The 40,409-nt window shown below is 75.4% G+C and carries 37 protein-coding genes; 17 read left to right on the top strand and 20 right to left on the bottom strand.

Annotated elements, in window-relative coordinates; genetic code table 11:
• Window positions 1-1,470: HAMP domain-containing sensor histidine kinase (locus VFG42_RS01505; RefSeq protein WP_324904499.1), on the top strand; the 1,470-nt coding region annotated here is incomplete at its 5' end.
• On the opposite strand, the gene VFG42_RS01500 is transcribed toward VFG42_RS01505, so the two are convergent.
• Window positions 1,383-2,351 carry a ferritin-like domain-containing protein gene (locus VFG42_RS01500; protein ID WP_324904497.1) on the bottom strand — a complete coding sequence of 323 codons (969 nt, stop codon included), beginning with the start codon at window positions 2,349-2,351 and terminating at the stop codon, window positions 1,383-1,385. The genes VFG42_RS01505 and VFG42_RS01500 overlap by 88 nt on opposite strands.
• A gap of 410 nt (window positions 2,352-2,761) precedes the next feature.
• Between VFG42_RS01500 and VFG42_RS01495 the strand changes: the two genes are divergently transcribed.
• From VFG42_RS01495 to VFG42_RS01465, 7 genes are read left to right on the top strand one after another with little or no spacing between them, the layout of a single operon-like run.
• Window positions 2,762-4,552 carry a thiamine pyrophosphate-requiring protein gene (locus tag VFG42_RS01495; RefSeq protein WP_324904495.1) on the top strand — a complete coding sequence of 597 codons (1,791 nt, stop codon included), beginning with the start codon at window positions 2,762-2,764 and terminating at the stop codon, window positions 4,550-4,552.
• Entirely contained in the window at window positions 4,549-4,980 is a 432-nt protein-coding gene (locus VFG42_RS01490) for a hypothetical protein (RefSeq protein ID WP_324904493.1), read from the top strand. The genes VFG42_RS01495 and VFG42_RS01490 overlap by 4 nt, the downstream gene beginning before the upstream one ends.
• Window positions 4,980-5,702 carry a gluconate 2-dehydrogenase subunit 3 family protein gene (locus VFG42_RS01485; protein WP_324904491.1) on the top strand — a complete coding sequence of 241 codons (723 nt, stop codon included), beginning with the start codon at window positions 4,980-4,982 and terminating at the stop codon, window positions 5,700-5,702. The genes VFG42_RS01490 and VFG42_RS01485 overlap by 1 nt, the downstream gene beginning before the upstream one ends.
• Window positions 5,699-7,318, top strand: coding sequence for a GMC family oxidoreductase (locus VFG42_RS01480; protein WP_324904489.1), 1,620 nt, complete (start codon window positions 5,699-5,701; stop codon window positions 7,316-7,318). Before VFG42_RS01485 ends, VFG42_RS01480 begins: the two co-directional genes overlap by 4 nt.
• Entirely contained in the window at window positions 7,315-9,129 is a 1,815-nt protein-coding gene (locus VFG42_RS01475; protein ID WP_324904486.1) for a glycoside hydrolase family 15 protein, read from the top strand. The genes VFG42_RS01480 and VFG42_RS01475 overlap by 4 nt, the downstream gene beginning before the upstream one ends.
• A gap of 2 nt (window positions 9,130-9,131) precedes the next feature.
• Window positions 9,132-10,139, top strand: a complete 1,008-nt coding sequence (locus VFG42_RS01470; protein ID WP_324904484.1) for an SDR family oxidoreductase — start codon at window positions 9,132-9,134, stop codon at window positions 10,137-10,139.
• Window positions 10,140-10,172: 33 nt separating this feature from the next.
• Entirely contained in the window at window positions 10,173-10,709 is a 537-nt protein-coding gene (locus VFG42_RS01465) for a hypothetical protein (RefSeq protein WP_324904482.1), read from the top strand.
• Window positions 10,710-10,898: 189 nt separating this feature from the next.
• Here the strand turns inward: VFG42_RS01465 and VFG42_RS01460 are convergent, their stop codons facing one another.
• Entirely contained in the window at window positions 10,899-11,345 is a 447-nt protein-coding gene (locus VFG42_RS01460) for a MarR family winged helix-turn-helix transcriptional regulator (RefSeq protein ID WP_324904480.1), read from the bottom strand.
• A 177-nt stretch (window positions 11,346-11,522) separates the two neighbouring features.
• On the opposite strand from VFG42_RS01460, the gene VFG42_RS01455 reads away from it, so the two are divergent.
• Together VFG42_RS01455 and VFG42_RS01450 are read left to right on the top strand one after the other, a co-directional pair.
• A complete protein-coding gene (locus tag VFG42_RS01455; RefSeq protein WP_324904503.1) occupies window positions 11,523-12,275 on the top strand; it encodes a chemotaxis protein CheB in 753 nt (250 codons plus the stop codon).
• Window positions 12,272-14,098, top strand: coding sequence for a CheR family methyltransferase (locus tag VFG42_RS01450; protein ID WP_324904478.1), 1,827 nt, complete (start codon window positions 12,272-12,274; stop codon window positions 14,096-14,098). The genes VFG42_RS01455 and VFG42_RS01450 overlap by 4 nt, the downstream gene beginning before the upstream one ends.
• Here VFG42_RS01450 and VFG42_RS01445 read toward each other — a convergent pair.
• Window positions 14,058-15,071: a Crp/Fnr family transcriptional regulator gene (locus VFG42_RS01445; RefSeq protein ID WP_324904476.1), complete on the bottom strand. Its 1,014-nt coding sequence runs from the start codon at window positions 15,069-15,071 to the stop codon at window positions 14,058-14,060. The two genes, VFG42_RS01450 and VFG42_RS01445, sit on opposite strands and share 41 nt — an antisense overlap.
• A 61-nt stretch (window positions 15,072-15,132) precedes the next feature.
• Between VFG42_RS01445 and VFG42_RS01440 the strand changes: the two genes are divergently transcribed.
• The gene (locus VFG42_RS01440) at window positions 15,133-15,375 is read left to right on the top strand and encodes a hypothetical protein (RefSeq protein ID WP_324904473.1); all 243 of its coding nucleotides are present in this window, start codon (window positions 15,133-15,135) and stop codon (window positions 15,373-15,375) included.
• Between the two features lie 28 nt (window positions 15,376-15,403).
• On the opposite strand, the gene VFG42_RS01435 is transcribed toward VFG42_RS01440, so the two are convergent.
• A complete protein-coding gene (locus VFG42_RS01435; protein ID WP_324904471.1) occupies window positions 15,404-16,426 on the bottom strand; it encodes an arginine deiminase family protein in 1,023 nt (340 codons plus the stop codon).
• 146 nt (window positions 16,427-16,572) lie between these two features.
• Between VFG42_RS01435 and VFG42_RS01430 the strand changes: the two genes are divergently transcribed.
• Together VFG42_RS01430 and VFG42_RS01425 are read left to right on the top strand one after the other, a co-directional pair.
• Window positions 16,573-17,316, top strand: coding sequence for a hypothetical protein (locus VFG42_RS01430; protein WP_324904469.1), 744 nt, complete (start codon window positions 16,573-16,575; stop codon window positions 17,314-17,316).
• Between the two features lie 76 nt (window positions 17,317-17,392).
• Window positions 17,393-20,224, top strand: a complete 2,832-nt coding sequence (locus VFG42_RS01425; RefSeq protein ID WP_324904467.1) for a helix-turn-helix transcriptional regulator — start codon at window positions 17,393-17,395, stop codon at window positions 20,222-20,224.
• 79 nt (window positions 20,225-20,303) lie between these two features.
• Here the strand turns inward: VFG42_RS01425 and VFG42_RS01420 are convergent, their stop codons facing one another.
• From VFG42_RS01420 to VFG42_RS01345, 16 genes are read right to left on the bottom strand one after another with little or no spacing between them, the layout of a single operon-like run.
• Window positions 20,304-21,335, bottom strand: coding sequence for a HoxN/HupN/NixA family nickel/cobalt transporter (locus tag VFG42_RS01420; RefSeq protein ID WP_324904464.1), 1,032 nt, complete (start codon window positions 21,333-21,335; stop codon window positions 20,304-20,306).
• On the bottom strand, window positions 21,335-23,686 hold the full coding sequence (gene hypF, locus VFG42_RS01415; protein WP_324904462.1) for a carbamoyltransferase HypF: 2,352 nt from the start codon (window positions 23,684-23,686) through the stop codon (window positions 21,335-21,337). The genes VFG42_RS01420 and hypF overlap by 1 nt, the downstream gene beginning before the upstream one ends.
• A complete protein-coding gene (locus tag VFG42_RS01410) occupies window positions 23,683-24,807 on the bottom strand; it encodes an SIS domain-containing protein (protein ID WP_324904460.1) in 1,125 nt (374 codons plus the stop codon). The genes hypF and VFG42_RS01410 overlap by 4 nt, the downstream gene beginning before the upstream one ends.
• Complete coding sequence (gene hypB / locus VFG42_RS01405; RefSeq protein ID WP_324904458.1) at window positions 24,804-25,502, bottom strand: hydrogenase nickel incorporation protein HypB; 699 nt, start codon at window positions 25,500-25,502, stop codon at window positions 24,804-24,806. Before hypB ends, VFG42_RS01410 begins: the two co-directional genes overlap by 4 nt.
• Window positions 25,490-25,843 (bottom strand): hydrogenase maturation nickel metallochaperone HypA, encoded by a 354-nt coding sequence (gene hypA, locus VFG42_RS01400; RefSeq protein WP_324904456.1) that lies wholly within the window; start codon window positions 25,841-25,843, stop codon window positions 25,490-25,492. Before hypA ends, hypB begins: the two co-directional genes overlap by 13 nt.
• A 4-nt stretch (window positions 25,844-25,847) precedes the next feature.
• Window positions 25,848-26,366: a hydrogenase maturation protease gene (locus VFG42_RS01395; RefSeq protein ID WP_324904454.1), complete on the bottom strand. Its 519-nt coding sequence runs from the start codon at window positions 26,364-26,366 to the stop codon at window positions 25,848-25,850.
• The gene (locus VFG42_RS01390; protein ID WP_324904452.1) at window positions 26,363-27,460 is read right to left on the bottom strand and encodes a hypothetical protein; all 1,098 of its coding nucleotides are present in this window, start codon (window positions 27,458-27,460) and stop codon (window positions 26,363-26,365) included. The genes VFG42_RS01395 and VFG42_RS01390 overlap by 4 nt, the downstream gene beginning before the upstream one ends.
• A complete protein-coding gene (locus VFG42_RS01385) occupies window positions 27,457-28,125 on the bottom strand; it encodes a DUF6084 family protein (RefSeq protein WP_324904450.1) in 669 nt (222 codons plus the stop codon). Before VFG42_RS01385 ends, VFG42_RS01390 begins: the two co-directional genes overlap by 4 nt.
• A complete protein-coding gene (locus tag VFG42_RS01380; RefSeq protein WP_324904448.1) occupies window positions 28,122-28,769 on the bottom strand; it encodes a DUF5947 family protein in 648 nt (215 codons plus the stop codon). The genes VFG42_RS01385 and VFG42_RS01380 overlap by 4 nt, the downstream gene beginning before the upstream one ends.
• Window positions 28,766-29,593: a NifU family protein gene (locus tag VFG42_RS01375; RefSeq protein WP_324904446.1), complete on the bottom strand. Its 828-nt coding sequence runs from the start codon at window positions 29,591-29,593 to the stop codon at window positions 28,766-28,768. The genes VFG42_RS01380 and VFG42_RS01375 overlap by 4 nt, the downstream gene beginning before the upstream one ends.
• 1 nt (window position 29,594) lies before the next feature.
• On the bottom strand, window positions 29,595-31,376 hold the full coding sequence (locus tag VFG42_RS01370; protein WP_324904444.1) for a nickel-dependent hydrogenase large subunit: 1,782 nt from the start codon (window positions 31,374-31,376) through the stop codon (window positions 29,595-29,597).
• A gap of 10 nt (window positions 31,377-31,386) precedes the next feature.
• The gene (locus VFG42_RS01365; protein WP_324904442.1) at window positions 31,387-32,448 is read right to left on the bottom strand and encodes a hydrogenase expression protein HypE; all 1,062 of its coding nucleotides are present in this window, start codon (window positions 32,446-32,448) and stop codon (window positions 31,387-31,389) included.
• Window positions 32,449-32,469: 21 nt separating this feature from the next.
• Entirely contained in the window at window positions 32,470-33,576 is a 1,107-nt protein-coding gene (gene hypE / locus VFG42_RS01360; protein WP_324904440.1) for a hydrogenase expression/formation protein HypE, read from the bottom strand.
• Window positions 33,573-34,688, bottom strand: a complete 1,116-nt coding sequence (gene hypD, locus VFG42_RS01355) for a hydrogenase formation protein HypD (protein ID WP_324904438.1) — start codon at window positions 34,686-34,688, stop codon at window positions 33,573-33,575. The genes hypE and hypD overlap by 4 nt, the downstream gene beginning before the upstream one ends.
• Complete coding sequence (locus tag VFG42_RS01350; protein ID WP_324904436.1) at window positions 34,685-34,909, bottom strand: HypC/HybG/HupF family hydrogenase formation chaperone; 225 nt, start codon at window positions 34,907-34,909, stop codon at window positions 34,685-34,687. The genes hypD and VFG42_RS01350 overlap by 4 nt, the downstream gene beginning before the upstream one ends.
• Window positions 34,906-35,187, bottom strand: a complete 282-nt coding sequence (locus tag VFG42_RS01345; protein ID WP_324904433.1) for a HypC/HybG/HupF family hydrogenase formation chaperone — start codon at window positions 35,185-35,187, stop codon at window positions 34,906-34,908. Before VFG42_RS01345 ends, VFG42_RS01350 begins: the two co-directional genes overlap by 4 nt.
• A 119-nt stretch (window positions 35,188-35,306) precedes the next feature.
• On the opposite strand from VFG42_RS01345, the gene VFG42_RS01340 reads away from it, so the two are divergent.
• The 4 genes from VFG42_RS01340 (at window position 35,307) to VFG42_RS01325 (ending at window position 40,289) form a co-directional block, all read left to right on the top strand.
• Entirely contained in the window at window positions 35,307-35,969 is a 663-nt protein-coding gene (locus VFG42_RS01340) for a GntR family transcriptional regulator (RefSeq protein WP_324904431.1), read from the top strand.
• A 21-nt stretch (window positions 35,970-35,990) separates the two neighbouring features.
• A complete protein-coding gene (locus VFG42_RS01335) occupies window positions 35,991-37,211 on the top strand; it encodes a hypothetical protein (protein ID WP_324904429.1) in 1,221 nt (406 codons plus the stop codon).
• A 225-nt stretch (window positions 37,212-37,436) separates the two neighbouring features.
• Window positions 37,437-38,201, top strand: coding sequence for a hypothetical protein (locus VFG42_RS01330; protein WP_324904427.1), 765 nt, complete (start codon window positions 37,437-37,439; stop codon window positions 38,199-38,201).
• 45 nt (window positions 38,202-38,246) lie between these two features.
• Window positions 38,247-40,289, top strand: coding sequence for an MGDG synthase family glycosyltransferase (locus tag VFG42_RS01325; protein ID WP_324904425.1), 2,043 nt, complete (start codon window positions 38,247-38,249; stop codon window positions 40,287-40,289).
• Window positions 40,290-40,409: the final 120 nt, after the last annotated feature.

Genomic DNA, 40,409 nt, shown 5'->3' with positions numbered 1-40,409 from the left:
TCGTTCCTGGAGTCGCGCGCCGACCAGCAGGCCAGGGCGGCGGTCACCGCGCTCTCGCAGCTGCTCGACGCGGCCGGCTTCCGGCCCGCGGGGCCGCCGCCCGCGGGCGCCGGGCAGGACCGCGACGACTTCGGCGGCCCCGGCGGCGGCCCCGGCGCGCACAACCCACAGGTCAACCTGCCACCAGGCACCTACGGCCAGCGTCGCGAAGGCGACGGTCGCGTGCTCGGCCAGCGGCGCGTCCGCTACAGCTCGAGTGAACCGGTCCTGGCCTCGCCGAAGCTTCCGTCGAGCGTTCCTCTGAACACGCTGCTGACGGTCGGCTCGAAGGGCTCGAGCGGCCTGCAGTACCGCGTCTACGCACACCAGGATCCCGAGGACAGCGGCATCACCGTCGCGGCCGTCCCCCTGATCGAAGTCAACTCGACGCTGCACCGCCTGCTGCTCGTCGAGGCGCTCGTGATCGCGGGGGTGCTGCTGGCCCTCGGCGTCTCGGCGTGGTTCGTCGTGCGCCTCGGCCTGCGCCCGCTCAGCCGCATCGAGGTGACGGCCGGCCAGATCGCCGCCGGCGACCTCTCGCGGCGGGTCAGCCCAGCGACTCCGAAGACCGAGGTCGGCCGCCTCGGCATCGCGCTGAACGCGATGCTGGACCGCCTCGAGCAGGCCTTCGCGGCCCGCACCGCCAGCGAAGAGCGGCTGCGGCAGTTCCTCGCAGACGCCTCACACGAGCTGCGCACGCCGCTGGCCTCGATCCGCGGCTACGCCGAGCTGTTCCGCATGGGCGCGACGAGCGACCCGGAGGACATGGAGCGGTCGATGCGCCGCATCGAGGCCGAGGCGACGCGGATGGGCGTGCTCGTCGAGGACCTGCTGACGCTCGCGCGGCTGGACGAGATCCCGGAGGTCGAGAAGGCCGCGGTCGACCTCGGGCGCCTGGTCGCCGACGCCGCCGACGACGCGCGGGCGGTCGCGCCGGATCGCGCGGTGCGCGTGGAGGTCCGCGAGCCCGCGATCGTCCTCGGCGACGCCAACGGCCTGCGGCAGGTCGTGCTGAACCTCGTGCGCAACGCGCTCGTCCACACGCCGCCGGGCACGCCGCTGGAGCTGAGCGCGGGCGCGGCGGCGCCGGGCACCGTCGAGGTCGTCGTCCGCGACCACGGCCCCGGCCTGCCGACCGACGACCCCGACGCGCTCTTCCAGCGCTTCTGGCGCGCCGAGCACGACCGCGGCCGCGAGCGCGGCAAGGCCGGCGCGGGCCTCGGCCTGGCGATCGTCGCGGCGCTCGCCGCCGCCCACGGCGGCCGCGTCACCGCGGAGAACGCGCCGGGCGGGGGCGCGCGCTTCACGGTGACGCTGCCGGGCGCGGGCGACGGCGCGGGCGGTCAGGCCCGCGCGGCCTGCTCGGCCAGCGCGGCGTCGACCGCCGCGTCCCAGGTGCCGGCGACCTGCTCGGCGGCCGCCTCCTCCTGAGCGAGGATCGACATCGCCAGCAGCGCGGTCTCGCCGTCCCCGGCCCGGGCCGCGACGCGGCGCAGCAGCTCGTAGGCGCCGCACTCCAGCGCCTCGAAGGCGTAGGCGAACCCGGCGAGCTTGGCGGGCGTGTCGGGCTGGACCTTGAAGAAGCCGCCGAGGTTCAGCGCCCCGAGCCGCAGCGCGCCGGCCTGGAAGCGCGCGGGCTTGGCGTCGAGCGCGTCGAGGCGCTCGTCGATCCGGCGCTGCTGGTCCTTGGTCTCCTCGAGGTGCGCGGCGAAGACCCGCTTGAGCGCGTCGTCCCGCGCGATCCTCGGCCCGGTCTCGAGCATCTGCGTCGCCTGGGCCTCCAGCGCGTGGGCGTCGCGCAGGTACTTGACGACCTCGCCGCCGAGGTCCTCGGCGCCCTTCGCCGACAGCGACGCCTCCACCGCCTCGTCCCAGCGCTCGCCGATGCGCTCGGCCATCGCGCGCTCCTGGGCGCCGATCCGGCCGGCCAGCCGCACCACGTCCTCGTCGCCCAGGCGCCGGGCGATCCGCGACAGCAGCTCATAGGCCGCCAGCTCCATGTGCTCGTAGGAGTAGGCGTGCATCGCGAGCTTGCCGGGCGTGTCGGGGTTGAGCCTGGCGAACAGGAGCATCCCCCAGCCGCCGGCGCGGCCCGCCGCGTCCTTGACCGTCGACGGCTCGGCGCCGCGCGCCGCCAGCGCCTGGCGCACCAGCCGCTCGTGCTCGACGGTCTCGTCGCGATGCCGTCGGAAGATCGCGGCCAGGTCCGGGCCGCCGGCGATGCCCGGCGCCCGCTTCATCTGCTCCAGCGCCTGGACCTCTATGGCGTGGATGTCGGTGAGGTAGCTGACGAGCTGCTGGTGGTCGTCCATGCGCCAGGGCTCCCCGAATCGGCGGAGCGATACGCCGCCGGCGCCGGCGTCCGCGCGTGCGCCGGCTTGGTCGACCCGCTCAGGCCGATCGTCGACACCAGCGTGGCGACGACGAACGCGCCGATCGTCACGCGGCGCAGGCGCTCCGGGGTCATGAACGACCAGCCCCGCGTCTGGAGCCAGGCCCGCAGCCCGCCGGCCCCGGCCATCGCCGACATCGCACATCCCGCGCACATGCGCGAGACCTTATCTGAGATCGAGTCTCAAAGCGATCGCTCGGCCTTGGCGCGAGCAGCGCGTACCCGCCCAGCGGGCGCTCCTGGTCAGGCGAGTGACCGGCGCAGGGCCCGACGTCCTTCAAGGCCGTGCCCATGCACGCCGCGCCATCCCGAGCGGGTACGGCCTCCACCATGGCTTCGCAGACGACCGGGCAGTTCATCCTCGAGCACCTCGCCGACGAGTGGGGCGTCAAGCGCCTCTACGGCTATCCCGGCGACGGCATCAACGGGATCCTCGGCGGCTTCCACCAGGTGCAGGACCGGCTCGCCTTCACGCAGGTCCGCCACGAGGAGATCGCGGCCTTCGCCGCCACCGCGCACGCGAAGTTCACCGGCGAGGTCGGCGTCTGCCTGGCGACGTCGGGCCCCGGCGCGATCCACCTCCTCAACGGCCTCTACGACGCCAAGCTCGACCACCAGCCGGTGCTGGCGATCGTCGGCCAGCAGGCGCGGATGTCGTTGGGCTCCAACTACCAGCAGGAGGTCGACCTGACCACGCTCTTCAAGGACGTGGCCTCGGAGTTCGTCCAGACCTGCATGGTCCCCGAGCAGGCCGCGCTGCTGATCGACCGCGCGATGCGCATCGCCAAGGCGACCCGCTCCCCCACCTGCGTCATCGTCCCCAACGACGTCCAGGAGCTGCCCTACTCGGCGCCGCCGCGCGCGCACGGCGGGGTTCCCTCGTCGGCGGCCGCGATCCGCAAGCCGCGCGTGGTCCCCGACGACGTCGCCCTGCGCGAGGCGGCCGACGTCCTCAACGCCGGCGAGAAGGTCGCGATCCTCGTCGGCCAGGGCGCCAAGGGCGCGCTGGCCGAGATCACCCAGGTCGCCGACCTGCTCGGCGCCGGCGCCGCCCGCGCGCTCAACGGCCGCGCGGTCCTGCCCGACGACCGGCCGTGGGTCACCGGCTCGATCGGCCTGCTGGGCACCAAGCCCAGCTACGACCTCATGAACGGGTGCGACACCTTGTTGATGGTCGGCTCCTCGTTCCCCTACAGCGAGTGGCTGCCCGAGCCCGGCCAGGCGCGCGGCGTGCAGATCGACCTCGACGCCCGGCTGGTCGGCCTGCGCTACCCGATGGAGGTCAACCTCGTCGGCGACGCCGCCGACACGCTGCGCGCGCTGATCCCGCTGCTGGAGCGCAAGGCCGACCGCGCCTGGCGCGAGGAGGTCGAGGCCAACGTCGACCGCTGGTGGCGGGTCCTGGCCGAGCAGGCCCACCAGCCCGCCGACCCGATCAACCCGCAGCTGGTCTTCCACGAGCTGTCGGACCGCCTGCCCGACGGCGCGATCCTGACCGCCGACTCGGGCTCGGCCACCGACTGGTGGGCCCGCCACATCCGGGTCCGCGAGGGCATGCAGGCCGCGCTCTCCGGGACGTTGGCGACGATGTGCCCGGCCGTCCCCTATGCCTTGGCCGCGAAGTTCGCGCACCCCGACAAGCCGGTGATCGCCTCGATCGGCGACGGCGCGATGCAGATGCTCGGGATCAACGCGCTGATCGACGTCGCGCACTACGCCGAGCAGTGGTCCGACCAGCGCCTGGTCATCGCGGTCCTCAACAACCACGACCTCAACCAGGTCACCTGGGAGCAGCGGGTGATGAACGGCGACCCCAAGCTGAACGTCTCCCAGCAGCTGCCGGACTTCGACTACACCGGCTACGCGCAGCTGCTCGGCCTGCACGGCGAGCGCGTCGAGGACCCCGGCCTGATCGGCGACGCGTGGGACCGCGCGCTGGCCGCCGGCCGGCCCGCGCTGATCGAGTTCGTCACCGACCCCGAGGTCCCGCCGCTGCCGCCGCACATCCGCTTCGAGCAGGTCAAGGAGATCACGAGCGCGATCCGCGAGGGCGACGCCGCCGCGCCGCGGTTCATGAAGCAGTCGCTGCGGGGCAAGCTGTCGGAGGTCCTGACGCGATGACCGGGCCGCGCCGCGCGCTGCGCAACCTCCGGCGCGGCCGCGCGCAGCAGATGCTGGCGGCGGCGACCGCGGCCTCGGCGCTGCCGCTCGGCGTCGAGGTGTACGTCAACCACTTCGGCGGGTCGTTCGCCAACCGCTGGATGTGGTCGCCGGTCGCGCTGCTGCCCGCGCTGAGCGTCTCGGCCGCCGCCGCGGTGCGCTCGCCGCGCGCCGCCCGGACCGCGCTGCCCGCCACCGCCGCGCTGGTCTGCGCCAACGGCGCCTTCGGCACGTTCATGCACGGGCGCGGGATCGCCCGCAAGCCCGGCGGCTGGTCGGAGCCGACCTACAACCTGGTCCAGGGCCCGCCGCTGCTGGCGCCCGGGTCGTTGACGATGGTCGGCGGCCTCGGCCTGCTGGCCGCGCTGATGCGACGCGAGCGCTGGTGATGGCCGAGCCCTACCGGGACGCCGGCCACCTCCCCAAGCGGCGCCCCGACGGCCGGCCCGCGCCGCCCGACGAGCTGCCGCGCCAGCGGCGCGGCACCACGCCGCAGATGATCGGCCGCTACCCGGACTACGACATCCTCGACAACGCCGGGCACTGGGATCCGGTCACGCGCGAGGTCGTCCTCGCGCGCGTGGAGGACCCGCCGCCGCTGCGCTTCTTCGACGACCGCGAGGCCCGGACGCTGGGCGCGTTCCTGGACACCGTGCTGGCCCAGGACCGCGAGCCGCGCATCCCGGTGCTGCACATGGTCGACGCCAAGCTGGCCGACGGGAGGCTCGACGGCTACCGCTACGCCGACCTGCCCGAGGACCCCGAGACCTGGCGGCGCGTGGCGCGCGGCCTCGACGAGGCCGCCGGCGGCGACTTCGACGCGCTGCCCGACGAGCGCCGGCGCGCGCTGGCCCAGCGCTTCCGCGACGGCGAGCTGACCGGCGGCGTCTGGAACGACACCGACCCGTCGCGCGCCTGGAGCGTCGTCCTGCGCGCCGCGCTGGCGGCGTTCTACTCGCACCCGTGGGCGTGGAACGAGATCGGCTACGGCGGCCCGCGCTACCCCCGCGGCTACCTGCGGCTGGGCCCCGGCCAGGAGGAGCCCGACATGGCCGACGAGCGCTTCAGCCTCGACCCCGTGCCCGACACCCGTCAGCGGGGCCTGGAGTGAGGCGGCGCCCCAAGGACAACGACTCGCGGTACCTGCTGCACCCGCGACGCCGCGGGCTGCAGAACCTCGACCGCATGGCGTCCTACCGCGACGACGACGAGGTCGACCTCGCGATCGTCGGCGCCGGCGCGGGCGGCTGCACGCTGGCCCAGCGGCTGGCCCGGCGTGGGTGGCGGATCGTCGTGCTGGAGTCCGGACCGTTCTGGGATCCCGACCGTGACTGGGTCTCCGACGAGGCCGGCGCGCACCCGCTGTACTGGACGGCGTCGCGCGTGATCGGCGGCGAGGACCCGGTCGAGCTGGGCAAGAACAACTGCGGCCACGGCGTCGGCGGCTCGATGGTGCACTACGCCGGCTACGCGCCGCGCCTGCACCCCTCCGACTTCGCGACCCGCACGCGCGACGGCGTCGGCGCCGACTGGCCGATCGCCTACGCCGACCTCAAGCCCCACTACGAGCGCGTCGAGGCCGAGCTGCCGGTCTCCGGCCAGGACTGGCCGTGGGGCGACCCGCACAAGTACCCCTACAACGCCCATCCGGTCAGCGGCGGCGCGCAGCAGGCGATGCGCGGCGCGCGCGAGCTGGGCATCGAAATGCGCGTCGGCCCGGTCGCGATCCCCAACGGGGCGTTCGGCAACCGCCCGCACTGCATCTACCGCGGCTTCTGCCTGCAGGGCTGCAAGGTCAACGCCAAGGCCTCGCCCTTGATCACGCACCTGCCCGACGCGATCGAGCACGGCGCCGAGGTCCGCGCCGACAGCCATGTCGTACGGGTCGAGGTCGACGACGCGACCGGCCGCGCCACCGGCGTCACCTACGACCGCGACGGGCGGCTCCATCGGCAACGCGCGGCGGCGGTCGCCGTGTGCGGGTACTCGATCGAGACGCCGCGCCTGCTGTTGAACTCGACGAGCGCCCGGTTCCCGAACGGCCTCGCCAACGACCACGACCAGGTCGGCCGCTACATCATGGTCCAGGGCGCCCCGCAGGTCGCCGGCCGCTTTCCCGACCACCTGCACATGTACAAGGCGCCGCCGCCGGAGATCAGCTCCGAGCAGTTCTACGAGACCGAGGCGATGGACGGCTTCGCGCGCGGCTTCGCGATCCAGACCGTCGGGCCGCAGCCGATCGCGTGGGCCGAGCACGTGCTCGCCGACGGCCACTGGGGCCAGGCGCTGCGCGAGTACATGCGCGACTACAACCACTGGTTCACGCTCGGGGTGCTGAGCGAGTTGTTGCCCTTGCCCGACAACCGCGTGACGCTCGCGGACGACGTCGATGCCCATGACATGCCGGTCGCGCGCCTGGACTACACCCAGTGCGAGAACGACCGCGCCAACATCGCGGCGGCCAAGCGCACGCTGCACGCGATCTGGGAGGCCGCGGGCGCCCAGGACGTGCTGACGATCGACCGCTACGCCCACCTCGTCGGCGGCTGCCGGATGGGCACGTCGCCCGAGGACTCGGTCGTCGACGCCGACCACCGCGCGTGGGGCGTGGAGAACCTGCTCATCGCCGACGGCAGCGTGCTGCCCACCCAGGGCTCGGCCAACCCGGCGCTGACGATCATGGCGCTGGCCTCGCGTCTGGCCGACCGGCTGACGGGCCGGCGATGAGCGTCCCGATCGCCGAGCACGCGCTGATCGGCAACAAGCGCACCGCGGCGCTCGTGGCCGCCGACGGGTCGATCGACTGGCACTGCCCGCAGGCCTTCGACGGCCCCAGCGTCTTCGCGTCGCTGCTGGACGCCGAGCGCGGCGGCGCGTTCGCGCTGGCGCCCGTCGCCCCCGCGCTCGTGCGGCGCGCCTACGTGCGGGACACCAACGTGCTCCGGACGACGTTCGAGACCGCCGAGGGCACGGTCCGCGTGACCGACGCCATGGCCTTGATGAGCCCCAGCGCGTTGGACTACAACCAGATCGTGCGCCGCGTCGACGGCCTGAGCGGGCGCGTGCCGATGCGCTGGTCGGTGCACCCGCGCTTGCGCTACGGGCGGCGCGACGCCGAGTGCCGGCCGATCGGCGACCACGCCGCGGCGTTCGCCGACGACGGCCTCACGCTGTCCTTCCAGGCCTTCGGCGCCGGGCCGATCGCGCTGGAGGGCGGCGCCGCGCGCGGCGCGTTTGACTGCGGCGCGGGCGATGTCGCGGTCTTCACGCTGGGCAGCTGCGACGTCGGGCCGATCCAGCTGGCCCGCGCCGAGACGCTGCTGGAGCGCGTCGACCGGACCGCCGAGCACTGGCGCCGCTGGGTGGCGCCGCTGGACGTCGCCGGCCCGTGGCGGGACGTCCTCGTCCGCTCGGCGCTGGCGCTGGACCTGATGGTCGACTCGGCGACCTGCGCGATCGTCGCGGCGCCGACGCTCGGCCTGCCCGAGCGCCTCGGCGGCGACCGCAACTACGACTACCGCTACGCGTGGCTGCGCGACACGAACCTGACGCTGGAGGCGATGCTGCGCCTCGGCCTGGCCGAGCAGGTCCACGCGTCGCTGCGCTGGACGTTCGAGGCGATCGAGCACGCCCGCCCGCGCCTGCGGCCGATGCACCGCCTCGACGGGCGCGCGACGCTGCCCGACGGCGAGCTGGACCTCGCGGGCTACGCGGGCTCCCGGCCGGTCCTGCTCGGCAACCGCGCCACCGACCAGCTCCAGCTCAGCACCTACGGCGACATCTTCGACATGGTGTTCAAGTACGTGTCGGCGGGCAACGTCCTGACCGGCAGCGCCGCGACGACGCTCGCCGAGCTGGCCGACTTCGTCTGCCTGGTCTGGGAGCGCCCGGACTCCGGCATCTGGGAGCTGCCCGAGCCGCGCCGGTTCACCCAGAGCACGCTGGCCTGCCACCTCGCGCTGCGCCGCGCGCTGGCGCTGGCGCGTGACGGGCACGTCCCCGACGCCACCGCCGGCCGGTGGGAGGACGCGCGGCGCGCGATCGAGCGCCACGTGCGCACACGCTGCTGGAGCGCGCGGCGCCGGGCCTACACCATGGCCGCCGACGACGACCGCCTGGACGCCGCCGTCCTGCTGTCGGCGCGCGGGGCGCTGCCGCCCGACGACGAGCGCGAGCGGCTGTCGAGCACGGTCGACGCGATCCGCGCCGAGCTGGGCGCGGGCGGGCCGCTGCTGCACCGCAACGCGCGGCTGCGCGACCAGGAGGGCGACGGCGCGTTCCTGGCCTGCTCGTTCTGGATGGCCGAGGCGCTGGCGCGCTGCGGACGCCTGGAGGAGGCCGAGCTGACGCTGGAGGCGCTGTTCGCCCTGGCCAACGACGTCGGCCTCTACGGCGAGGAGATCGACCCGGCGACCGGCGCGTTCCTGGGCAACTTCCCGCAGGCCCTGACCCACCTGGCGCTCGTCAACGCGGTCGCCGCCTGCCGCGACGCGGGCGCCTCGTCCCCGACCCCGACCACGACCACGGAGGAGCACTGACCATGGCATCCGAGGAGATCGTCGTCGTCACCGGCGCGTCGAGCGGCATCGGCCGCGCCACCGTGCGGCGCTTCGCCGGCCCGGGCGTCGCGCTGGCGCTGATCGCGCGCGGGCGCGAGGGCCTGGAGGGCGCGCGGCGCGAGGTCGAGCAGGCCGGCGGCCGCGCGCTCGTGCTGCCGCTGGACGTCGGCGACGCCGAGGCCGTCGACGCCGCCGCCCAGGCCGTCGAGGACGCGCTGGGCCCGATCGACATCTGGATCAACAGCGCGATGGCCACCGTCTTCGCGTTCCTGGAGGACGTCAGCCCCGACGAGTTCCGGCGCGCCACCGAGACCACGTACTTCGGGTCGATCTGGGGCATCCAGGCCGCGCTGAAGCGGATGCGCCGGCGCGACCGCGGCACGATCGTCCAGGTCGGCTCGGCGATGGCCTACCAGGGCATCCCGCTGCAGGCGCCCTACTGCGGCGCCAAGCACGGCGTCCAGGGCGTCTTCGAGTCGCTGCGCTGCGAGCTGCGCCACCAGCGCTCCGACGTCCACCTGACGACCGTCCAGCTGCCCGGCGTCAACACGCCGCAGTTCCAGCACGCCCGCAACCGGTTCCCGACCCGGTCGATCCCGGTCGCGCCCTACTACCAGCCCGAGGTCGCCGCCGACGCGATCCACTGGGCCGCCCACCACCGTCGCCGCGAGGTCTGGGTCGGCGTCCCGACCGTCTACACGATCTGGGGCAACCGGCTGGCGCCGTGGCCGGCCGAGCGCTACCTGGCCCGGACCGCGGTCGGTGGCCAGCTGACCGACACGCCGCTCGATCCGGACCGTCCCGACAACCTCTACGGGCCGCCGCCCGGCGACGCCGGCGCGCACGGGCCCTACGACGAGCAGGCGCATCCGCGCAGCCTCCAGGCCGCGCTGGCCCGGCACCGTCGCGCCGCCGTGGCGGCGTTCGCGGCCGCGGGCGCCGCCGGCGCCGCCGTGGCGGCCGGCGCCTTCACCCGCAACGGGGGATGACGGACCACCCGCCACGCGAGGACCGTTCTCGCCATGACCGCCTCCCATCAGACCGTTCGCCTCCAAGCGGGATCGCACGAGGGACCGGCGGGCGGCGTGTGCGTGATGGAGCTCGCGTCGATGCTGTCGGGCGAGCGCTTCTCCGACCGGCCGGCGTGCGTGTCGTCGGTGGTCGCGGCGCTGCTGCGCGGCTACAACGACGGCCTGGACAGCGAGCGCCGGCAGACGCTCAAGCGCTTCGCGGCGGACGCCGTCGGCACCGCCGACGACGACGTCTCGGAGCGGACGCGCCGTCGGATCGCCGCCCAGGGCATCGGCGCCGCGATCGCCGAGCACGGGCCGCGCCACCTCCTCGCGCGCACGTACGTCGTGCTGTTCCCCTACCACGCCGCGCGCGGCCGGGCGCGGCACGTCGCCGCGAGCGACGACGACGCGCTGCACGAGCGCCTGTGCACGGCGTTCGACGGCCTCATGGCCGCCGGGCCGGGCGACCCCGTGCCGGTCACGCCGGCAGCGCCCGGACCTCCGCGGTCGTCCCCCGCTCCCCGATCCGCGGGACGATCCGGCTGAGCGTGTGCTCGTGGGCGACGGCGCCGGCGCGCCGACGACGCCGGCCACGCCCACCAGCGCCGTGCCCCCGAGGTCCAGCGGCCGCGGGCCGTAGGTGTCGCGAGACCGCGATGATCGAGGAGTTGACCGGGTTGAGGATCGCGCCGAGCGGCATCGGCGCCGGCAGGCGGCGGTCGAAGGCCTCCTCGCTCACCGCTCCTCGATCCGCGTCAGCAGCTCCAGGGCCTGCAGGATCGTCCCGCGCTCGGCCTCGGTGAAGCGCTCGGCGAACCGCACGGCCAGCCACTCCTCGCGGGTCCGGCGGTGGCCGGCGACGTAGGCGTGCGCCGCGTCGGTCAGCGCGATCAGCTGCCGCCGCCCGTCGGTCGGGTCCGGGCGCCGGTCGACCATCTCCCGCTCCCGCAGCGCCGCGACCGTCGCGGCCATCGACTGCGGGCGCACGCCCTCGGCGACGGCCAGGTCGCTGGTGCCCGCCGGGCCGTCGTGCATCAGCCGGCTGAGGACCGAGGTCTGCGACGGCGTCAGGTCCGTCGTCCCCGCGACGCGGCGCAGCGTGCGACGCAGGCGCGTGAGGCAGACGCGCAGCTCGTGGGCGGCGCGGACGGCGGTGGGCGGGACGGCGGGCGGGTCGGACATGGCGGACGGTCCTTCAGATCAACTGTACAGTTTGAACTGTACAAACCTCCCCGGCCGCCGCCCGCGACGGCGCGCCTCCGCCTGGTGTCGTGATTCATTCATTCGCTGGCCGCCTCCGGGCGCTCGCCGCCGCCATGCGGTGCCGCGCATCCCGGAATGCCGCGACCGAATGAATGAATCACGACGCTGGCCCCGCCGCGTCGGCGCGGGCGCTCAGGCCTCCGCGGGCCGGCGGGGTCGAAGACGACCTGGCTCCGTCGCCCGCTCGCGCCCAGCTGTCGGTATCGGCCCCGGTGCGAGCGTACAGTCCCTTTCCTGCGCGACATCGCATCCTCACCCGCCGTCGACGTCATCGCGATCGGCGCGTCCGCCGGAGGCCTTCAGCCCCTGCGGACGATCGCGGCCGGCCTTCCGCCCGACTTCGCCGCGGACGTCCTGGTGGTCCTGCACGTCGCGGCGACGGGCACGAGCGTCCTGCCGCGGATCCTCGGCCGGGTCTGCTCGCTGGAGGTGCTGCGCGGCGCGGACGGCATCGAGCTCGGGCACGGCCGCGTGATCGTCGCGCCGCCCGACCGCCACCTGCTCGTGCAGGGCGGCCACGTCGTCCTCGGCCGCGGCCCGCGCGAGAACGGCCACCGCCCGGCGATCGACCCGCTGATGCGCTCGGCCGCCGCGACCTACGGCGCGCGCGCCTGCGGCGTCGTGGTCTCCGGCACCCGCGACGACGGGACGCTCGGGCTGGCGGAGATCAAGCGGGCCGGCGGCATCGCGCTCGTGCAGGACCCGGACGAGGCCGAGTACCCGAGCATGCCCGCCAACGCGATGGCGGCCACCGCGGTCGACGCGGCGCTGCCGGTCGACGAGATCGCCGCCGTGCTGACCGAGCTGGCCCGCGCCACCGTCGCCAACGGCCAGGAGGCCCCCGAGTGACGCCGGCTCCGGAGGTCAACCTGGAGGCGCTGCTGGACTTCGTCAAGCGCAACCGCGGCTTCGACTTCACCGGCTACAAGCGCTCCAGCCTGGAGCGCCGCATCCGCAGGCGGATGGACGAGGTCGGCTGCGAGACCTACGCCTCCTACCTCGACCACCTCGAGGTCCACCAGGACGAGCTCGCGTTCCTGTTCAACACGATCTTGATCAACGTGACCGCGTTCTTCCGCGACGCGGCCACGTGGGACCACCTGCGCTCGGAGATCCTCCCCAGCGTGATCGCCGGCAAGCCGGCCGACGCGCCGATCCGCGTCTGGTGCGCGGGCTGCGCGTCGGGCGAGGAGGCCTACACGATCGCGATGGTGCTCGCCGACGTGCTCGGCGACGCCGCCTACCGCGACCGCGTGAAGATCTACGCCACCGACGTCGACGAGGAGGCGCTGCAGACCGCGCGCCAGGCCTCGTACTCGGCCAAGGCGGTGGACGCGGTCCCGCGCGAGGCGCTGGACCGCTACTTCGAGCGCTACGACAGCCACTACGTCTTCCGCCAGGACCTGCGGCGCACGGTGATCTTCGGGCGCAACGACCTCGTGCAGGACGCGCCGATCTCGCGCATCGACCTGCTGGTCTGCCGCAACACGTTGATGTACTTCAACATGGAGACCCAGGCTCAGATCCTGCGCCGCTTCCACTTCAGCCTCGACGACGGCGGCGTGCTGTTCCTCGGCAAGTCCGAGATGCTGATCACCCACGGAGACCTGTTCCAGCCGGTCGACCTCAGGCGGCGCGTCTTCCGCAAGGTCGTCGGCGGCGCGATGCGCGACCGCCCGCAGCTCGCCACGCACCCGGGCGGCCCGGCCCCCGCCCCGGCCCACCCCTCGCTGCGCGACGGCGCGCTGGACGCCGGGCCGGCCCCGCAGGTCGTCGTCGACCGCGACGGCGCGCTGGTGGCGATCAACCACGAGGCGCGCGAGCTGTTCTCGCTGACGCCCGCCGACGTCGGGCGCCCGCTGCGGGACCTCGAGCTGTCCTACCGGCCGCTGGAGCTGCGCAGCCACCTCGACCGCCTGCGCACCGACCACCACGCGGTGCCGCTGGACGGCGTGCGCTGGACGGCGAAGGAGGGCGAGGACGCGCGGATCCTCAACATCCGGATCACGCCGCTGCTGGTCGGCGGCCGGTTGGAGGGCGCGAGCATCGCCTACGCCGACGTCACCGACGCCGAGCGCCTGAGGACCGAGCTGGAGGGCTCAAAGCGGGAGCTGGAGCAGGCCTACGAGGAGCTGCAGTCGACGGTCGAGGAGCTGGAGACGACCAACGAGGAGCTCCAGTCGACCAACGAGGAGCTCGAGACGACCAACGAAGAGCTCGAGACCATGAACGAGGAGCTCCAGTCCACCAACGAGGAGCTGGAGACCATCAACGACGAGCTGCGCACGCGCACGCTGGAGCTCAACGAGGTCAACGCGTTCCTGGAGACGATCCTGGCGTCGATGGGGCTGGCGGTCGCGGTGCTCGACGCGCGCCAGACGGTCCAGATCTGGAACCGCCACGCGGAGGACCTGTGGGGCCTGCGCGCCGACGAGGCCGTCGGCCGGCACTTCCTCGGGCTGGACATCGGGTTGCCGGTCGACCAGCTGCGCACCGGGATCCGCGACGCGCTGCGCGGCGTGGACGGGCGCGGCGAGGCCGTCCTGGAGGCGACCAACCGTCGCGGCCGGGCGATCCACTGCGCGGTGCGGACGCTGCCGCTGGTCGTCGGCCCCGACGAGGTGTCCGGGGTCATCCTCCTGATGGAGCAGCAGGAGCGCGACCAGGGATGACCCACGTCCCGCGGTCGGCCTCGCGCTCGCGCCGCTCGCGCGCGGTGCGGCGCCGCAGCGCCTCGCTGGCGCGCCGCGTCTGCTCGTAGCGCGCGTGGTCGGCGGCCACGCGCCGCGCGGTCGCCGCGTGCTCGCTGCCGATCCGGCGCGTGGTGGCCAGCAGCTCGTCGCGGGCCTGGGGCAGCCAGGCGACCGCCACGACCGGCGCCTTCGGGTGCTCGGGCGTCCGCGCGATCGGCGCCATCGGCGCCGGCGCCGCGTCGTTGGGCGCCAGCGTCGGCGTCCGCGCGACCAGCAGCCACGAGCCGTCGCGGAGCCGGGTCACGATCCCGCGCTCGGCCAGCGCGGTCAGCGCCAGCGAGATCGTCGGCCGGCGGCCGCCGACGATCCGGGCCAGCGTCTGGTGGGTGAGCTGCAGGGGGATGTGGATCCCCGACGGCGTCACGCGGCCCCAACGGTCGGCGAGGTCCCAGAACGTGGCCTCCAGCCGATCCTCGACGCGCGGCATCTGGGCGATCGCGACCTGCGCGGCGCTGCGCGCCAGGCGCCGGCCGGCGCGCTCCAGCAGGCCGAGCGCCAGGCCCGGCCAGAGCGCGAACGGGGCCTGGAGGCGGTCGTCCAGCAGCGCGACCACGCACTCGGTCGCGGCGACCAGGCGCAGGTCGACGTCCAGGGAGCCGGGCGCGTCGACGGGCGCCAGCAGCGCCACGTCGCCCGCGCCGAGCAGCTGCTGGGTGCGCCGGCCGGCGATCCGGGTCTCCTCCAGCAGCAGGCCGTCGAGGACGAAGACGCCGAACGCGCCGCCGCGCCGCGCGCCCGGCGCGGGCCACTGCTCGCCGGCGGGGAGGTCGAGACGGCTGAGGCGCAGGCGCTCGCGGGCCTCGGCGCGATCGTCCTCGCGCAGGCGCGCGGCGAGCTCGGGCTCGACGTCGAGGAGCCGGACCAGCGGTCGACCGGGGCCCGTGGAGGTCATCCCTTGGGCACCTACCCGCTCGCGGGCATGCGCCGAACCCGGGGCGGGCAGGCCCGAGGGCATGGGCGATCGCGAGCTGGGCGAGGCGGCACGACGACGGGAGCGGGCCGCGCGCGAGCGCCAGGAGCACGCCGAGGAGCGCGAGGTGCTGGCCCGGCAGGAGGCCGCCGAGGCGCGGGACGAGCGCACGCGGGCGCTGCACGAGCGCGAGGCCGGCATGCACGCGGACGCCGCGCGGTTCCACCGCGACGCCGCCGCCGCGCAGCGCGCGCACGCCGACCGGCACGCGCCCGAGCGCGGCTGACGCCCCGCGCGCCGGCGGCGCGACGCGATCAGCGCGGGGCGCTCGCGCGGGCGACCGGGCAGGTCAGGCAGCGCGGCCCGCCGCGGCCCGCCGCCAGGTCGCCGGCCGGGACCTCGAGGACCTCGACGCCCGCGCGGCGCAGCCGCTCGTTGGCGCGCGCGTCGTCCGCGTAGGCGACGACCGTGCCCGGGGCGATCGCCAGCAGGTTGGTCCCGTGGTCCCGGGGACGGCCGTGGTCGCGGGCGTCCTCGCCGGGGATCTCCAGCACGCGCAGGCCGTGCCACGGGTCGTCCACGAGCGCGCCGCTGACGAAGCCGTCGCGGCAGACGTGCCAGCGGTGCGCGCGCACCCGATCGCGCACCGGCGCCCACACCGCGTAGGTGTGGTGGTCGACCATCGAGAGCACGAGGTCGAGGTGAAACGCCGCGCCGGCGGGCAGCTCCAGCGTGATCACCTCGTCGATCCCGGCGTGGACGAGCAGCCATGTCGTCAGCAGCAGCGCGCCGGCGACGCCGGTCCGCTCGGAGATCCCGACCATCACGCGCCCGTCGCCGACCGGCAGGACGTCGCCGCCCTCGACCGGCGACCGCGACGGCGCGCGCACGGTCGCGCCGGCGAAGCGCGGGTGGCGCCGGTAGACCGCGTCCAGCAGCGGGCCCTCGCCGCGGCGGACCGGCTCGCGCATGGTGGCGGGCACCGCGCAGGCGCCGACCCAGACCGACGTGTCGCGCACGTACATGAGGTTGGGCAGCGACGCGAGCGCGGGCGCCGCGTCGCGCGCGAACGCCGCGCCGTGGACGTCCCGGAGCAGGTCCTCGAGCAGCAGCACCTCGACGCCGTGGTCGCGCAGGGTCGCGGTCAGGACGTCGTGCGCGCGGCGGACGCCCTCCGGGTCCGGCGCGGACGCGAACAGCGCCCGCTCCGGATCGGCCTCGGCGACGGCGGCGACCTCCGGCCCCGGTCGGTGCACGAGCACCGCGAGGAGCGGGTCGACGTCCGAGCCGACGCCGAGCGCCGGCGGCGGCGCCGATCGGACGGAGGTCACGGACATCGCGGGGTCGCTCGCATCGCGCGCAGCTCCTGCTCGGGGGTCCGACAAGGCTGCCCCGCCGAGGCCGGCGCGCATGCATGGATCAGGGTCGACTTCAGGGTGCCGCCCCCGTGGCGGCGGCGGCGCGGGCGTCGGAGACTCGCGCCATGCCCATCAAGACCACGCATCTCCTGCTCGGCTACGCGGTCGTCGCCGGCGCGGCGGCGGTCGTCGTCGTGCCGGCGATCGCCCAGGACAGCGCCCAGATCAGCATCCGATCGAGCGCGACCGCCACGCCGAGCAAGGCCGGCACGCCGGCCCATCCGCGCGGCCTGTCGATCCGCGCCGAGGCGGAGCTGCTGTTCCCGGAGGACATCGACCCGCCGGTCGTCACGGCCATCGAGATCCGGACCGCCCCCGGCATCGACTGGCACGGCGAGCACTTCGTGAAGTGCACGAAGGCCACGCTGGACCACGGCGGCCCGCGGCGATGCCCCAAGGAGTCGATCATGGGCACGGCCGTCGCCACCGGCCACGCGGACACGGTCGCCGCCCGCCTGAAGGTCGTCTTCGTCAACGGCGGCGCGAACACCACCTTCGCCTACGCGACGCTGAACCGCCCCGCGCGGATCCGCGACACGCTCGTCGTCCACTCCACGCGCTTCAGCAGCGGCCCGTGGGGCCACATGGAGTCCGTGGCCGTCCCGCACGACCTGCAGATCGTCGCCGGCATCCCGCTCGCGCTGAACCGGATCAAGCTGAACATCGGCGGCAAGCGCTACGCCAAGGACTACATCTCCAGCACCGCGTGCCCGAGCGGCGGCTGGAAGTACCAGGTGACCGCGCACACGACCTCGGGCGACCAGACCGCAGCGAACGTGGGCACCGGCCGGATCTCCTGCACCAAGTAGGCCACCGCCCACCGGCGCCGCTCACGCGCGGGCGTGGACGCCCCGACACCAGGGGTGTGTCTATAACGTCCCGCGCGTGAGCGAGCTGCTGGAGCGTGAGGCCGAGCTGGCGGCGATCGGCGCGCTGGCCGCGGAGGCCGGCGCGGGCGCCGGCCGCCTCGTCGTGATCGAGGCCCCCGCGGGCCTGGGCAAGACGCGGCTGCTGCACGCCGCGCGCGACGCGGCGCGCGCGGCCGGCCTCCGGGTCCTGACGGCCCGGGCGACCGAGCTGGAGCGCGGCTTCCCCTTCGCGCTGGCGCGCCAGCTGTTCGCGCCCGCGCCGGCGGCCCTGAACGCGGAGGAGCGCGACGCGCTGCTGGACGACGGCGCGGTCGCGCCGGCGCGCGGCGCGCTCGGCCTCGCACGGGGCGAGGCCGAGCCACCCGCCGACGCGTTCGCCGTCCTGCACGCCCTCTACTGGCTGACCGCCGCGCTGGCCGAGCGCCAACCGCTGCTGCTCGCCGTCGACGACGCGCACTGGGCCGACGCCGCGTCGCTGGACCTGCTGGCCTTCCTCGCGCCGCGCCTGGAGGAGCTGCCGGTCCTGCTCGCGGTCGCGTGCCGTCCCGACGAGCCGGGCGCCGAGCCGACGCTCGCGCGGATCGTCACCGACCCCGCCGCCCGGCGGCTCGTCCCCCGGCCGCTGAGCCCGGAGGGCGCGGCCGCGCTGCTGGCCGACACGCTCCGGCGCCCGCCCGCCGGCGCGTTCGCCGCGACCTGCCACGAGGTCAGCGGCGGCAACCCGTTCCTGCTGGGCGAGCTGGCGCGCACGCTGGCCGCCGAGGCGATCGACCCGGCCGCCGAGCAGGTCGCGCGCGTGCGCGCGACCGTCCCCGAGCGGGTCGCGCGCACCGTCGGGCTGCGCCTCGGCCGCCTCTCGCCCGCCGCGCGCGACGTCGCCCGCGCCGTCGCGATCCTCGGCGACGGCGCCGACGGGCCGCTGGTCGCCGGCCTGACCGGCCTCGGCGAGGCCGACGTGCGGGCGGCCGCCGACGAGCTGCGCGCCGCCGCGATCCTCGACCACGACCTCGCGCCGCGCTTCACCCACCCGCTCGTGCGCACCGCGCTGGAGGCCGAGCGGCCGATCGGCGAGCGCACCGCCGCCCACGCGCGCGCGGTCGCGCTGCTCCGCGAGCGCGGCGCGAGCCCGCAGCGGCTGGCGACCCACCTCGCCGCGACCGAGCCCCGCGGCGACCGCGCGACGGCGCGGACGCTCCTGGACGCCGCCCGCGCCGCGCTGGCCGAGGGCGCGCCGAGCGCCGCGAGCGCCTACCTGACGCGCGCGCTGCGCGAGCCCGCGCCCGACGACCTGCGCCCGGCGATCCTCGGCACGCTGATCACCGCCGGGATCCGCGGCTCGGACGCCGCGCTGCTGGCGGCGATCGAGCCCGAGCTGCTGGCCGCGCTGGAGGACGACCCGGCGCTGCTCGTCCGCTGGGCGAACCCGATCAGCACGTGGATGGTCCTCAGCGATCAGTCACGCGACGCGATCAAGCTGCTGGTGCGGGCGATCGACGTGGCGGTCGCGCGCGGCGAGGCCGAGCGCGCGTTCCGCCTGGAGGCGCAGCTGGGCGCGATCGGCTGGCGCCCGCTGCCGGTCGGGCGCACGCGGCTGCGCCCCTACCTCGACGCGCTCGCGCCCGACAGCGCCGGCGGCCGCCTCGCCGCGGCGCTGGCGTCGGAGTGGCACGTCTACGACGGCACCGCCGCCGAGGCCGCCGACGCGGCGCGGCTCGCGCTGGCCCGCGACGCCCGGATCTTCGTCGAGCAGCCCGAGCTGTTCGCGCCGGGGCGCGCGGTGCTCTCGCTGATCGTCGCCGACGAGCTCGACGCCGCGCGCCGCGGCATGGACCAGGCGCTCGCGCACGCCCGCCGGCGCAGCGCGACGCCGGAGCTGATCGCCGCGTGGTGGATGAGCGGCCTGGTGGCATGGGGCTACGGCGACCTCGCCGAGGCGGAGGCCGACGTCCGGCAGGCGCTCGACGTCGCCCGGCTCGGCGGGCTGCGCTTCTCGCTGCGCCCGCTGCAGGCGGTGCTCGCCGCGCTGCTCGTGCAACGCGGCGAGGAGGACGCGGCCGAGGCCGAGCTGGAGGCGGCGGGGATGCTCGGCGAGCTGCCGGACGCGGTCTGGGTCGCGATCGGGCTCTTCCCGCGCGGGCTGCTGCGCCTCGCGCGGGGACGCTTCGCCGACGCGGCCGCCGACTTCGTCACGCTGGAGCGCCTGGCCGCCGCCTGGGGCGTCATCGGCCTGCCCGCCCCGCCGGCGCGGATCCTCGCGGCGCGCGCGCTGGCCGCCGCCGGGGACGTCGAGCGCGCCCGGCCGCGCGCGGACGCCGCGCTGGAGCACGCCCGGCGCTTCGGGGCGCCGACGCTGCTGTCGCGCGCGCTGCGGGTCCGGGCGATGACGGTCGACGGCGCGACGGCCGAGCGCTTGGCGACGCTCCAGGAGGCGGTCGCGGTCCTCGACGGCTCCCCCGCGCGGCTCGTGCGCGCCGAGGCGCTGGCCGACCTCGGCGCCGCGCTGCGCCGCGCCCGCCGCGACGTCGACGCCCGCCCGCCGCTGCGCGAGGCGCTGGAGCTGGCCCGCCGCTGCGGCGCGACCGGCCTGGCCAAGCACGCGTTCGACGAGCTGGCGGCGACGGGCGAGCGCGCACGCGGCTACACGCCGATCGGCGTCGGGTCGCTGACGCCCAGCCAGCGCCGCGTGGTCGAGCTGGCGGCCGGCGGGATGACCAACCGCCAGATCGCCCAGTCGCTGTTCCTCACCGTCAAGACCATCGAGTCGCACCTGGCGGCGGCCTACGACACGCTCGGCGTGCGGTCGCGCCAGGAGCTGCCCGGCGTGCTGGACGGCCGCGCCGCGCGCTGAGCGACCGATCGCGGCTGCCGCGATGGCGACGCTCGCGCCGCTCGCGCTCGTCGTCCCGCTGCGCGTGCTCGCGCCGCCGTCAGCCCTTGCGCGCGTCCGCCGCGGCCCAGCGCTCCTCGATGCGGCCCAGGCGCCAGAGCGCGACCGCGGCGGCCCAGGTCACGGCGAAGAGCGCGGCGATGGCGTAGCCGACGAGGTTGAGGTCCAGCGACAGCCCGAGCCGGCTGCCGAGCACCGACAGCAGCTCGACCGACCCCACCAACAACGCGACGGCGACCGACAGGCCGGTCACCGTCATGTTGTAGTAGATCTTGCGGACCGGGCGCGAGAAGGCCCAGCCGTAGGCGAAGTTCATGAACGCGCCGTCGAGCGTGTCGAGCAGCGACATGCCCGCCGCGAAGAGGATCGGGAGGCAGAGGATCGCCGACACCGGCATCCCGCCCGCCGCCGCGCCGCCGGCCAGGACGAGCAGCGCGACCTCGGTGGCGGTGTCGAAGCCCAGGCCGAACAGGAGCCCGAGCGGGTACATGTGCCACGGCCGGCGCACCGCGCGGGTCGCGCGGCCGCACACGCGGCTCAGGAAGCCGCGCGCCTGGAGCCGCTCCTCCAGCGCGCTCTCGTCGACCTCGCCCGCGCGCATCGCGCGGAAGACCCGGATGACGCTCACAAGGATCGCGAGGTTCGCCAGCCCGATCGCGAACAGGAACGAGCCCGACACCAGCGGGCCGACGACGCCGGCCGTCCGGTGCAGCGCCGAGCCGTCGTCGGTGACCGCGCCGCCCAGCCCGCGCACGCCGAGCACGACGCCGATCCCGAGCGCGCAGACGACCGTCGAGTGCCCGAGCGAGAAGAAGAAGCCGACGCTCAGCGGGCGCTGGCCCTCCCCCATGAGCTTGCGCGTGGTGTTGTCGATCGCCGCGATGTGGTCGGCGTCGAACGCGTGCCGCAGGCCCAAGGTGTAGGCGGTGATCCCGACGCCCGCCCCCAGCGGGCTCCCGGCCACGACCAGCAGCCCGAAGCCGACGACGTGCAGCGCCAGGACGACCGCGGCCAGCAGCCCCGCGCGGCGCCACTCGGCCGCCGTCAGCGCGGCGCGCACGCGCGCGACCATCAGCTCCGCTCCTCCCGGCTCGCCGCGACCACCGCCTGACCGTACGCGATGCCGCCGTCGTTGCACGGCAGCCGCTCGGGCGCGAGGACGCGCAGGCCGCGCGCGGCGAGCGCGGCGTGCGTGCCCTCCAGCAGCAGCCGGTTCTGGAACACGCCGCCCGAGAGGACGACGACCTCGGTGCCGGCCTGCCGCGCGGCGCGGGCGCAGGCCGCGGCGGTCGCCGCCGCCAGCCCGCGGTGGAAGCGGGCCGAGACGACGCCGACGGCGACGCCGGAGGCCAGCTCGCGCGCGGCCGCCCGGATCGCCGGGCGCGGGTCGAGGACGAGGTCGTCGCCGAGCGCGAAGGCGTAGGCGCCGCGCTCGGCCCGGTCGGCGCGCGCCTCCAGCTCGATCGCGGCCTGGCCCTCGTAGCGCACGGTCGCGCGCACGCCGCACAGCGCCGCGACGGCGTCCAGCAGGCGTCCGGCGCTGGTGGTCGGCGGCGAGGCCAGGCCGCTGCGCGCCAGCCGCGCGACGTCGGCCCAGCGCCGCGGATCGACCGCGCCGACGAGGGCGGGCGGCAGCCCGGGCGGCGCCCCGTCGGCGGTGTCGTCGTCGGCGGCGGGCCGCGCCGCGTCCCGCAGCCACGCGCACGCCATCCGCCACGGCTCGGCCACCGCGCGGTCGCCGCCGGGCAGCGGCACCGGCCGCAGGTGCCCGGCGCGCACGTAGCCGCGCGCGTCGCCGACCAGCAGCTCGCCGCCCCAGACCGTCCCGTCGTCGCCGTGGCCGCTGCCGTCGTAGATCGCGCCGACCGCCACGCCGTCGACCCCGTGCTCGGCCAGGCACGCGGCGAGGTGGGCGTGGTGGTGCTGCACGCCGACCAGCGGCAGGCCCTCGCGGTCGGCGCGCGCCAGCGCGTAGGCCGTCGAGGCGTAGTCGGGATGGAGGTCGTGGGCGATCGCGCGCGGCGCGACCGCGAACAGCCGCTCGAAGTGCGCGACGCCCTCGCGGTAGGACGCCCGCGTCGCCGCGTCGCCGAGGTCGCCGAGGTGGTGGCTCACCCACGCGCGGCCGTCGCGCGCGACGCAGAACGTGCTCTTCAGGTCGGCCCCGCAGGCCAGCAGCGCGCTCGCGCCCGCGCCCGCGCCCGCGCGACCGCCCGGCAGCGGCAGCGCCAGCGACGCCGGCACGTGCCCGCGCGAGCGCCGGATCAGCCGGGCCCGCCCCGCCGCCACGCGCGCGACGCCGTCGTCGACGCGCGTGTGGATCGGGCGGTCGTGGACGAGGAACGCGTCGGCGATCGGCGCGAGGCGCTCGCGCGCGTCGGCGTCGCGGTAGGCGATCGGCTCGTCGGAGACGTTGCCGCTGGTCAGCACGAGCGGCGCGCCGCCGCCGTCGGCCAGCAGCAGGTGGTGCAGCGGCGTGTACGGGAGCATCACCCCCAGCTCGCGCGCCCACGGCGCCACCGCCTCCGCCACGCGCGCGCCGGGACGCCGCGCGGCCAGGACGATCGGCCGCTCCGGCCCGCGCAGCAGCGCCTCCTCGGCGGCGTCCAGGACGACCAGCGCGCGGGCGCCGTCCACGTCGGCGGCCATCAGCGCGAACGGCTTGTCCTCGCGGCGCTTGCGCGCGCGCAGCGCGGCGACCGCCGCCTCGTCGTCGGCGCGGCAGGCCAGGTGGTAGCCGCCCAGGCCCTTGACCGCGACGATCGCGCCGTCGGCGATCAGCCGCGCGGCGGCCCGCACCGGGTCGCGCGCGTCGCCGATCGCGGCGCCGAGCAGCGCCAGGCGCGGCCCGCAGTCCGGGCAGGCGATCGGCTGGGCGTGGAAGCGCCGGTCGCCGGGATCGTCGTACTCCGCGCGGCACGCGGCGCACATCGCGAAGCCCGCCATCGTCGTCAGCGGCCGGTCGTAGGGCACGCCGCGCACGATCGTGAACCGCGGCCCGCAGTCGGTGCACGAGATGAACGGGTGGCGGAAGCGGCGGTCGGCGGGGTCGCGCAGCTCGCGCAGGCAGGCGTCGCAGGTCGCCGCGTCGGGCGTCACGGACGCGTCGGGCCGGGCGCCGTGCTCGCTGGCGACGATCGCGAAGCCCGCGTCGCCGCCGGGCGCGACGTCGACCACGTGCATGCCGTCGACGCGCGCCAGCGGCGGCAGCTCGCGCGGCAGGCGCCGCAGGAACGCCGCGACCGCCGCCGGGTCGCCCTCGACCTCGAGCACCACGCCGCGCGCGTCGTTGCCGACGCGGCCGTCGAGCGCGAACGCGTGCGCGAGCCGGTGCACGTAGGGCCGGAAGCCGACGCCCTGCACCGTCCCCTCGACGTGCACGCGCACGCGCCGGCGCCGCCCGGTGGCGACGGCGCCGGTCATCGCGCCCCCTCGGTCGATGCGCGCAGGACGTGCCACGCGGTCGCCTGCGCCTCCTGGATGCGCGGGATGTGCTCCGAGCGGCTGACGACGACGTGGTCGGCCAGGCCCTCGGCCAGGACGCGCCCGCCGTCGTAGCCGACGAACGCGACGGTCAGCAGCCCGCGCCGCCGCGCCTCGGCCAGCGCGGCGATCACGTTGGTGGAGTTGCCGCTGGTGGAGAACGCCAGCAGCGCGTCGCCGACCGACCCGTAGGCGATGACCTGCCGGGCGAAGATCGCCTCGGTCCCGACGTCGTTGGCGATCGCGGTCAGGATCGCGGGGTCGGCCGTCAGGTCCAGCGCGCGGCGCCCGCCCGCGCGCAGGTCGGCGACCGCGTCCATCGCGTCGGTCGCCGAGCCGCCGTTGCCGAGCGCGAGCACGAGGCCGCCGCCGTCCAGCCGGGACCGCAGCGCGGCGGCCGCCGCGGCCAGCGTCGCGGCGCCCTCCTCGACGGTCTGGGCCCGCAGCGCCGCGGTCTCGCGCCCCTTGGCCAGCACCGAGGCCGCGACGTCGGCCAGCACGGCCTCGAGGTCCTGGCCGTGGTCGGCGCCCGTGGCCAGGAACGGGTACAGGAAGCTCGACGCGCCCGCGTCGCGGCCGGCGCGCGAGCGATGCTCGAAGAACACGTGCACGAGCTCCCACAGCACGTGGTAGGTCGTCTCGACCAGCTCCTGGGCGACGAACGGGTCGGCGGTCGGCGGGACGAACGCCCACTCGGCGCCGGCGTCGTCGACGAAGGCGACCGTCAGGCACCCGCGCTCGCGCGCGACGGCGACCGCGCGGGCGATCGCCGCGCCGCCGCCGAAGGCGATCGCGACGTCCTCGGGCCGCGCCAGCAACGCCACGTCGCCGGGCTCGACGGCCAGCGCGGGCAGCGCGCGCTTGCCGACGATCACCGGATGGACGAACTCGACGGCGACGTGGCGCGCGTCGGAGCGCTCGACCTCCCCCGCCCCGAACGCCACCAGCCGCCCACCGTCGGCGAAGCGCTCCGACAGGCGGTGGCAGAGCTCCGCGAGCCGCGGCGCCTGCTCCGCGAAGTAGCGCTCGCCCGCGGCCGGTGCGGAGGCCGACGCGGTCACCCGAGCGCGCTCCTGCCCGCCCGGTCGGGCAGCGCCGCCAGCCACGACCGCAGCACGTCGACGCCCTCCCCCGTGCGCGCGCTGACCTCCACGTGCGCGACGCCCGGATGGACGGCATCCAAGTGGTACAGGAACTTGTCGAGGTCGAAGTCGACGTGGGGCAGCAGGTCGAGCTTGTTGACGACGACCAGCTCGCACGTGCGGAACATCAACGGGTACTTGAGCGGCTTGTCCTCGCCCTCGGCGACCGAGGACACCATGACGCGCGCGTCCTCGCCGATCCGGAACTCCGCCGGGCAGACGAGGTTGCCGACGTTCTCGACGATCAGCAGGTCGATCGCCTCGAGGTCCAGCAGCGGCAGCGCCGACCGCACCATGTTGGCGTCCAGATGGCACTCGCCGCCGAACCCGTGGCCGGTGTCCAGCTGCGCGACCGGGACGTGGAGGTCCGCGAGGCGGTCGGCGTCCAGGCTGCCCTGCACGTCGCCCTCCAGCACCCCGACCCGCACGCCGCGCCCGATCGTGGAGCCGTCGGCCAGGACGCGCTCCAAGATGGTGGTCTTGCCCGATCCCGGCGCGCTCATCAGGTTGACGACGGTCACGCCGGCGCGCTCGAAGTCCGCGCGGTTGGCGGCGGCGATCGTCGCGTTGGCGTCCAGCGCGTCCTCGGCGACGCGCACCCTCACACGGTGCATGCGGCTCCCTCCTCGACCTCGATCGACTCGACCTCCAGCTCCTCGCCCCCGACGACCGCCACGTCCCCGCCGCCGCACGCCGGGCAGCGCAGCGGCAGCCGCGCCAGCGTCGACACGCGGTCGCACGGCGCGCAGCGCACCCGCGCCGGAAGTTCCTCCCACTCCAGCCGCGCGCCCTCGCAGAGGGTCTCGCGCGCGCAGATCTCGAACGCGAAGGCCAGCGCGTCGGGCACGACCTGGCGCAGCGCCCCGAGCCGCAGCGACACGACCGTCACCCGCCGGCCGTCGGCGTGCTTGACGGCGGTCGCGACGACGGCGGAGGCGATCGAGAACTCGTGCATGGCCTCAGCGCGGGTGGGCCGCTTCGGCGCGCAGCTCGTCGAGCGTCTCGCCGACCAGCGCCAGCGCGCGATCCACGGCGCCCGCGACCGCGGGCGTCAGGCCCAGGCCGACGTCGTCGACCGCTCCGGGCTCGCACCCGACGACGACGACGCGGCCGTTGAACCCGCCGATCGCCCCGACGAAGCGCAGGACCGTCCGCGGGTCCATCCCGTGCGGGTCGATGGCCTCGCCGTCCTCGATCGGGCGCCGCAAGGCCTCCATGTCGGGCTCGACCACGTACAACGTGCCCGGCTCGCCGCCCTGGCGGGTGGCGTCCAGCAGCACCAGCGCGTCGTAGCCGCGCATCAGCTCGTAGGCGAGGTCCAGGCCGCCGGTCCCGAAGTCCATGACGGTGACGCCGTCGGGGACGCCCGCGGCGGCCAGGCGCCGCGCGCACGCGCCGCCGAACGCGTCGTCGCGCAGCCAGGCGTTGCCGACGCCCGCGACGAGGATCTGCTTCTCCGGCTGCCGGGCGGTCGTCATGGTGCCTCCACCTCGTCGGGCTTGAAGTACAGGTACCGGCCGATGTCGCGCATGAGCTGCTGGCCGGGGTCGTCGTCGATCGTCACGCAGAGGTGGACGTCGTCGTCGTAGTCGACGTAGATGCGCTCGACGGTCGCCCGGCGCCCGGCGAGCAGGTGGTCGGTGGCGCCGCGGCGCGGGCCCGGGCGCAGCACGACGTGCTGGCCGCGGACGAACGTGCGGCCGTCGGCGACGACCCGCTCCTCGCCGCGGACCTCCCGCGCGGGCGCCGGGGCCGGGTCGCCGAGCGTCACGCGGCCGTGCAAGGCCATGATGTCGTTCGGCGTCGCCGCCGCGGCGGCGCGCGCCAGCATCGCCCGGACGGCCGGGTCGGCGTCGGCCAGCTCCGCCCGCTCGGCGTCGCTCAGCGCCGCGACGTGCAGGACGAGCGCCTCCTCGATCTCGGTGGCGTCGAACAGCGACCCGCGGCTCTCGGGCGCCAGCCGCGGGTGGTCGGGCAGGAAGATCGCGGCGCCGAGGACCGCGTCGTCGGCGGGCGTGGCGAGCACCGGATGGGTGTTGACCGACACGCACGCCATGACCGCCGCGGCGGCCTCGGGCGGCGGGTCGACCGGCGAGAAGAAGCGGCCGGGCGCCGCGCAGCGGACGACCAGGTGCACCGACAGCAGCGAGCGGTCCAGCGCCTGCGCGCGGGTCAGCGCCTCCGCGTCGAGGAGCAGCTTGGTGGTGTTGGCCACCTCCGCCGTGACGCGCCGCAGGCCGCCGTCGAAGCGCTCGACGTCCAGCGTCAGCACGCCGCGCACGCCGCCGAAGGCCAGCGCCGCCTCCTCCCCCGGCGCCCCGACCGCGGCCGTCCGCTCCTCCCCGTCCACCAGGCAGTGCAGCTCCACCGAGACGTCGTCGGTCCCGGCCGCGATCGCCTGCACCCGGCTGCGCGCGAACCGGTGCGGGCTGCCGGCCGCGTAGGCCGGCGGGTAGACGATCCCGAACGGGGTCGGCGTCAGGTTCTTGGTCGCGCTGGGCGTGTAGGGGTAGAGCTGGTGGCCCTCCCACAGCAGCGTGTCGACCAGCGCGTCGAGCTGGGTGACGGTCATGCCAGGAGCCCTCTCACGGTCGCGTCGAAGGTGTGGTCGCCGCGGTCGGCCTTGCGCGCGGCGAGCGCGTCGAGCGTCTCGGTGCTCAGCCGCACCCAGCCGCCGCCCGGGTAGTGCTCGGCCAACGCGCGCCGGAACGCCTCCACCGGCATCCGCCAGCGCGCCAGCGCGCTCCACGGCACCGGCGCGACCTGCAGCCGGTCCTCCGGGCCGGCGTACAGGACGGTCCCGGTGAACAGGAACGTCAGCGGCGCGACGCCGCCGGGCAGCGAGTACAGGTACTTGGTCGCCGAGACCTCGAGGTCGTAGCCGCACGGCACGTCCAGCGCGAACGACGTGGCGCCGGTGAAGCCGTCGAGCAGGACGTCGGTCGTCGCCCAGTGCACGGCCTGCGTCGTCGCGGCCCAGCGCTCGGGCGCGCCGAACAGCTCCACCAGCCTGGCTCGTGTGGCGTCGTCGTAGGCGCGCTGGGCGGGGTCGATCCGGATCGTCGCCGACAGCGCGAGCACGAGCACGCGCCGGCCGAGCGGGTCGCTGAGGTGCAGGTCGAAGCGCAGCCCGGGGAGCAGGCCGCGCTCCACCGGCGCGACGCCGAGCACGGTGAAGACCGGATCGTCGACCCGCGCGTCGGCCACCGGCCCGGCGCCGTGCGCGCCCACGCTCACGGCGCCACCACCGCCCGCGCGCGCAGGTCGTCGAAGAACGCGTCGATCGCCGCGCCCACGTCCGGGCCGCCGGCGATCCCCGACCACCCCGCCTTGACCCGGCCGACCAGCTCGTAGCAGCGGTCGATGCCCGCGATCGCGTAGCGCGGCGCGCCCGCGCGCGTGCGGTCGACGATCAGCGCCTCGGCGTCGGGCTCCAGCCGCGCGAGCACCGGGTTGGCGGCCACGAGCTCGTCCCACGCGTCCGGCGCGGGCTCGCTCTCGGTCGCGCCCGCCGGGCTCGGGTACAGCGCGACGACCGTCCCGCTGACGCTGCTGCGCAGCAGGAAGGCCAGGCCGATCGGGATCTGGAACGCGGCCCAGACGTGATCGGGCAGCCGGAAGTCCTCCAGCCACAGCGTGCGCTGGCCGGGCGGGCGGAGCTCGGGATCCCCGGAGCGCGTCGACCAGCACGTCTCGCAGACGCAGACGATGCGCCGCTGCTCGAGGTGCAGGAGATGGCGGTGGTGCTCGCCCAGCCCGTTGGGGCACAGCTCGCAGTGGGCGCGCGCCGCGGGCTCCGGGCCGGCGGCGGGAGGCGGCGGCGTGGGCGCCGCCGCCCACGCCGCCATCCGGCGCAGCCCGTGCGCGGCGCCGGCGCTCATGGCGCGAGCGCCACCCGGACGGGGCCGCCGTTGCGCAGCAGCGGGACCGGCCGCAGCTGGAGCGTGGCGTCGCGGACGCAGCGGCCCGCGCGCGGCAGGTCGAACGTCGTGCCGCAGGACGCGCACGTCAGCCGGCCGCCGAGCAGGACGCCGTCGGTCAGCGCCGCGCCGCAGGCCGCGCACGCGTCCCGGTAGGCCAGCAGCGTGCCCGCGACGTTGGCCACCAACAACCCGGCCGCGCCCGTGGTCGCGCCGCGGCCCAGCGCCTCGAGGCCGTCGAGCGTCACCCACTCCACGTCGGGCCCGGCGTCGGCCTCGCGCCGCGGCGGCGGCGCGACCGCGCCCTCGACGTCCAGGCCGGTGAGGTCCGGCGCCGCCTCGTCCAGCGCGGCCTCGATGGCCAGCTCCAGCGTCGTCTGCGACGCGCCGCAGCCCCGGCACGAGCCCGACAGCCGCAGCGACGCCACGCCCTCGGCGTCGATCCCGAGCAGCTCCACGTCGCCGCCGTGCGAGGCCAGGTAGGGCCGGACGCCGTCCAGCGCCGCCCGGACCCGCTCGGCCAGCGGCACCGGATGCAGGCCGTGGATCAGCAGCAGGCCGGAGACGAGGTCGTCGCGCGCGGCCAGCGCCGCGACGGCCTCGGGGCCGAGCGCGTCGGCGAGGCGCGCCACGCCCTCGCCGTAGAGCTGGACGATCGCGGCCGCCAGCTCGTCGGCCAGCGCCCGCGACCGCGGGTCGGGCAGCGCGTCGGCGCGCTCGGTCAGCTCGGTCACCCGGGCGACCAGCGCCTGCTCGGCGACGGCGGGTGGCGCGGGGGTCGCCACCTCAGCACATCCCGGTCGGCGTGTGCACGACCTTGCGGACGGTCCCGTGCCCCTTCCCGTACATGTGCACGCCGCAGGGCAGGCACGGGTCGAAGCTGTGGACCGCGCGCATGATGTCCACGCCCTTGAAGCTCTCCGGCCCGTTCTCCTCGAAGATCGGCGTGTTCTGCACGGCGTCCTCGTAGGGGCCCGGCGTCCCGAAGCTGTCGCGCGGGTTGCCGTTCCACGGCGTCGGCGGGTAGGGCTGGTAGTTGGCGATCCGGCCGTCGCGGATGACCATGTGATGGGACAGCACGCCGCGCGCGGCCTCGTGGAAGCCGACGCTGATCGTCGAGTCCGGGACCTGGAAGTCCGACCAGCTCTTGGTCCGCCCGGCCCGGATCTCGGCCTGCGCGCGCTCCAGGCAGTGCAGCGCCACGAGCGCCGCGTAGGCCTGGTGGTAGCTGCGCGCCCGCTGGCGCTCGATCGCGTTGGACCACTCGGGGATCCGCCACTCCAGCTCCATCTCGGGCATGAACCCCGTCTTGGGCAGGACCATCTTGATGGACTCGCCCGTGGCCTTCAGGAACCCGAGGTCGACGAGCCCGGCCTTCGCGGTCACCCACTGGCGCGCGAACGGGCCGCCGCCGGTGTCGCTGGCCACGAAGCGGTCGTTGCGCGCGTCGTACATGCGCGGCGACGCGACCCACGAGTACTTGTCGGCCCAGTCGCGCGCCTGCGGCTTGGGCAGCGTGACCTTGTTCCACGGGTGGCGCTTGTCCACCGGGTTGCCCAGCGGGTCGTGGGTGACGAACGTCTCCTCCGCGGTCCAGTCGTCGAAGTACGACGAGCCGAGCAGGATCCGGATCGCCAGGTTGATCTCCACCAGGTCGGTCGTGATCAGCTCGCCCTTGAAGACGAGGCCCGGCGTGACGAACCGCCGCCGGCCCCACTCGGTCATCGACCGGTAGTTGTAGTCCACGTAGTCGGGGTCGTCGAAGCAGCCCCAGCAGATGATGTCCGTGTCGCGGTAGCCGACCCGCTCGTAGCCCGGCAGCGCCTCGTAGAAGAAGTCATACAGGTCGTCGTGCATCGGCACGGTGCGCTTGCAGTAGTCGATGTAGCGCATCAGCCGCACGTAGTACTCCGTGCACGTCTGCTGGGTGATCTCGGCGCTGCAGCCGCCGGGCAGGATCGTCGACGGGTGCGTGTGGCGGCCGCCGAACAGGCAGTACATCTCGCGCGTGTAGCGCGCCACCTGCAGGGTCTCGAGGTAGAAGTCGCCGGTGAACGCGTTGAGCGCGCGCATGATGTCGGCGATCGTCCGGTACCCGTGGACGTGGGCGTGCGGCGCGGCCGTGCTCTCGGCCTTGGCCAGGACGCCCGGGTTGGTCTCCTTGACCATCTGCTCGGAGTAGTCCACGTTGGCCATGCAGTCGTTGTAGATCGCGTGGTCGAACATGAAGTCCGCCGACTCGGCCAGGTTGTAGGCGTAGTCGCCGAGCTTGGGCGGCTTGACCGAGTAGGCCATGTTCTGGTTCAGGCACGAGCAGGTGCAGTGGTTGTCCCCGCAGATGCCGCAGATCCGGCTGGTGATGAAGTGCGCGTCGCGCGGGTCGATGCCCTTCATGAAGATGTCGAAGCCGCGGAACAGCATCGAGGTCGAGTAGCACTTCAGGACCTGCTGGTTGGTGAAGTCGATCTCGGTGTGGATGCCCAGCGACCCGACGATGCGGGTGACCGGGTCCCAGGCCATCTCCTTGACGGTGACCTTCTGCTCGGTGGGCTTCTCGACGGTGGCCATGGTCTGCTCCTCACCAGCGCTTGCTGTAGCCGGAGGTGAGCTCGGGGCGGTTGTGCCGCCACTCGGGCTCCTTGTCGTACTTGCGCTTGACGTTGTAATGGCGGCCCCAGCGCAGCAGCGGGCCCCAGCTGAACTTCGCGACGTCGGACGAGACGCGGCCCATCGGGTCCTCGTCCATGAACGGCATGTACTTGTCGGGGAAGCCCGGCATCGTGCACGCCATGCAGATCCCGCCGACGTTCGGGCAGCCGCCCATGTGGTTGACCCAGCCGCGCAGCGGGACGTTGCAGCGGACCACCGGACCCTTGCACCCCAACTTGACCAGGCAGCGGTGATCGGCGCCGTACTCGGTGGCGAAGTCGCCCTCCTCGTAGAACGCGGCGCGGTTGCAGCTCTCGTGCGTGGTGCGGCCGAAGAGCGCCACCGGGCGGCCGGCGTCGTCGAGCTCGGGCGCCGGGGCCATGCCCGCCAGGGCGAAGACCAGGTGCACCAACATCTCGGTCATGTTGTCCGGCTGGGCCGGGCAGCCGGGGATGTTGACGATCGGGATGCCCGCCTTGGACTTCCAGTTGGCGCCCAGGTAGTCGCGCACGCCCATCGCGCCGGTCGGGTTGTTGGCCATCGCCGGGATGCCGCCGTAGGTCGCGCAGGTGCCGACCGCGACGATCGCCGCGGCCTTGGGCGCCAGCCGGTCCAGCCACTCGTTGACGGTGATCGGCTGGCCGTCGGCGGGGTTGACGCCGAAGCCCGTCCAGTGCCCGGCGCCGTTGATCTTCTCGTTGCCCAGCGAGCCCTCGATGACCAGGACGAACGGGTCGAGCTTGCCGTCCTGCGCGTCGAACCAGGCCTGGACGTACTCCTGGCCGACCTCGTAGGCCAGCACCTGGTTGTGCACCACCACCTTGGGCATCCCGGGGATCGCCCCGGTGATGATGTCCTCCAGGCTCGGGTTCGTCGCGGAGGTCATCGCGACCGAGTCGCCCTCGCACGACAGCCCGACGGTGATCCAGAGCACGTGCGCGGTGACCGCCTCGGTCTGCGTCTGGTTGGGGCTGATCTCGACCGACGCCATGATGTCGCTCCTCCTCGTTGCTCAGCAGATTCTCGGAAGCGGATCGCCGACGAGCTGGTCCAGCACCCGCCGCCCGCCGAAGCCCGTCTCGACCAGCACCATCCCGGCGGGGTCGGAGTGGACCTCGCCGATCTCCGCGGCGCGCGCGAACGGGCCCGCGGTGCCGCCGTCGCCCGCGGCGCGCAGCGCGGCCAGCGCCGCGTCGGCGCGCTCGGGCGCGACCGCGGCCACCAGCACGCCCTCGTTGGCCACGTGCATCGGGTCGATGCCCAGCAGCTCGGCCGCGCCGGCCACCGCGTCGTCGACCGGCACCGCCGCCTCGCGGACCAGCATCGCGACCCCCGAGGCGCGCGCCAGCTCGTTGAGGACCGAGGCGACACCGCCGCGCGTCGCGTCGCGCAGGCAGCGCAGCCCGGGCCCCGCGTGCTCCATCAGCGCGTCGGCCGCCGGCCACAGCGAGCGCGTGTCCGAGACGATCGTCGCGTCCAGCTCGAACTCGCCGCGCGCGAGCATGATCGCGGTGCCGTGCGCGCCGACCGGCCCGGAGACCAGCAGGCGGTCGCCGGGCCGCAGGGCGCTGGGCGCGAGCCGGGCGCGCGGGTCGACGCGGCCCACGCCGGTCGTCGTGATGTACATCATGTCGGCGTGGCCGCGCTCGACGACCTTGGTGTCGCCGGCCACGATCGCCACCCCGGCGCGCCGCGCGGCGCCGGCGATCGCGTCGACCTCGGCGCGCAGCGCGTCGGCGGGCAGGCCCTCCTCCAGGACGAGCGAGAGCGTCAGCGCGACCGGGCGCGCGCCGGCGACCGCGAGGTCGTTGACGGTGCCGTTGACGGCCAGCTCGCCGATCGACCCGCCGGGGAACCGGATCGGCGTGACGACGAAGCCGTCGGTGGTCAGCGCGAGCGCCGCGCCGCCGACGGTGAGCGTGCCCGCGTCGCCGAGCTCGTCGAGCACGGCCGAGCCGAACGCGGGCAGCAGCAGGCCCTCGATCAGCGCGCCGGTGGCCTTGCCGCCCGCGCCGTGGGCCATCGTGACGCGCTCGTCGCGGAACCGGGGGCGTTTGGAGCGCGCGGTCTCGATGATGTTCAGGACCCGCGCCTCGCGGGCGGAGACGTCGGCGCTCATAGGACCACGCGCTCCCGGGCGAAGCGCCCGTAGTTGTAGTAGGCGGCGCACGCGCCCTCGCTGGAGACCATGCAGGTCCCGATCGGGCGCTCCGGCGTGCACGCGCTGCCGAAGACCTTGCACTCGAACGGCTTGATGACGCCCTTGAGCACCTCGCCGCACTGGCACGCCTTGGGGTCGGCGACGCGCACGCCGGGGACCTCGAAGCGGCGCTCGGCGTCGAGGTCGGCGTAGGCGTCCGACAGCCGCAGGCCGCTGTGGGAGATGAAGCCCAGGCCGCGCCACTCGAAGTGCGGGCGCAGCGCGAAGACCTCGGCCATGACCTCCAGCGCGCGCGGGTTGCCCTCGTAGGGGACGACGCGCTTGTACTGGTTCTCGACCTCGCGCCGGCCGTCGGCCAGCTGGCGCAGGATCATCAGGACCGACTGCAGGATGTCGACGGGCTCGAAGCCCGAGACGACGACGGGCTTGTCGTAGTCGGTGGTGATGAACTCCAGCGGGCGGGCGCCCACGACCGTGCAGACGTGGCCGGGGCCGACGAAGCCGTCGAGGCGCAGGTCGGGCGACTCCAGCAGCGCGCGCAGCGGCGGCACGATCGTCACGTGGTTGCAGAAGCACGAGAAGTTGGCGACGTGCTCGGCGCGCGCCCGCTTGAGCGTCAGCGCGGTCGACGGCGCGGTCGTCTCGAAGCCGATCGCGAAGAACACCACCTGCCGGTCGGGCTCGGCCTTGGCGATCCGCAGCGCGTCCAGCGGCGAGTAGACCATGCGGACGTCGGCGCCCTGGGCCTTGGCCTCCAGCAGCGTCCCGGTCGAGCCGGGCACGCGCAGCATGTCGCCGAAGCAGGTGAGGATCACGTCCTCGCGGCGGGCGATCGCGATGCCGTCGTCGACGCGGCCCATCGGGATCACGCAGACCGGACAGCCGGGCCCGTGGACCAGCTCGACGTTCTCGGGCAGCAGGTCGTCGACGCCGTACTTGTAGATCGAGTGCGTGTGGCCGCCGCAGACCTCCATGATCTTGACGTGGCGGCCGGGCTCGACCGCGCCGAGGATCTCGCCCGCCAGGACGCGCCCGAGCTGGGCGTCGCGGAACTCATCGACGAACCTCATGCCCGACGGCCCTCCAGCGTGGTCAGCGCCGTGCCCGCGTGGACGAGCACCGTGTCGCCGACGGCGACCGGCGCGACGAGCAGGATCTCGACGCTCTCGTGGGTGCCGTCGGCGCGGGCGCAGAGCGCCAGCGCGCGCACCTCGTCGACCGCGAGGACGGTCTCCGGCGTGCCGTCGTCGCCGCAGGTGACGCAGTGCCGCGGGTCGTCGCAGCCGGTCATTCGATCACGCTGGCCTTCAGCTCGGCGAGCTCCAGCTCGTACTCGGCGCCCATGTTCTGCAGGAGCGCCAGCGTCGCCTCGGCCTCCTCCTCGTCGACGCGCGAGATCGCGAAGCCGACGTGGATCAGGACCCAGTCGCCGGGTCGGGTCGGCCCGGCGGCCTCGCCGTCCAGGAGCCCGACGTTGACCGTGCGGCGGACGCCGGCGACGTCCACGACCGCCAGCCGGTTGCGCTCGTCGGTCAGCTCCACGATGCGGCCCGGGATCGCCAGGCACATGGGCGATGCCTCCTTCTGCGGGTCCCCGATGTTGGAGAGCAACACCGGCGCCCTGGGTCTACTCCGAGCGCGGTCGGGTTTGCAAGGCCGGCGAGGTTGGTGGTCTACTGGCGTCTGTCATGCCAGTGCCCCAGCAGCGGGCCGCGGTGGACCGCCGGCTCTTACGGGACAACGCCTACGCGATGTTGTGCGGGGCGATCGTGGACGGAACGTTGGCGCCCGGGGAGTCGCTGCACGACGGCGAGCTGTGCGCCTGGCTGGGGCTCAGCCGCACGCCCGTCCGCGACGCGCTGCACCGGCTGGAGGAGAACGGCCTGGTCGAGATCGCGCCGCAGCGCTACACGCGGGTCAGCGGGCTGTGCGCCGCCGACGCGGCCGACGCGTTCGCGTTCGCCGCCGCCGTCCACGCGCTGGCCGCCGAGCTGGCGGTGCCGGCGCTGGACCGAGAGGCCCACGCCGCGCTGCGCGAGGCCAACGACGCGTTCATGGTGGCCCTGACGCGCCGGGACGCGCGGGCGAGCTACGACGCCGACGACCGCTTCCACGCCACGTTCGTCGAAGCCGCCGGCAACGCCGAGATCGCGCGTAGCCTGCTGCACATGCGTCCGCGCCTGCGCCGCCTGGAGCTCCTGTCCGGCGGCGCGCTGCCCGGCCGGCGCTCGGTGGCCCAGCACGAGGCGATCCTGGCGCGCGCGGCGGCCGGCGACGCGCGCGGCACCGCGAACGCGACGCGCGAGAACTGGCTGGAGCTGGGAGCGCTGATCGAGCGGGCGCTGGCCTAGGCGGCGTGCGGTCGGGCGACGATGAGCAGGCCGCCGATCGCCACCGTCCTCGCGGCCGTCGTCGTCGGCGTCGGCGTCGGCCTCGGCCTCGGGGGCTGCGGGTCGGCCGCCGGCCCGTCGCCGACCGCGCCGGCCGCCACGGCGACCACGGCCCGCCCGGCCCCCGCCGCCACCGGGCCGGGCGCGGGCGCGGGCGCGCGGACGCCGACGCCCCGCGCGGGCCGCATCCCGCCGCTGGTGGCGCGCGACGACGTCTACGCCGCCGACCGCCCCGGCCGGTTCGCGCCCCAGGTCGCCGACGACCCGCCGCGCGTCTACGTGCCCAACTCCAAGTCCAACTCGGTCGACGTGATCGACCCGCGGACCGACCGGATCGTCGAGCGCTTCGCGACCGGCGCCCTCCCCCAGCACGTCACGCCGTCGTGGGACCTGCGCACGCTCTGGGTCACCAACGACGACGGGAACTCGCTGACGCCGATCGACCCGCGTACCGGCCGGCCCGGACGCCGCGTCCCCGTCCGCGACCCCTACAACCTGTACTTCACCGCCGACGGCCGCCGGGCGATCGTCGTCGCCGAGGCCGACCGGTCGCTGGACTTCCGGACGCCGCACACGATGCGGCTGACCAAGTCCTTGCACATCCCGGCCTGCGACGGGATCGACCACATGGACTTCACCGCCGACGGCCGCACCGCGCTGGTCTCGTGCGAGTTCGCCGGGCGCATGGCGGTGGTCGACCTCCGGCGCGAGCGGCTGGTCAAGACCTTCATGTTGCGCACCGGCGCCATGCCCCAGGACGTCAAGCTCTCGCCCGACGGCCGGACGTTCTACGTCGCCGACATGGCGTCCAACGGCGTCTGGCTGGTCGACGCGCGGGCGCTGCGCAAGATCGGGTTCGTGCGCACGGGCCTCGGCGCGCACGGCCTCTACCCCAGCCGCGACTCGCGCACGTTGTACGTGTCCAACCGCGGTGAGGGGTCGATCAGCCTGATCTCGTTCCGCACGCGCCGCCCCTACCGCAAGTGGCGGCTGCCGGGCGGCGGCTCGCCGGACATGGGCGGCGTCTCGGCCGACGGCCGCGTCCTGTGGCTCAGCGGGCGCTACGACCGCGTCGTCTACGCCATCTCGACGCGGACCGGCCGCCTGCTGGCGCGCATCCGCGTGGGCGACGGCCCGCACGGGCTCTGCGTCTGGCCGCAGCCGGGCCGCTACTCGATCGGCCACACCGGGATCCTGCGCTGACGCACGCGCCGCCGTTCAGGCCGCGGTCAGGTGGGCCGGGCATCCTGGACGCGGATGTTCGAGCACATGGATCCGATCGGCGTGGTGTGCGGGCTCATGGCCGTCCTCGCCTACCGCCACCTCTGGCATCGCTGACGCGGCGATGGTCGTCGGCGCGGCGTGGTGGCGGCGTCGCCGCGGGGGCCGACCGCGCCGGCGCGTGCTCGGGATTGCTTTCCTGTAGGGGTGCTCGCCGCCCTCGTCAGCGTCGACCCGCTCGGAGACCGCGGGAACCAGACGTCCTCCGCGGCGTTCCTGGTGCTGCTGTCGTTCGTCGTCGCGTTCCTGGCGATCCGCACCAGCGCGCGCATGACGCGCTCGGTCTCCTGGTGGCCCGGTTCGGTGCGCACCGGCGACGTCCACCTCCACCACCTGGTGTGGGGCATCTGCCTGATGATGCTCTCCGGCTTCCTGGCCTTCGTGGCCACGCCGGGCACGCCGTTCGCGCACCTGACGGCGATCGGCTTCGGCGTCGGCGCGGGCTTCACGATGGACGAGTTCGCCCTCTGGGTCCATCTCGAGGACGTCTACTGGGAGGAGGAGGGCCGCCGGTCGATCGACGCGGCGGTCATCGCCGTCGCGTTCGCCGCGATGGTCGTGGCCGGGACGACGCCGTTCGGCCTCGACGACCCCGGCTCGGTCACCGGCACCGCGGTCGTCGTCCTCGGCGTGCTCGCGCTCTCGGTCCTGTGCTTCATGAAGGGCCGGATCCTGCTCGGCGTGCTCGGCCTGTTCGTGCCGCTGTTCGGCCTGGTCGGCGCCTTCCGGCTCGGGCGGCCGGGCTCGCCCTGGGCCCGCCACCGCTACTCCGAGGGCCGCATGGCCCGCGCGCGCGACCGCTTCTCCGACGACCGCCGCCTCGAGCGCGCCCGCCACCGGATCGTCGACGCGCTCATCGGCAAGACCACCGAGCGCAGCGGCGGATCCGACGCCGAGGACGCGTCGGCCTAGCGTTCAGGCAGCGTTCAGCCGGGACCGCGCACAGTGTGCGGTGCGATGGTCTCTCACGAGCTCTCACCGGTCGGGCCGCGTCGGGCGCTCGTCTTCTCGGCCGACGTCGGGGAGGGCCACCTCGCCGCGGCCCGCGCGCTGGCGGAGGGGCTGCGGGAGCTGGGCATCGACGTCGTCGAGGAGGACGGCCTGGCCGCGCTGGGCCGGGTCGCGCGCTGCATCATCCGCGACGGGTACCGGCTGCAGCTGCGCATCGCGCCGTGGTCCTACTCGCTCGTCTACGCCCTGTTCAACCGCAGCGTCGTCGGACGCCGCGTCGGCGAGCTGCTGCTGAGCGCCGCGGGCGGGCGCCGGATGGTCCGGATCGTCCGCCGCGCCGCGCCCGACCTCGTGATCTCGACCCACCCGGCGCTGACCTGCGTGCTCGGCCGCGCGCGGCTGCGGCGCCGGCTGGGCGTCCCGCTGGTCGTGCCGATCACCGACTTCGCCGACTACGCGCTCTGGGCGCACCGCGGCGCCGACGTCCACCTCGTCATGCACCCGCACGCGGTCGCGGCCGTCGACCGCCGCGCCGGACGGGGCCGGACGGCGCTCGTCGCGCCGCTGGTCGCCCGCCGGTTCCGCGAGCCCCTGCCCAAGCCCGCCGCCCGCGCCGCCCTGGAGCTGCCGCCCGACGGCACGCTCGTCGCGGTGTCGGGCGGTGGCTGGGGCGTCGGCGACCTCGGCGGCGGCGTCCGCGCCGCGCTGGACGCGGGCGCGACGACGGTCGTCGTCGTCGCGGGGCGCAACGAGACCGCCCGGGCGCAGCTGCGGCGGCGCTTCGCCGGCGACGCGCGCGTCCACGTCTGGGGCTTCGCCACCACCATGCACCTGCTGATGCGGGCGGCCGACGTGCTCGTGCACTCGACCGGCGGCGTCACCTCGCTGGAGGCGCTGAGCTGCGGCTGCCCGATGATCGCCTACGGGTCGACCGTCGGGCACATCCGCGTGCACAACCGCACGATGGAGCGCCTCGGCCTGATCGAGGTGGCGGGCGGCCGCGAGGACCTCGCCGACCGGCTGCGCCGGCACCTCGACGGCCCGGTCGTCGAGGCCGCGCCGGCCCTGCCGGCGGTCGCGCTGGACCCGGCGCTGGCGGCGCTCCAGGCGCGGCTGTCGGTCCGGGTGCTGCCGACGTGGCGGATGGCGCTGGAGCGCGCGACCGCGATGGTCGCCACGGTCGCGGTCATGTTCGCGTCGCTGGCCGCCAACGACCCCTACAGCTTGGTCGCCAAGCCGCTGGAGATCCGCCCCGCCTCGCACCTCCAGACGTCGACGCCCGCCGCCGGCCTGGTGGTGCTGGGCGCCGGGAGCGACCTGACTCCGACGGCCGCGCGGCTGGCGCGCCTGGGCCTGCACGTCTCGTTCGCGGTGCGGGCCCCGACGTCCGGCGCCGGGCTCGGCGCGTTGGGCCGCGACGGCGACGACGTCCTGCCGACCCTGCCCGGCTCGGCGACGGTCCGCTGGCTGAAGACCCGCGGGATGCTCTCCAACGCGCCGAGCATCGACGGCCGCCGGCTCTACCTCGTCCCGGCGGGCGGCCTGAGCTTCGGCCAGTACCTGCTGGGCCGGACCGTCGGCGCCTCGCCGGTCACCGGCCGGGTGCGCCTGGACGCGAGCGAGGTCAAGACCGCGCCGCTCGTCCAGCCGGGCGACGTCGTCGTGCTCACCGTCCCCGGGCACGACGCGACCGCGGCGGCCCGCGCGGTCGCCCGCTACGCCGGGCGGCTGGCGGCGGCCGGCGTGTCGGTCGCGCCGCTGTCGGTGCTGGAGTCGGCGTCGACGAGCCCGCGCACCGCGGGCGACGCCATCAGCACCAGCGCGCAGCCGACGACGAGCACGAGCCCCCCGGCCATCGCGACGCCGTGGCCCCAGCGCTCGGACACCAGCAGGGGCGCGGCGGCCACCGGCACGACGACCTGGACGACGAAGACCACCGGCGCGACCTGCGTCGCCGGCCGCCGCTGCAGCGCGCTCATCTCGCAGAGCAGGCCGGCCCCGGAGGCCAGGCCGGTGGCGACGGACCACGCGCCCACGGCCGCGAGATGACCGCCGTGCAGCGCATCGGCGACGAGCTTGGTCGACAGGCCGCTCCACGCCAGCGCGGCGCCGGCGGCGACCATGAGCGCGGCGCCGCCGCCGTGCCGCCGCCGGAAGACCAGCAGCGGC

Origin of the sequence: Baekduia sp. (assembly GCF_035685985.1) — a bacterium.
GTDB lineage: Bacteria > Actinomycetota > Thermoleophilia > Solirubrobacterales > Solirubrobacteraceae > Baekduia.
Note: the sequence above shows the minus strand (reverse complement) of the source record. Positions and strands in the feature narration are given on the sequence as shown.

Excerpts from the sequence above, each read along its gene's own strand:
- VFG42_RS01500 (WP_324904497.1), bottom strand. The coding sequence starts at position 2,351 with ATGGACGACCACCAGCAGCTCGTCAGCTACCTCACCGACATCCACGCC.
- VFG42_RS01495 (WP_324904495.1), top strand. The coding sequence starts at position 2,762 with ATGGCTTCGCAGACGACCGGGCAGTTCATCCTCGAGCACCTCGCCGAC.
- VFG42_RS01490 (WP_324904493.1), top strand. The coding sequence starts at position 4,549 with ATGACCGGGCCGCGCCGCGCGCTGCGCAACCTCCGGCGCGGCCGCGCG.
- VFG42_RS01485 (WP_324904491.1), top strand. The coding sequence starts at position 4,980 with ATGGCCGAGCCCTACCGGGACGCCGGCCACCTCCCCAAGCGGCGCCCC.
- VFG42_RS01475 (WP_324904486.1), top strand. The coding sequence starts at position 7,315 with ATGAGCGTCCCGATCGCCGAGCACGCGCTGATCGGCAACAAGCGCACC.
- VFG42_RS01470 (WP_324904484.1), top strand. The coding sequence starts at position 9,132 with ATGGCATCCGAGGAGATCGTCGTCGTCACCGGCGCGTCGAGCGGCATC.
- VFG42_RS01465 (WP_324904482.1), top strand. The coding sequence starts at position 10,173 with ATGACCGCCTCCCATCAGACCGTTCGCCTCCAAGCGGGATCGCACGAG.
- VFG42_RS01460 (WP_324904480.1), bottom strand. The coding sequence starts at position 11,345 with ATGTCCGACCCGCCCGCCGTCCCGCCCACCGCCGTCCGCGCCGCCCAC.
- VFG42_RS01445 (WP_324904476.1), bottom strand. The coding sequence starts at position 15,071 with ATGACCTCCACGGGCCCCGGTCGACCGCTGGTCCGGCTCCTCGACGTC.
- VFG42_RS01440 (WP_324904473.1), top strand. The coding sequence starts at position 15,133 with ATGGGCGATCGCGAGCTGGGCGAGGCGGCACGACGACGGGAGCGGGCC.
- VFG42_RS01435 (WP_324904471.1), bottom strand. The coding sequence starts at position 16,426 with ATGTCCGTGACCTCCGTCCGATCGGCGCCGCCGCCGGCGCTCGGCGTC.
- VFG42_RS01430 (WP_324904469.1), top strand. The coding sequence starts at position 16,573 with ATGCCCATCAAGACCACGCATCTCCTGCTCGGCTACGCGGTCGTCGCC.
- VFG42_RS01420 (WP_324904464.1), bottom strand. The coding sequence starts at position 21,335 with ATGGTCGCGCGCGTGCGCGCCGCGCTGACGGCGGCCGAGTGGCGCCGC.
- hypF (WP_324904462.1), bottom strand. The coding sequence starts at position 23,686 with ATGACCGGCGCCGTCGCCACCGGGCGGCGCCGGCGCGTGCGCGTGCAC.
- hypB (WP_324904458.1), bottom strand. The coding sequence starts at position 25,502 with ATGCACCGTGTGAGGGTGCGCGTCGCCGAGGACGCGCTGGACGCCAAC.
- hypA (WP_324904456.1), bottom strand. The coding sequence starts at position 25,843 with ATGCACGAGTTCTCGATCGCCTCCGCCGTCGTCGCGACCGCCGTCAAG.
- VFG42_RS01395 (WP_324904454.1), bottom strand. The coding sequence starts at position 26,366 with ATGACGACCGCCCGGCAGCCGGAGAAGCAGATCCTCGTCGCGGGCGTC.
- VFG42_RS01390 (WP_324904452.1), bottom strand. The coding sequence starts at position 27,460 with ATGACCGTCACCCAGCTCGACGCGCTGGTCGACACGCTGCTGTGGGAG.
- VFG42_RS01380 (WP_324904448.1), bottom strand. The coding sequence starts at position 28,769 with ATGAGCGCCGGCGCCGCGCACGGGCTGCGCCGGATGGCGGCGTGGGCG.
- VFG42_RS01370 (WP_324904444.1), bottom strand. The coding sequence starts at position 31,376 with ATGGCCACCGTCGAGAAGCCCACCGAGCAGAAGGTCACCGTCAAGGAG.
- VFG42_RS01365 (WP_324904442.1), bottom strand. The coding sequence starts at position 32,448 with ATGGCGTCGGTCGAGATCAGCCCCAACCAGACGCAGACCGAGGCGGTC.
- hypE (WP_324904440.1), bottom strand. The coding sequence starts at position 33,576 with ATGAGCGCCGACGTCTCCGCCCGCGAGGCGCGGGTCCTGAACATCATC.
- hypD (WP_324904438.1), bottom strand. The coding sequence starts at position 34,688 with ATGAGGTTCGTCGATGAGTTCCGCGACGCCCAGCTCGGGCGCGTCCTG.
- VFG42_RS01350 (WP_324904436.1), bottom strand. The coding sequence starts at position 34,909 with ATGACCGGCTGCGACGACCCGCGGCACTGCGTCACCTGCGGCGACGAC.
- VFG42_RS01345 (WP_324904433.1), bottom strand. The coding sequence starts at position 35,187 with ATGTGCCTGGCGATCCCGGGCCGCATCGTGGAGCTGACCGACGAGCGC.
- VFG42_RS01340 (WP_324904431.1), top strand. The coding sequence starts at position 35,307 with ATGCCAGTGCCCCAGCAGCGGGCCGCGGTGGACCGCCGGCTCTTACGG.
- VFG42_RS01335 (WP_324904429.1), top strand. The coding sequence starts at position 35,991 with ATGAGCAGGCCGCCGATCGCCACCGTCCTCGCGGCCGTCGTCGTCGGC.
- VFG42_RS01325 (WP_324904425.1), top strand. The coding sequence starts at position 38,247 with ATGGTCTCTCACGAGCTCTCACCGGTCGGGCCGCGTCGGGCGCTCGTC.